This is a genomic window from Corynebacterium sp. LK2590, from assembly GCF_040946105.1.
Taxonomy (GTDB): Bacteria; Actinomycetota; Actinomycetes; order Mycobacteriales; family Mycobacteriaceae; genus Corynebacterium.
The window spans coordinates 113,220-170,890 of sequence record NZ_JAYWMH010000003.1; the positions used below are offsets into that span (position 1 = coordinate 113,220).

The 57,671-nt window shown below is 66.8% G+C and carries 49 protein-coding genes (2 of these 49 cut by a window edge); 23 read left to right on the forward strand and 26 right to left on the reverse strand.

Features of this window, described 5'->3' with window-relative positions:
• Positions 1-1,619, reverse strand: partial view of an OPT family oligopeptide transporter gene (locus VVR85_RS05270; protein WP_368519898.1) — the 5' portion only. 340 nt of this gene lie to the left of the window's left edge; only the first 1,619 of its 1,959 coding nucleotides appear in the window; it begins with the start codon at positions 1,617-1,619; its stop codon lies off the left edge, out of view.
• A gap of 185 nt (positions 1,620-1,804) precedes the next feature.
• Between VVR85_RS05270 and VVR85_RS05275 the strand changes: the two genes are divergently transcribed.
• The 8 genes from VVR85_RS05275 to VVR85_RS05310 all read left to right on the forward strand — a co-directional run bounded on the left by VVR85_RS05275 (position 1,805) and on the right by VVR85_RS05310 (position 11,220).
• A complete protein-coding gene (locus tag VVR85_RS05275; RefSeq protein ID WP_368519899.1) occupies positions 1,805-3,166 on the forward strand; it encodes a dipeptidase in 1,362 nt (453 codons plus the stop codon).
• A 316-nt stretch (positions 3,167-3,482) separates the two neighbouring features.
• Complete coding sequence (locus tag VVR85_RS05280) at positions 3,483-6,497, forward strand: Na+/H+ antiporter subunit A (protein ID WP_368519900.1); 3,015 nt, start codon at positions 3,483-3,485, stop codon at positions 6,495-6,497.
• Positions 6,498-6,998, forward strand: coding sequence for a Na(+)/H(+) antiporter subunit C (locus VVR85_RS05285; RefSeq protein WP_368519901.1), 501 nt, complete (start codon positions 6,498-6,500; stop codon positions 6,996-6,998).
• Positions 6,991-8,751, forward strand: a complete 1,761-nt coding sequence (locus VVR85_RS05290) for a Na+/H+ antiporter subunit D (RefSeq protein ID WP_368519902.1) — start codon at positions 6,991-6,993, stop codon at positions 8,749-8,751. Before VVR85_RS05285 ends, VVR85_RS05290 begins: the two co-directional genes overlap by 8 nt.
• Positions 8,752-9,291, forward strand: coding sequence for a Na+/H+ antiporter subunit E (locus VVR85_RS05295; protein ID WP_368519903.1), 540 nt, complete (start codon positions 8,752-8,754; stop codon positions 9,289-9,291).
• Entirely contained in the window at positions 9,292-9,567 is a 276-nt protein-coding gene (locus tag VVR85_RS05300) for a monovalent cation/H+ antiporter complex subunit F (protein ID WP_070768689.1), read from the forward strand.
• The gene (locus VVR85_RS05305) at positions 9,564-9,944 is read left to right on the forward strand and encodes a monovalent cation/H(+) antiporter subunit G (protein ID WP_290223367.1); all 381 of its coding nucleotides are present in this window, start codon (positions 9,564-9,566) and stop codon (positions 9,942-9,944) included. Before VVR85_RS05300 ends, VVR85_RS05305 begins: the two co-directional genes overlap by 4 nt.
• Positions 9,945-9,957: 13 nt before the next feature.
• Positions 9,958-11,220, forward strand: coding sequence for a glycosyltransferase 87 family protein (locus VVR85_RS05310; protein ID WP_368519904.1), 1,263 nt, complete (start codon positions 9,958-9,960; stop codon positions 11,218-11,220).
• On the opposite strand, the gene VVR85_RS05315 is transcribed toward VVR85_RS05310, so the two are convergent.
• From VVR85_RS05315 to VVR85_RS05325, 3 genes are all read right to left on the reverse strand, one after another.
• Positions 11,217-12,356 (reverse strand): glutamate--cysteine ligase, encoded by a 1,140-nt coding sequence (locus tag VVR85_RS05315; protein ID WP_368519905.1) that lies wholly within the window; start codon positions 12,354-12,356, stop codon positions 11,217-11,219. The two genes, VVR85_RS05310 and VVR85_RS05315, sit on opposite strands and share 4 nt — an antisense overlap.
• Before the next feature lie 71 nt (positions 12,357-12,427).
• Positions 12,428-13,066, reverse strand: a complete 639-nt coding sequence (locus VVR85_RS05320; protein WP_368519906.1) for a LytR C-terminal domain-containing protein — start codon at positions 13,064-13,066, stop codon at positions 12,428-12,430.
• A 10-nt stretch (positions 13,067-13,076) separates the two neighbouring features.
• Entirely contained in the window at positions 13,077-13,382 is a 306-nt protein-coding gene (locus VVR85_RS05325) for a DUF3263 domain-containing protein (RefSeq protein WP_368519907.1), read from the reverse strand.
• Here VVR85_RS05325 and VVR85_RS05330 point away from each other — a divergent pair.
• The 5 genes from VVR85_RS05330 to VVR85_RS05350 all read left to right on the forward strand — a co-directional run bounded on the left by VVR85_RS05330 (position 13,381) and on the right by VVR85_RS05350 (position 17,555).
• Entirely contained in the window at positions 13,381-14,004 is a 624-nt protein-coding gene (locus VVR85_RS05330) for a peptide deformylase (RefSeq protein ID WP_368519908.1), read from the forward strand. The two genes, VVR85_RS05325 and VVR85_RS05330, sit on opposite strands and share 2 nt — an antisense overlap.
• A 3-nt stretch (positions 14,005-14,007) precedes the next feature.
• Positions 14,008-14,754, forward strand: a complete 747-nt coding sequence (locus VVR85_RS05335; RefSeq protein ID WP_368519909.1) for a GNAT family N-acetyltransferase — start codon at positions 14,008-14,010, stop codon at positions 14,752-14,754.
• 3 nt (positions 14,755-14,757) lie between these two features.
• Positions 14,758-15,567 carry an exodeoxyribonuclease III gene (locus VVR85_RS05340; protein ID WP_368519910.1) on the forward strand — a complete coding sequence of 270 codons (810 nt, stop codon included), beginning with the start codon at positions 14,758-14,760 and terminating at the stop codon, positions 15,565-15,567.
• On the forward strand, positions 15,567-17,039 hold the full coding sequence (locus VVR85_RS05345; RefSeq protein WP_368519911.1) for a phospholipase D-like domain-containing protein: 1,473 nt from the start codon (positions 15,567-15,569) through the stop codon (positions 17,037-17,039). The genes VVR85_RS05340 and VVR85_RS05345 overlap by 1 nt, the downstream gene beginning before the upstream one ends.
• Positions 17,040-17,117: 78 nt before the next feature.
• Positions 17,118-17,555, forward strand: coding sequence for a hypothetical protein (locus tag VVR85_RS05350; protein WP_368519912.1), 438 nt, complete (start codon positions 17,118-17,120; stop codon positions 17,553-17,555).
• Between the two features lie 2 nt (positions 17,556-17,557).
• Here the strand turns inward: VVR85_RS05350 and VVR85_RS05355 are convergent, their stop codons facing one another.
• Genes VVR85_RS05355 through VVR85_RS05370 form a run of 4 tightly spaced genes read right to left on the reverse strand, consistent with a single transcriptional unit; the run spans position 17,558 to position 20,984 of the window.
• Positions 17,558-18,727: a multidrug effflux MFS transporter gene (locus tag VVR85_RS05355; RefSeq protein WP_368519913.1), complete on the reverse strand. Its 1,170-nt coding sequence runs from the start codon at positions 18,725-18,727 to the stop codon at positions 17,558-17,560.
• A 27-nt stretch (positions 18,728-18,754) separates the two neighbouring features.
• Complete coding sequence (locus VVR85_RS05360) at positions 18,755-19,516, reverse strand: ABC transporter permease (protein ID WP_368519914.1); 762 nt, start codon at positions 19,514-19,516, stop codon at positions 18,755-18,757.
• Positions 19,506-20,444 (reverse strand): ABC transporter ATP-binding protein, encoded by a 939-nt coding sequence (locus tag VVR85_RS05365; RefSeq protein ID WP_368519915.1) that lies wholly within the window; start codon positions 20,442-20,444, stop codon positions 19,506-19,508. Before VVR85_RS05365 ends, VVR85_RS05360 begins: the two co-directional genes overlap by 11 nt.
• A gap of 30 nt (positions 20,445-20,474) precedes the next feature.
• The gene (locus VVR85_RS05370) at positions 20,475-20,984 is read right to left on the reverse strand and encodes an NUDIX domain-containing protein (protein WP_368519916.1); all 510 of its coding nucleotides are present in this window, start codon (positions 20,982-20,984) and stop codon (positions 20,475-20,477) included.
• A gap of 111 nt (positions 20,985-21,095) precedes the next feature.
• Between VVR85_RS05370 and VVR85_RS05375 the strand changes: the two genes are divergently transcribed.
• Genes VVR85_RS05375 through VVR85_RS05385 form a run of 3 tightly spaced genes read left to right on the forward strand, consistent with a single transcriptional unit; the run spans position 21,096 to position 26,024 of the window.
• On the forward strand, positions 21,096-22,574 hold the full coding sequence (locus tag VVR85_RS05375) for a hypothetical protein (protein WP_368526560.1): 1,479 nt from the start codon (positions 21,096-21,098) through the stop codon (positions 22,572-22,574).
• Positions 22,574-23,617 (forward strand): glutamate ABC transporter substrate-binding protein, encoded by a 1,044-nt coding sequence (locus VVR85_RS05380; protein WP_368519918.1) that lies wholly within the window; start codon positions 22,574-22,576, stop codon positions 23,615-23,617. Before VVR85_RS05375 ends, VVR85_RS05380 begins: the two co-directional genes overlap by 1 nt.
• On the forward strand, positions 23,610-26,024 hold the full coding sequence (locus VVR85_RS05385; protein ID WP_368519919.1) for a tetratricopeptide repeat protein: 2,415 nt from the start codon (positions 23,610-23,612) through the stop codon (positions 26,022-26,024). The genes VVR85_RS05380 and VVR85_RS05385 overlap by 8 nt, the downstream gene beginning before the upstream one ends.
• Positions 26,025-26,338: 314 nt before the next feature.
• On the opposite strand, the gene VVR85_RS05390 is transcribed toward VVR85_RS05385, so the two are convergent.
• The 5 genes from VVR85_RS05390 to VVR85_RS05410 form a co-directional block, all read right to left on the reverse strand.
• Positions 26,339-27,130, reverse strand: a complete 792-nt coding sequence (locus VVR85_RS05390) for a hypothetical protein (protein WP_368519920.1) — start codon at positions 27,128-27,130, stop codon at positions 26,339-26,341.
• Positions 27,131-27,357: 227 nt separating this feature from the next.
• Positions 27,358-28,578, reverse strand: a complete 1,221-nt coding sequence (locus VVR85_RS05395; RefSeq protein WP_368519921.1) for an acetate kinase — start codon at positions 28,576-28,578, stop codon at positions 27,358-27,360.
• Positions 28,579-29,955: a phosphate acetyltransferase gene (gene pta / locus VVR85_RS05400; protein WP_368519922.1), complete on the reverse strand. Its 1,377-nt coding sequence runs from the start codon at positions 29,953-29,955 to the stop codon at positions 28,579-28,581. It abuts the gene before it with no gap.
• Positions 29,956-30,104: 149 nt separating this feature from the next.
• Positions 30,105-31,091: a lactate/malate family dehydrogenase gene (locus tag VVR85_RS05405; RefSeq protein ID WP_368519923.1), complete on the reverse strand. Its 987-nt coding sequence runs from the start codon at positions 31,089-31,091 to the stop codon at positions 30,105-30,107.
• An 89-nt stretch (positions 31,092-31,180) separates the two neighbouring features.
• Positions 31,181-32,530, reverse strand: a complete 1,350-nt coding sequence (locus VVR85_RS05410) for an HAAAP family serine/threonine permease (protein ID WP_368519924.1) — start codon at positions 32,528-32,530, stop codon at positions 31,181-31,183.
• 438 nt (positions 32,531-32,968) lie between these two features.
• On the opposite strand from VVR85_RS05410, the gene ilvA reads away from it, so the two are divergent.
• The 3 genes from ilvA (at position 32,969) to VVR85_RS05425 (ending at position 36,347) form a co-directional block, all read left to right on the forward strand.
• Positions 32,969-34,246 carry a threonine ammonia-lyase IlvA gene (ilvA, locus tag VVR85_RS05415; RefSeq protein ID WP_368519925.1) on the forward strand — a complete coding sequence of 426 codons (1,278 nt, stop codon included), beginning with the start codon at positions 32,969-32,971 and terminating at the stop codon, positions 34,244-34,246.
• A 134-nt stretch (positions 34,247-34,380) separates the two neighbouring features.
• Positions 34,381-35,745, forward strand: coding sequence for an FAD-dependent oxidoreductase (locus tag VVR85_RS05420; RefSeq protein ID WP_368519926.1), 1,365 nt, complete (start codon positions 34,381-34,383; stop codon positions 35,743-35,745).
• Positions 35,746-35,768: 23 nt separating this feature from the next.
• Positions 35,769-36,347, forward strand: a complete 579-nt coding sequence (locus VVR85_RS05425) for a GNAT family N-acetyltransferase (RefSeq protein WP_368519927.1) — start codon at positions 35,769-35,771, stop codon at positions 36,345-36,347.
• 15 nt (positions 36,348-36,362) lie between these two features.
• On the opposite strand, the gene purT is transcribed toward VVR85_RS05425, so the two are convergent.
• Together purT and VVR85_RS05435 are read right to left on the reverse strand one after the other, a co-directional pair.
• A complete protein-coding gene (gene purT / locus VVR85_RS05430) occupies positions 36,363-37,739 on the reverse strand; it encodes a formate-dependent phosphoribosylglycinamide formyltransferase (protein WP_368519928.1) in 1,377 nt (458 codons plus the stop codon).
• A 190-nt stretch (positions 37,740-37,929) separates the two neighbouring features.
• Complete coding sequence (locus tag VVR85_RS05435; RefSeq protein ID WP_368519929.1) at positions 37,930-39,222, reverse strand: adenylosuccinate synthase; 1,293 nt, start codon at positions 39,220-39,222, stop codon at positions 37,930-37,932.
• A 107-nt stretch (positions 39,223-39,329) separates the two neighbouring features.
• Between VVR85_RS05435 and VVR85_RS05440 the strand changes: the two genes are divergently transcribed.
• Positions 39,330-40,202 carry a hypothetical protein gene (locus VVR85_RS05440; RefSeq protein WP_368519930.1) on the forward strand — a complete coding sequence of 291 codons (873 nt, stop codon included), beginning with the start codon at positions 39,330-39,332 and terminating at the stop codon, positions 40,200-40,202.
• 3 nt (positions 40,203-40,205) lie between these two features.
• Here the strand turns inward: VVR85_RS05440 and VVR85_RS05445 are convergent, their stop codons facing one another.
• The 10 genes from VVR85_RS05445 to VVR85_RS05490 all read right to left on the reverse strand — a co-directional run bounded on the left by VVR85_RS05445 (position 40,206) and on the right by VVR85_RS05490 (position 53,001).
• Positions 40,206-41,396, reverse strand: coding sequence for an aromatic acid exporter family protein (locus tag VVR85_RS05445; RefSeq protein ID WP_368519931.1), 1,191 nt, complete (start codon positions 41,394-41,396; stop codon positions 40,206-40,208).
• 50 nt (positions 41,397-41,446) lie between these two features.
• Entirely contained in the window at positions 41,447-42,481 is a 1,035-nt protein-coding gene (gene fbaA, locus VVR85_RS05450) for a class II fructose-bisphosphate aldolase (protein WP_368519932.1), read from the reverse strand.
• 142 nt (positions 42,482-42,623) lie between these two features.
• Positions 42,624-43,823 (reverse strand): glycoside hydrolase family 76 protein, encoded by a 1,200-nt coding sequence (locus VVR85_RS05455; protein WP_368519933.1) that lies wholly within the window; start codon positions 43,821-43,823, stop codon positions 42,624-42,626.
• A gap of 97 nt (positions 43,824-43,920) precedes the next feature.
• Positions 43,921-44,607 (reverse strand): TrmH family RNA methyltransferase, encoded by a 687-nt coding sequence (locus VVR85_RS05460; RefSeq protein ID WP_368519934.1) that lies wholly within the window; start codon positions 44,605-44,607, stop codon positions 43,921-43,923.
• Positions 44,600-45,145 carry an orotate phosphoribosyltransferase gene (pyrE, locus tag VVR85_RS05465; RefSeq protein ID WP_368519935.1) on the reverse strand — a complete coding sequence of 182 codons (546 nt, stop codon included), beginning with the start codon at positions 45,143-45,145 and terminating at the stop codon, positions 44,600-44,602. Before pyrE ends, VVR85_RS05460 begins: the two co-directional genes overlap by 8 nt.
• Positions 45,146-45,281: 136 nt before the next feature.
• Positions 45,282-46,706, reverse strand: coding sequence for a hypothetical protein (locus tag VVR85_RS05470; RefSeq protein ID WP_368519936.1), 1,425 nt, complete (start codon positions 46,704-46,706; stop codon positions 45,282-45,284).
• A 57-nt stretch (positions 46,707-46,763) separates the two neighbouring features.
• The gene (locus VVR85_RS05475) at positions 46,764-47,618 is read right to left on the reverse strand and encodes a sulfurtransferase (RefSeq protein WP_368519937.1); all 855 of its coding nucleotides are present in this window, start codon (positions 47,616-47,618) and stop codon (positions 46,764-46,766) included.
• Between the two features lie 127 nt (positions 47,619-47,745).
• Entirely contained in the window at positions 47,746-50,322 is a 2,577-nt protein-coding gene (gene clpB, locus VVR85_RS05480; RefSeq protein WP_368519938.1) for an ATP-dependent chaperone ClpB, read from the reverse strand.
• 117 nt (positions 50,323-50,439) lie between these two features.
• Positions 50,440-51,489 carry a hypothetical protein gene (locus tag VVR85_RS05485; RefSeq protein WP_368519939.1) on the reverse strand — a complete coding sequence of 350 codons (1,050 nt, stop codon included), beginning with the start codon at positions 51,487-51,489 and terminating at the stop codon, positions 50,440-50,442.
• Positions 51,490-51,630: 141 nt separating this feature from the next.
• The gene (locus VVR85_RS05490) at positions 51,631-53,001 is read right to left on the reverse strand and encodes a sodium/glutamate symporter (protein WP_368519940.1); all 1,371 of its coding nucleotides are present in this window, start codon (positions 52,999-53,001) and stop codon (positions 51,631-51,633) included.
• Positions 53,002-53,267: 266 nt separating this feature from the next.
• On the opposite strand from VVR85_RS05490, the gene VVR85_RS05495 reads away from it, so the two are divergent.
• The gene (locus tag VVR85_RS05495; RefSeq protein ID WP_368519941.1) at positions 53,268-54,392 is read left to right on the forward strand and encodes an NAD(P)-binding domain-containing protein; all 1,125 of its coding nucleotides are present in this window, start codon (positions 53,268-53,270) and stop codon (positions 54,390-54,392) included.
• A gap of 105 nt (positions 54,393-54,497) precedes the next feature.
• Here VVR85_RS05495 and VVR85_RS05500 read toward each other — a convergent pair whose 3' ends face one another.
• Entirely contained in the window at positions 54,498-55,349 is an 852-nt protein-coding gene (locus VVR85_RS05500; protein WP_368519942.1) for an endonuclease domain-containing protein, read from the reverse strand.
• 206 nt (positions 55,350-55,555) lie between these two features.
• Here VVR85_RS05500 and VVR85_RS05505 point away from each other — a divergent pair, with 206 nt between their 5' ends.
• Entirely contained in the window at positions 55,556-56,620 is a 1,065-nt protein-coding gene (locus tag VVR85_RS05505; RefSeq protein WP_368519943.1) for an LLM class flavin-dependent oxidoreductase, read from the forward strand.
• Positions 56,621-56,665: 45 nt separating this feature from the next.
• On the forward strand, positions 56,666-57,671 hold the 5' portion of the coding sequence (locus VVR85_RS05510) for a 2-polyprenylphenol hydroxylase (RefSeq protein WP_368519944.1). It continues 176 nt past the right edge of the window; 1,006 of the gene's 1,182 nt are visible here — the first part of the coding sequence; the start codon lies at positions 56,666-56,668; its stop codon lies off the right edge, out of view.

Consider the following 57,671-nt stretch of genomic DNA (forward strand, 5'->3'; position numbering starts at 1 on the left):
AGGGACTTGTTCGCGGTGGTGCGCTGCAGGGTCTCGTCGATAGCGATCAGGATGGCGCCGATGCCGGCCCCTAGGAAGATGAGGTTCCAGTCCAGGGAGCTGTCGAAAATTCCGGAGGCGACCGAGGACATCAGGGCGGCCTGCGGGGCGGCCAGCGCGTCTTCGCCGGCGCCTTCCATGCCCTGGAAGCCGAAGCCGGTCAGCATGACCTGCAGGATGGGCGGGATGACCAGCGAACCGAAGACGACACCGATGACCAGCGCGACCTGCTGCTTCCACGGGGTGGCGCCGACCAGCTGGCCGGTCTTCAGATCCTGCAGGTTATCGTTGGAAATCGTGGCGATGCCGAAGACGATCGCGGCGGTAAACAGGGTATACGCCACCAGGGAGAGCGGATCCGCGCTGGTGCCCCGGGTCACGGCGGCGATGATCAGGGAGGCCGCCAGCACCGCGATGATGCCGATGGACGAGATGGGCGAGTTCGACGCGCCGATGAGGCCGGCCATGTAACCGCAGACCGAGGCGATGATCAGGCCGGCCAGCAGCGTAAAGAGAACGGAGACGGTGATCAGCACGCCCATGTGCTCGTGGATGTCGGTGCCCTGCACGAAGTCCCACAGCAGCAGGCCGATGGGCAGCATCAGCACCACGATGGTGGTGGCCACGTATGGGAAGGGGATATCGCGCTCGGTGACGTCGACTGCCTGGCCCGCCTTGCGCAGGCGGGAGGAGGCGAGGCTTTCGCCGATGCCCTTGACGATGGGCCCGATGATCTTCAGCAGCGTCCAGATGGCGGCGATCGCCATCGCGCCGACGCCGATGAAGCGGATCTCGTCCGAGAAGACGGTGTCCACCACGTCCGGCAGGCTGGCCACGGCCGCAACGTCCCCGGTCTTCCAGGGCAGCAGGATGAAATAGGAGATGCCGACGCCGACCAGCATGGCGATACCCACGGGCAAGCCCACTAGGTGGCCGACGCCGATAAGCGCCGGCGAGAGGCTCATGCCCAGGGTGGTCGCGCCCGCTCCCAGCTTGAAATAGCTACCCAGCGAGGAGGCGGCGGCCTTCATTGCCGCCAGCAGGCTCATCCCCGCGGAGACGAGGCCGCCGACCAGGATGACGCGCAGGCCGCGGGCGTTTTCGGCATGGTTGCCGTTGTCGTCGCCGACCTTGAGCACCTCAGCCGCGGCGACACCCTCCGGGTACGGCAGGTCGGACCCGGTGACCAGGGCGCGGCGCAGCGGGATCGAGTACATGACGCCCAGGATGCCGCCGATGGCGCAGACCGCGGCGGTCTCCAGGAAGGAAAAACCAGTCCAGTAGCCGACCATGACCAGGCCGGGCAGCACGAAGATGATGGCCGACAGGGTGCCGGCCGCCGAGGCGATGGTCTGGACGATGTTGTTTTCTTTAATGTTGTGCCCGGCGAATTTGCGCAGGATAGCCATGGAAATCACGGCGGCCGGGATGGAGGTGGCAAACGTCAGCCCCACCTTCAGGCCGAGGTAAACGTTGGCGGCAGTAAAGACTAGGGTGATCAGCCCGCCGATGATGATGCCGCGGAGGGTAAGCTCGCGCAGGCTCGCCTGTGAACCGGCGGCGGTTTCCGTTGTCGCCATGCCAGGTCCTTTCTAGCTAGTATGGAGGTTTTTCGCCCGCGCCCGTGGGTTCTGCGGTTAGAAGCTGACAGGGTCAGTTCCTTAAGCAGGCAGTTTCCCGGTTGCGAGATAACGAAATTCTAGTACTTGACAGGTCGATTCCCTAAACGAGCCTCCCAGTAGGCGGGACGGGTAGTTTAGAGGGCATGACCGAAAACATTTCCGCACAGCAAGCATTCGAATTCGTCACCGGCGACCGCGAGCAGATCTTTAAGCAGCTTTCCGAGCTGGTCGGCTTCAACTCCGTCCACGGGGATCCGGAGCTTAAAGACCAGACCGAGAAGGCCGCCGCGTGGGCTGCCAACGCCCTGCGCGAGCTGGGCGCCGAGGTGGAAGAGATTTCCGCGGTGGACGGCTCCACCGCCGTGGTCGGCACCCGCGCCGGCAAGGAGGGCGCGCCGACGGTGCTGCTCTACTCCCACTCCGACGTCGTGCCGGCCGGCGACCCCGCCGGCTGGGATTCCGATCCCTTCACCCTGACCGAGCGCGACGGCCGCTGGTACGGCCGCGGCGCCGCCGACTGCAAGGGCAACGTCGCCATGCACCTGGCGGCCCTGCGCGCCGTCGAGGCCCTGGGCGGGACCGACCTGAACCTGAAGTTCCTCATCGAGGGCTCCGAGGAGCAGGGCGGCGAGGGCCTGTCCCACCTCATCGAGACCCGCCCGGAGCTTTTTGCCGCCGACGCGATCATGATCGCCGACGCCGGCAACGTGAAGGTCGGCCAGCCGACGCTGACGACTTCCCTGCGCGGCGGCGGCCAGATCGTGGTCCGCGTGGACACGCTGTCCTCCCCGGTGCACTCCGGCCAGTTCGGCGGCGCCGCCCCAGACGCGGTCAAGGCCCTGATGCGCGCCATCGACTCGCTCAGCGACGAGCAGGGCCGCCTGGTCATCGACGGCGTCGACACCCGCGCCAAGTGGGAGGGCCGGGAGTACTCCCGCGAGGACTACCGCGCGGACGCGCAGCTGCTGGACGGCGTGGACATCCTGGGTGACGAGACCGACGCCGTGGCCGACTTCCTCTGGGCCCGCCCGGCCGTGAGCGTGACCGGCTTTACCTCCACCCCGGTCGCCGAGGCCGTCAACGCCGTGCCGGCGACCGCGCAGGCCAACCTGAACGTGCGCGTGCCGGCCGATATGGACCCGCGCGAGGTCATCGACGGCATCGTCAGCCACCTTAAGGCCCACACCCCGTGGGGCGCGCATATCAGCTGCGAGGTCCCGGAGGTCAACCGCGGGTTTACCACCGATCCGACCAAGCCAGCCCTGGCCACCCTGGGCGAGTGCCTGGGGGCCGCCTACGGCGCGGAAGTCGCGCAGGTCGGCATGGGCGGTTCCATCCCGCTGACCGTGGAGCTGCAGGAGGCCCACCCGAACGCGGAGATCGCGCTGTACGGCGTCGAGGATCCGCAGGCGGCCATCCACTCCGCTAACGAGTCCGTGGACCCGACGGAGATTGAGCGCATCGCCACCGCCGAGGCGCTGTTCCTGCTGCGCTACGGCAAATAAACCCCCGCTGGCACCGCCAACTGACCCCATATAATACTGAGTGGAAAAATTTAGGTTTAAAATCCAGCACTTTAACGGTAAAGTGGGGAAACGTTGGCCGCGCCATTCATGACGCCGCCTCAACGCTGGACGCTCCCGCCTGGTGGTGTCGCTTGTGTTTCTCAGTGAAAATCAGATCGGTTCCGCCGCCATCCTCAAGCGCGGCGAATGAGTGCAGACTGCCGCTGGGGCAGCACCGTTGTGCGTCGACATGGACCCTTTACTCGCGGCACCCTGTCCTATCCGCGACTTACACGTAGGGAGCACTCGTCTCACCGTGCTGATTCTGCTTTGCGCACTGGTAATCGCCTCGATCAGTGCGCCTATCCTCATTCACTATCTGGGTAGACCCGCGTTCGGTTTGCTCGCCCTAGTCCCCGGCGCCGGCTTCGTGTGGGTACTCAGCCTCTTTGCTAACGGGACGTTTAGAAACGGCGGTTCCGTCGACGTCACCGTCGAATGGATGCCCGCCGCGCACCTAGCCTTCGACTTACGCTTGGACTCCCTAGCCGGGCTGTTCAGCCTGATCGTGCTGGGCGTGGGGGCGCTGGTCCTGGTCTACTGCTGGGGTTATTTCGACCAAACGCCGCGCCGCCTCTCGATGTTCGGCGCGCAGATGGTCGCCTTCGCCACCGCCATGTTCGGCCTGGTGGCCTCCGACTCCATGCTGCTGATGTACGTCTTCTGGGAGATCACCTCCCTGCTGTCGTTCCTGCTGGTCTCCTACTACGGCGAGCGCGCTTCCTCCCGCCGCGCCGCCCAGCAGGCACTCATGGTCACCGTGCTGGGCGGGCTGGCCATGCTGGTCGGCATCATCCTCTTCGGCCGGCAGACCGGCATCTGGCACTTCTCGGAGATCTCCGGGTTCGAGCAGATCGAGCTGACCCCGTACATCACCGCCGCCATCGTGCTGATGCTCTTCGGCGCGCTGACCAAGTCCGCCATCGCCCCGGCGCACTTCTGGCTGCCGGGGGCTATGGCCGCGCCGACGCCGGTGTCGGCCTACCTGCACTCCGCGGCCATGGTCAAGGCCGGCATCTACCTGGTCGCCCGCCTAGCCCCGGACCTGCAGGTGGTAGACACCTGGCACCTGGTCATCATCCCGCTGGGCGTTATCACCATGCTGCTGGGCGGCTGGATGGCGCTCAAGCAGAAAGACCTCAAGCTCATCCTGGCCTACGGCACGGTCTCCCAGCTGGGCTTTATCACCGCCGTGGTGGCCATCGGCTCCCGGGAGGCCATGCTGGCTGGCCTGGCGCTGACCTTCGCCCACTCGCTGTTTAAGGCCCCGCTGTTCATGGTGGTCGGCGCCATCGACCACACTGCCGGCACGCGCGACATCAACGAGCTGTCCGGCCTGGGCCGCCGCCACCCGGTGGTCTACGGCCTGGCGATTGTCTCCGCGCTGTCCATGGCCGGCATCCCGCCGCTTTTGGGGTTCGTGACCAAGGAGGCGGTCATCGAGTCCGTCATGCACGAGCAGCTGCTGGTCGGCATGCCGCGCAACATGCTGCTGGTCGGCGTGGTCTTAGGCTCCATCCTGACCATGGCCTACGCGCTGCGTTTTCTGTGGGGAGCCTTCGCCACCAAGCCGGCCAGCCACCCGACCGGCGGCGGCATCTCCGAGGCGGTGGAGAACATGCACGCCATCGGGCCGATGCTCTGGTTCCCGCCGGCCGCGCTGACCGCCTGCACGGTGGCCTTCGGTATCTTCCCGCGCCCGCTGTCGGATCTCATCAACCAGCACCTGGACAACGTCTACGGCGCGGACCCGGAGGCGACCTACCTGGCGCTGTGGCACGGCTTCAACGTGCCACTGGCCATCTCCGCGCTGATTATCGTCTGCGGTGTTGCCATGCACTGGCAGCGCGGCGTGGTCGCCAAGGCCCAGCTGGAGCACCCGGCCCTGGGCTCGGCCGACGTGGCTTACGATGCCACCATTGACGGCATCCGCAACCTGTCGCTGCGCACCACCGCCTTTACCCACCGCGGCTCGCTGCAGATGAACCTGACCATCATCTTCGCCTGCCTCATGCTGCTGCCGGCGGCCGCGATCGTCTCCGGCGGCCTCAACGACGTGCGCATGGTCGTGGCGGCAAGCCCCTGGCAGGCCATCGCCGCCATCATCATGATCGTCGCGGCCATCGCGGCGACCGTCACGCACAACCGCCTGTCGGCCGTGCTGATCGTGGGCGTGTCCGGCTACGGGCTCTCCGCCGTATTCGCCCTGCAGGGCGCGCCGGACCTGGGCCTGACCCAGCTGCTGGTCGAGACCCTCATCGTGGTGCTGTTCATGCTGGTGCTACGCAAGATGCCGGCCAACGTAGAGTGGCGCCAAGGCCCCCAGCTCAACCGGCTGCGGGCCTGGCTGTCGGTGGGCGTGGGTCTGACCGTGACCATCGTGGGCATGTTCGCCATCAACTCCCGCACCGCGGATCCCATCTCGGAGCCCATGCCGGAGCTGGCCAAGGAGATCGGCCACGGCGCGAACGCCGTCAACGTCCTCCTGGTCGACATGCGCGCCTGGGACACCATGGGCGAAATCACCGTGTTGGTCATCGCCGCCATCGGCGTGGCTTCCCTGATTTTCCGCACCCAGTCCTTCGAGCGCGACTCCCGCCGCCCGACGCTGCGGGTGACCGGCCGCCGCTGGCTGGCCGCGGAGGTCGAGACGGAGCAGGCACTGAACCGCTCGCTCATGATCGATGTCTCCACCCGCATCCTCTTCCCGCTGATGATGGCGCTGAGCTTCTACTTCTTCTTCGCCGGGCACAACGCCCCGGGCGGCGGCTTCGCCGGCGGCCTGGTGGCCGCGCTGGCGCTCACGCTGCGCTACCTGGCCGGCGGCCGCGAGGAACTGGAGGAGGCCCTCCCAGTCGATCCGGGCCGACTCATGGCCACGGGCCTGTTCGCCTCCCTAGCCGCGGCCATCGTGCCGATGTTCTTCGGCCGCCCGCCGCTGGCCTCGGCCTACGGCTCGCTGGACATCCCGCTCATCGGCAGCGTGTCCTTCCCCTCGGCACTGGTCTTCGACGTGGGCGTCTACCTGATCGTCATCGGGCTTATCCTGTTCATCCTCTTCTCCCTGGGCGGCAAGCTCGACGAGGAGGAAGAGGTCCGTAAGCAGCGCGCCCGCGACCGGGCCCGCTCGCTGGCCCGCCGCCAGCGCCAGCGCGAAAACGCGAAAAACAAGAAGGCCGCGGCGGCCCGCAGCCAACCGGCCAAGGCGGCGGCCCACCACCAGTCCACCGCCAACGACATCACCAACCGATCCACCGGAAAGGAGAAATAAATGGAAGCGAACCTGTTCTTGCTGCTCGCCACAGGCGTGCTGATCTCCGCCGGCGTCTACCTCTTGCTCGACCGCGCCATGACCAAGATGATGCTGGGCCTGCTGCTCATCGGCAACGGCGCCAACCTGCTCATCCTGCAGGCCGGTGGTTCGGCCGGCTCCCCGCCGGTGATGGGCCGGGAATCGGCCCAATACGGCGAGAAGATCGCCGACCCGCTGGCGCAGGCGATGATCCTGACCGCCATCGTGATTTCCATGGCCATGACGGCTTTCATCCTCACCCTGGCCTACCGCCAGTACCGCTACCGCACCGCCGACGTCATTGAGGACGACGCGGAAGATGCCGCAATCGCCAAGATCGCGGCCCGCCCGGGCAACGCGAAGGCCGCACCGGACCACGACGCCTCCGACGACCCGACCACCGGCCGGGCCACCAAGCACGGCGACCAGTTCGGTCCGAAGTTCTTCGAGGAGCCCGTGAAGGGGGCCAAGGATGAGTGAGACTTTCCAGTCCATCGTTGACTGGGCCCTGCCGAACATGGGCTACATCATTCCGCTGCCCATCCTGATCCCGGCCTTGGCCGCCGCGGCCGCGATGATGTTCGCCAAGAAGCCGGGCGTGCAGCGCCAGATCGCGTTCTTCTCGCTGCTGGTGACGGCCGCGGTGAACGCGGTGCTCATCATCGTCGCCGACGCGGAGGGCATCCAGACCGTCCAGATCGGCGGCTGGGACGCGCCCGTCGGCATCACGCTGGCCGCGGACCGACTGGCCTCGGTGATGCTGTTTACCTCCTCCATCGTGCTCTTTAGCGTGATGTGGTACGCCATCTCCCAGGGCGTGCGCGACGGCTCCAAGGACGAGCCGGTGGCGGTCTTCCTGCCGACCTATATGTTGCTGACCATGGGCGTGAACGTCTCCTTCCTGGCCGGCGACCTGTTCAACCTCTACGTCGGCTTCGAGATCTTCCTGGTGGCCTCCTACGTGCTGCTCACCCTGGGCGCCTCGCCCGGCCGCGTGCGCGCCGGCGTGGGCTACGTGATGGTCTCCATGGCCTCGTCGATGATCTTCCTCTTCGGCATCGGCATGGTTTATGCCTCCGTGGGCACGGTCAACCTGGCCCAGATCGGCATGCGCATGGAAGACATCCCGGCCGGCACGCAGACCGCCATCTACGGCGTGCTGCTCATCGCCTTCGCGATCAAGGCCGCCATCGTCCCGCTGGACGCCTGGCTGCCGGACTCCTACCCCACCGCCCCGTCGCTGGTGACCGCGGTCTTCGCGGGCCTTCTGACCAAGGTCGGCGTCTACGCGATTATCCGCATGCGCACCACGGTCTTTACCGACGGCCGCCTGGACACGCTGCTGATGTGGGTCGCCCTGGCCACCATGGTGCTGGGCATTTTGGGCGCTATCGCCCAAAGCGATATCAAGCGTTTGCTGTCCTTTACCCTGGTCAGCCACATCGGCTACATGATCTTCGGCGTGGCCCTCGGCACGGCCCAGGGCCTGTCCGGCGCGATCTTCTACGCGGTCCACCACATTCTGGTGCAGACCTCCCTGTTCCTGGTGGTCGGCCTCATCGAGCGCCAGGCGGGCACGTCGTCGCTGCGCCGCCTGGGCTCGCTGATCTACTCCGCCCCGCTGATTGCGATCTTGTATTTCATCCCGGCGGTCAACCTGGGCGGCATCCCGCCTTTCTCCGGCTTCATGGGCAAGATCCTGCTGCTGCAGGCCGGCGCGAACGAGGGCTCCTGGCTGTCCTGGGTGCTCATCGCCGGCGCCGTGATCACCTCCCTGCTGACCCTGTACGTGATGATGCTGGTCTGGTCCAAGGGCTTCCTGCGCGACCGCGCCGATGCCCCGGAGGGCAACGTGGCCATGGCCCGTCCGTCCCCGCTGGGCGATATCACGGATGAGGTCGCCTACTCCGACCGCGAGGACGTCGGCAAGCTGCCGCTGGGCATGGTCGGCTCCACCGCGCTGCTGGTGGCCGCCTCCACGGCGATCACCTTCCTGGCCGGCCCGATCTCCGGGATCACCTCGCGGGCGGCCGAGTCGGCGCAGGATACCTCGATTTACCAGTACACGGTGCTGGGCGACAACGCGGACAACCCGACCCGGCACCTAGACCAGCGCGAGCGCTACCACGGCGGCCAGGACTCCCTGGAGTCGCGCACGCACCCGCTGCCCGAGCCGGAGCCGGGCATTGCCACCAGCCCGAACGACATCGACGAGTCGGAGGAGGAAGAGTAAATGACTCATCCCATTAAACCCACCTTTTCCCGCCGGCTCAGCTACCGCTTCCGCCCGGGCTTCCTGCTGGCCATCACCATCATGTGGGTGTTGCTCATGGGCGAGGTCTCCTTTGCCAATATCGTGGCCGGCATTGGCGTCGGGCTCATCATCATGGTGATTTTCCCGCTGCCGGCGATGCCCATCAACGGCCTGTCGGTGTCCTGGGGCCGGCTCATCAAATACGCCTTCACCTGGACCGGGGAGCTATTCCAGGCCTCGCTGAAGGTCGGTTGGTTGGGCGTGCGCCCCCAGCCGAAGCCGCGCAGCGCCATCTTGAACGTCCCCATGCGCGTGGAGAGCGAATTCGTTCTATCCTTTGCGGTGATGCTCTACAACCTGCAGCCAGGTGGCACGATTACGGATATCGACATCGCCAACCGCATGCTGACCGCCCACGTGCTGGACGCGGACTCGGAGGACGACATCGCCCGCGAGATCGCCGACATCCGCAAGCTGGAGGCGCACATGATCGATATCTTTGAAAGGAAGGTGCGCTAGATGGACCCGACAATCTACAACATCGTCTTGGCGGGCGCCGCCGTGCTGTTCATGGCCGCATTCCTGATGACCACCTGGCGGATCATCGTCGGCCCGAACTCCATGGACCGGCTGATCGGCATGGACGGGTTTGTCGCCATGTTCCAGTGCGCCATGGCGGTTTATATCTGCTGGACGCTGAATACCACCGTGGTCAACTCCATGCTGGTCGTGGCCCTGCTGGGCTTCATTTCCACGGTCTCGGTCACGCGCTTTAGGAAGAGGGATAACCAGTGACTTATTCGCTCATCGCCGATATTGTCTCGCTCATCCTCATCGTCTGCGGCGCGCTGCTGGTCTTCTCCGCCGCCGTGGGCGTGGTCCGCTACAAGGACACCATGTCCCGCGTCCACTTCGTGACCAAGCCCCAGACCGTGGGGCTCATCCTGACCATGCTGGGTGCCCTCATTAGGGTGACCGGCTCCGAGACCTTCGGGGTCGCGGAGCGAGGAGACCTCGGCATGCTCTTCCTGCTGGTACTCTTTGCAATGATGACCAGTCCCGTTACCGCGCAGCGCATGTCCCGTATTGCCCGGCGTGAGGGTCTGTACGGAAAGGAAGACGATATGACGCGCAACGACCGACCGGCAGGCAAATCCATGCGCCGGAAGTAGCAGGCACGCCACCGTGAAGAAAATCTACGGTCTGCCCACCGTCGGGCTGGTCTTTTTGGCCCTGACCTGGTGGGCATGGCACCAGATCGCCCCAGTGCGAGAGCAGTCCGCCTTCGTGTGGCGGATGCCCCTGGATTTGGCGATCTACCTCAAAGGCGGCGCGGAGGTCGCCCAGGGCCAGCCGCTCTACGACGGCCCCCTGATTTTCGACCTCCCCTTCACCTATCCCCCGTTCGCCGGCGTCGTTTTCGCCGGCCTCGATCCCTTAAGCGACAACGCGACCATGGCGCTGTGGCACGGCGCGACCTTCCTGGCGCTTTTTGCCGTCGTCGCCCTGGCCCTGCGGGAGCGCGGCCTACGGCTGGGGGTGCTCGGGATCCTCGTCTTCTTGGTATTCACCCTGACCACGGTCAACCTGGAGCCCATTCACGGCACGGCCTACTACGGCCAGATCAACGTCTTTTTGATGTTTTTGGTCGCGCTCGATTTCCTGCCGCGGAAGTTCCGCCTGGCCGGCATCGGCACGGGCCTGGCCGCCGGGCTGAAGCTCACCCCGGCGTATATGGGCCTGATTTTTGTCATTCAGCGGCGCTGGTGGCACGCGGTGATCTGCGTGCTGACCTTCCTGACCACCGTGGTGGTGGGCCTGGCGGTCGTGGGCGACGGCATGCGCTTTTGGACGGAGTCGATGTTCGAGTCCTCGCGCGTGGGCGCGCATACCAACCCGGGCGCGCAGGCGCTGCGCTCGGTGCTCGAGCGCGCCTTCGGCGTGGCCGGCGGGCCGGTCTGGCTGGGCGTTATCGTGGCCGTTTTCGCGCTGACCTGCGCCGCGGTCTTCCTGGCCAGCCGCAGCGGGAACAACACGCTGGCGCTGGCCTTTACGGGCTTGAGCTCCTGCCTGGTCTCCCCGTTTAGCTGGTACCACCACTTCGTCTGGGTGGTGCCGCTGGGCATCGGCTTTTTCGCCTGGATCAACCAGACCCTGGGCCGCAAGTGGCGCGGCACCGTCCTGCGCGAGCAGGTAGTCGGGCTGGTCTCCGTCGCCGGCCTCTGCCTGATCCTCGCGCCATTCGTGGGGCAGCGCAGCTTCCCCTGGTTTGCCTACCGCACTCTGGACGGGCTCGAGGCCACCTGGCCGGCGCTGGTGTTTTCCTGCTCGCCCATCGTCTTCATGCTGGTCTATGTCATCTACCGGCTCATCCCGCGCACCCCGGTCGACGAGGGCCCGGACACCCAGGACCTGCCCGTGGTCACGGGCCGGCACCGCGCGGCCTAGCGCACCGGGCGCTTGTTCTCCATCTCCTGGCAGGCCAGGTCGACCGCGCCGACCCAGCTGCCGGTGGATTCGAAGATGGCGCGCTGGCGCTCGTAGCCGGCGCCGCCGTCGATGATCTCGCGGATAAGCAGCAGCTCCTCCTCACAGCCCAGCTCGCGGCTTAGGTCGGCCAGCTCCTCCATGAGATCGGCCAGCTCGTCCTTGACCCAGCGCTCGTCCGTCTCCCGCGAGGTGATGACCAGCGCGTCCATGCCGTAGCGCGCCCCGCGCCACTTGTTCTCGGCCACGTGCCACGGCTGCAGGGTGGGCAGCGCCTCCCCGGCCTCCAGCATGCGGTCGTAGTGGACCACCAGACAGTGGGTGAGCGCGACGATGGCGGAAAGTTCGCGCAGGTTGCTCGTGGCGTCGGAGACGCGCACCTCGACCGTGCCCCACTTGGAGGCCGGCCGGATGTCGAAGTGCATGGAGCCGGTGTGGTTGATGACCCCGGAGATCGCCTGATCCCGCATGTAGTCCTGCCACTGGGACCAGCTGGTGAACTGATACGGCATGCCGGCGGTGGGCAGCTGCTGGTAGAGCATGGTCCGGTTGGAGGCGTAGCCGGTGTCAATCCCCTCCCAGCCCGGGGAGGAAGCGGAGATGGCCAACAGGTGCGGGTACTTGGTCATCAGCGCGTTGATAATCGGCCAGACCTTGTCCTCGTGGCTGATCCCGACGTGGACGTGGGTGCCCCACAGCAGCATCTGCTGGCCCCAGTACTGGGCGCGGTTGATGATTTCGCTGTAGGCCTGCTTTTCCGAGACCGGGTTTTCGCGGAAGTCGGAAAACGGGTGCCCGCCCGAGGACCACAGCTTGACCCCCATCTCGTCCGCCACGGCGCGGACCTTGTCCAGGGTGCCGCCCAGATCCGCCATGGCCTCCGGCACGGTGTGGGTAATGCCCGTGACCAGCTCGACGGTGTTTTGCAGGAATTCCTTTTCCAGGCGGACGTCCGGGTGCGCGGCGCGGACCCGGTCAATGAGCTCGGCGCCGCGCGGGACGAAATCCCGCTTTTCTGGATCCACCAGCGCGATCTCCCACTCCACCCCCAGGGTGGGTTCGGCGGAGCGCGCGAATTTTTCTTCCGGGATCTTCACGCGTCAATCGTATCTATTCAGCGTTAGAATCCGTTAGCTGCCGCGCCTTTTAATTCTTTATTTATCCGTGGCTAGGCGTCGGTGAGCACCACGGTCAGGCCGCGGCCTTCCGTGGCCTTGTCCGGCAGGCTGTCAATGTTTTCGCGCGCGATGCCGCCCAGCTCCGAGGCGATCTTGCGGGCCTCGGCCTCCGCGGCCGCGTCGCCCTTGGGGAAGAAGACGGTGGTCTCCGGCAGGACTTCCTCCGGGAAGTTGCCGACCTCGCCCAGCTCGTAGCCCTTGCCCTCCAGGTCGCGGGAGACGCGATCGGCCAGGCCCTGGGTCATGGAGTTGTTCAGCACGCTGACCTTCTTCGGGGCCGGCTGCTCGGCCGGGGCGGGGGCGGCCTGCTCCGGCTGGCCCGCCGCCGGGGCGGCTTCCTCCCGGTTGCTGTCCTCGGCGGGCGCCGGGGCCTCGGTGCTGTGCTCGGCGTCGGCGTCCTTCTCCTGGCTGGGCGCGGCCGCGGAGGTGGTCGGGCCCTCCGCGCCGCCGGCGGGGGCGGAGGAGGTGGCGGCGGCCGGGGTGGATTCTTCGTCCCCGCCGCCCTGGGTCAGGGCGTAGAGGGCCCACAGGCCCAGCACGACGGCGACGGCGATGAGCACCATCGCGAAACCGCGCAGGGGCAGGCTGGTCGAGGTGGTGTCGTTCTTCTCCTGATTCACATTAGTCACAGAACTAACTTTAAACCCCAGGAGTTTCATTTTGTTGCGCGGCGCGCCGGATTTCTTCGCGTTGGCTGCGCACCCGCCGCAGCCGGCCCACCAGCACCGGCGCGTATTCCTGCGCCGCCGGCAGGTCCAACAGCGCGTTGAGGCGTTGGTGGTAGCGCACCGGCGTCAGGTCCAGCTGGGCGCGGATGGCCTCTTCCTTGCGCCCGACGGCGCGCGGGGCGTGCGCCTCGAAGTCCAGAATGGCCACGTCCTGCTCGGATAGGCCAGACAGGTCGGGTAGGTCAGATTCCGCGGACATGCTTAAACTGTAGAACATGAGTATTCGCCCCATCGTGATCCACGGCGACCCCGTGCTGCATCACCCCACCGAACAAGTCACGGAAGACATCTCCAGCCCGGAGTTCCAGCAGCTGATTAGCGATATGCACGAGACCATGGACGCCGCCCACGGCGTCGGGCTGGCCGCCAACCAGATCGGCATCAACAAGCGCCTGTTCGTCTACCACTGCCCGGACACCGACGGCCCGGACGGCACGGAGAAGGAAGACGGCGGGATGCGCCGCGGCTGCGTCATCAACCCGGTGCTGGAGACCTCCGAGATTCCCGTGACCATGCCGGCGGACGACGGCTCCGACGACGAGGGCTGCCTGTCCGTGCCGGGCGAGTCCTTCCCCACCGGGCGCGCCGACTGGGCGCGGGTGACCGGCCAGGACGAAAACGGCAAGGACATCACTGTCGAGGGCTACGGTTTCTTCGCCCGCTGCCTGCAGCACGAGGTCGGCCACCTGGACGGCTACGTCTACACCGACACCCTCATCGGCCGCTACAAGCGCGCCGCCAAGAAGGCCATCAAGCGCGAGGGCTGGAACGTCGCCGGGCTGACCTGGACCCCGGGCGTGGACGAGGATCCCTTCGGACACACGGACGGTGAGGACTAGGCCGTGGGCTTCGCGTTTCGCTCCGACGCGGTGGAGGTAGGCGACCGGGTCGTGGCCCGGCGCGAATACGCCGGCGGGGTCAAAAGCGACGTCATCGGGCACGTGCAAAGCCTCGACCCGCTGGTCATCCGCCCGCAGCAGGTGGGCGGCTACCCCTCCGACAAGGAGGCGGTGGAAATCGCGCCGGAGGAGCTGAAGATCATCAAGAAGCTCTCCCCGCGCACCATCCGCAACTCGGATATCCGCCACGTCGAGGAGGCTATCGCCGACGCCTACCCGGACCCGCACGAGCAGTGGTCGGCGGACGGGCAGTGGCTAATGCGCGCCTCCGGCTCGGTGCCGCTGGGTCCCTCGGCCGGGTTCACGCCCCTGCCGGCCACCGAGATCCTCGATAACGCCGGCCCGCGCCTGCTGCTGCCGGAGCGCATCGGCAAAAACGGCCTGCCACACTCCCGCCCCGTGGGCCCGGAGCAGGTCTGCTACGTCGGGGAACTGCCCGACGAGACCAGCGCCGAAAGCACCGACACCGCGCCCGCCGCCCTGGGCACGGCCGGCGACGACACGGTGTGGGTGGTCGTGCCCACCGCCCCGGCCAGCGCGGCCGAGCTGCGCGAGAAGCTGCGCTGGGGACGGGCCCAGGGCGCGACCCGTGCGGTGGTGGTCCTGGAGGTCTCGGACGCCGCCGCCCGCGCGATTGCGTCCGAGTGCGGCCTGGATGAGCACCATCGGCGGCGGTTCGCTACCCTGTAAATCATGCGCATAGCCACCTGGAACATCAACTCCGTCCGCACGCGGGCCGAGCGCGCGCTGGCCCTGCTGGACGCCCACGACATCGACGTGTTGTGCCTGCAAGAGACCAAGGTGGCCGATGACAAGTTCCCGACCCAGGTTTTCGAGGACGCCGGCTACCACGTGGCCCGGCACGGCCTGAACCAATGGAACGGCGTGGCCATTATCAGCAAGCAGGCCCCGGAGGAGACCTACGAGGGCTTCCCCGGCCAGCCCGGCTTCGCCAAAGACCCTGACAAGGAGCAGGCCCTGGAAGCCCGCGCGCTGGGAGTGGTCATCCGCGGCGTGGAGATCTGGAGCCTGTATTTCCCCAACGGCCGCGAGATCACCGATCGCCACTACGACTACAAGCTGCAGTTCTACTACGCGCTGGCGCGCCACGTGGAGCAGCGCTCCCACCGCAAGCTGCTGCTGACCGGGGACTTCAACGTCGCCCCGCGCGACGAGGACGTCTGGGACCTGTCCGTTTTCCGCGGCAAGACCCACGTGACCGAACCGGAGCGCGCCGCCTTCCAAATGCTGCTGGAGGCCGGCACGCAGGAGGTCACCCGCCAGTTCACCCGCGAGGAGCGCTGGACCTACTTCGACTACAAGGGCATGCGCTTCCAGAAGGGCGAGGGCATGCGCATCGACTTCCAGCTGGCCTCGCAGCCGCTGGCCGAGCGGGTCCAGTCCGCCGCGGTCGACATGGCCGAGCGCGCGGAGAAGGGCACCTCCGACCACGTGCTGCTGATGGCCGACTACGACCTTCCGGACTTCGACGCGGTGCGCTAATGAGCCTCAGTATTGATCTGACCTTCTGGCAGGCCTTCTTCATGGTGCTGGACTACGCCATCAAGGCCGTCGCCATCGGCATCGTCCCGGAGGGCCGCCGCCCGTCCAGCTCCAATGCCTGGCTGCTGGCCATCCTGTTGCTGCCCTTCGTGGGCCTGCCGCTGTTCCTGTTGATGGGCTCGCCGTATATCAACCGGCGCCGCCACCGCATCCAGCAGGAGGCGAACGAGATGATCGACGACATCACCGCCGCCACCCCGGATCACCCGGAGGACCGCCTGCCCTCGGAGGTCGAGTCCCTCATCCACCTCAACCGGGAGCTGACCGGTTTCCCCTGCGTGGTCGGCCACAACCAGGGCCTGCACGCGGACTACGACGAGTGCATCCGGGCGATTGCCCGCGCTATCGATGCCGCCGAGGAATACGTCTACGTCGAAATCTACATCCAGTCCTGGGACGAGGCCACCGACGTCTTCTACCAGTCCCTGGCCCGCGCCCGGAAGCGCGGGGTGGAGGTCAAGCTACTGCTCGACCAGATCGGCAGCATCAAGTACCCCGGTTACTTCAGCTTCGGTAAGAAGCTCAGCGCCATCGACGTCGACTGGCGCCTCATGCTGCCCATCCAGCTGCACAAATTCCGCTTCCGCCGCCCCGATCTGCGCAACCACCGCAAGATCGTGGTCATCGACGGCCACACCGGCTTCCTCGGCTCGCTGAACATGATCAAGCGCCAGTACAAGACCGACGACCGCGCCTGGATTGACTACATGGTCGAGCTCACCGGCCCGGTGGTCACCTCCCTGGCCGCCGTCTTCGCCGTGGACTGGTACCTGGAATCCAACGAGACCCTGGGGCTCAAAGAACTGCCCTACGACGACGCCTGGGACGCCGACGCCAACTTCTTGCAGCTCATCCCCTCCGGCCCGGGCTATACCACGGAGCCGAACCTGCGCATGTTCAACTCCGTGGTGCACCACGCCAAGGAACGCCTGGTGATGGTCTCGCCCTATTTCGTCCCGGACGAGTCCCTCATGGAGGCCGTCACCACCGCCTGCTACCGCGGTGTACGGGTGGAGCTCTACGTCTCCGCCAAGGCCGACCAGTTCATGGTCAACCACGCCCAGTCCTCCTACTACCAGACCCTGCTAGAAGCCGGCGTCCACATCTACCAGTTCCTCGAGCCCTACGTCCTGCACTCCAAGTTCACCCTCGCCGATCCGGACGAGCCGGCCAATACCTCCACCTACCCGCTGGCCATGTTCGGTTCCTCCAACATGGACATGCGGTCTTTCGGCCTGAACTACGAGTCCACCATGCTGGTAGCCCGCGGCGACCTCATCGACCAGCTCAACCAGCTAGCCGCCAACTACCGCGGCGTCTCCCACGAGCTGACCCTCGAGGAATGGAACACCCGCGGCTTCTTCCGCCGCTACGTGGACAACGTCATGCGGCTGACCTCGGCGCTGCAGTAGCCGCCCGTGCGTGACACATCAACATTGCTAGAGTGGGGAGCAGAAAGTTCAATCACCGATCGCTTTTTAAGGAGCATCATGTCCAAGTCTTCCAAGCCGACCCTCGGCCACCGTCTCGCCTCCGTCGCCCTGCGCGCTCTCCCGGGCGCTTTCATCCTCAACTCCGGCATTGGCAAGCTGGGCCTGCGCGGGGAAAACGCTGCAGGCCTGCGTGACTTCGCCGCCACCGGCGTCCCGGCTCTGGGCGATATGGATCCGGATACCTTCGGCAAGTTCATCTCCTACTCGGAGATTGGCGTCGGCGGCGCCCTGCTGGCCCCGTTCATCCCGAACCGCCTGGCGGGCCTGGCCCTGACCGGCTTCTCCGCCGGCCTGCTGACCCTGTACTTCAACAACGACAACATGACCCAGGACGACGGCATCAGCCCGTCCGAGGACGGCACCGCCATCGCCAAGGACAGCTGGATCCTGTCCATCGGCCTGGCCCTTATCGCCCTGGGCAAGGGCAAGAAGTAAAACTACTCACCCACATGCCAACGCGTGGCGGCAAAGGCGGCGGCCACCGCCACGCCCGCGCAGACGCACATGCCCAGTGACATCGTCAGCAGACGATCACTGCCCAGCCCCATCAGCGGGCTGACCAACCCGCCCAGCAGCGACTGGACCCCGCCCATCACGGCCGAGACCGAACCGGCCTTATCCCGGCGCAGGCCCGTGGCCAGGGCCGCGGAATTGCCCATGATGAACCCGGTGGGCGCGACGCAGAAAAACAACGCGACCAGCACCACCCCGCCGCCGGCCCCGAAGGCGATGGTGGCCAGGAGCACCGCGTTCGCGCACACGCTTAAAATCACCCCGGCGCGCAGCATCACCTTCGGTCCGTGGCTATCCACCAGCCGCATATTCACCAGGTTCGCGGCCAGCAGGCCCAGCGAATTCACCGCGAAAACCAACGAGTAGCCGGCCGGGCTAAAGCCCAGCACGTCCTGGATGACAAAGGGCGAGGCGGAGATATAGCAGAACATCGCGCTAAAGCCGAAGGACATCGAGCCCAGGTAGCCCAGGATCGCCGGGTGGGACAGCACCGTGGCGTAATTGCCCAGCACCTGGCCCAGCAGGCGGCCCTGCCGGTTCCGGCCGCCGGTTTCCGGCACGACCAGCCACGCCAGGAGCAGCTGCACCACGTGCAGGCCCACCAGCACCCAGTAGATGCCGCGCCAGCCGATGGGCTCGGCCAGCAGGCCGCCGATGATGGGGGCGAGCGCCGGCGCGATGGCCTGGATGGCCATGAGCAAAGAAAAAGCCCGGGCCGCGGCCTTGCCGACCAAAAGGTCCGGCACCACCGCGCGGGAGAGCACCACGCAGGCCCCGCCGCCCAGGCCGTGCAGGAAGCGGGCCGCGATCAGCACCCCTATGTTGGGGGCCAGCGCCGCTAGCACCGATGCGGCCACCGCCCCCACCGCGCCGAGCAGGAGCAGGGTCTTGCGCCCGAGGGCATCGGAAAGCGGGCCGATAAACAGCTGGCCCGCCGCCAGGCCGACGAAGAACGCGGTCAGCGTGAGCTGGACCCACGCATCCGCCACCCCGAACTCCGCCGCGATGGCGGGCATGACCGGCAGGTACACGTCCGTGGCGAAGGCGGCCGTGGCCGACAGCAGCGCCAGGGACAGAAGAAGTGAATAGGGCACGGTTTCCTAGACTAAACCGTGCGGGCTTTAGGCGTCGCGCTTTTGCAGCAGCAAAACGCCCAGCAGCCACAGGCCACCGGCCCACAGCAGGAAGATAACCAGGTTCATCCAGTTGGCGTCCCACATCGCCTTTTCCGGCACGGTCTCAAAGATCCAGTTCTGCAAGGCCGTAAACGGCATGAACGGGGCGATGTGCTCACCAATCTTCGGCAGTCGCCCGATGAGCTGGTCGATGCCCAGGTTCAGGATCAAGCAGATGGCCACGGTGCCGGCGGTCTGCCGCAGCAACAGGCCCATGCCCTGGGAAAACAGCACCATCGCCGCCATCACCAGCGGGTAGACCCAAAGGAAGCGCCGGGCGCTCTCACTGTTCCACGGGTCATAATCCGGGGCGACCTCGCCGGCAATGGCCTGGGTGAGCAGGTAGACGCCCACCAGCGCGATGAATACCAAAAGAGCGGAAATTACCGCGTACATGACCAGCTTGACCACCGCCACCATCGGGCGGTTCGGGTTGGCCATGTAGACGTTCGTCTGGATGTTGTAGCGGTATTCGGTGGTGATGATCATGATGGACTGGATCATCAGCACCGGCAGGCCCAGCATCCAGACGGCGGTGGCCGAGGACTCCGGAGTCAGGAACATGGCGGTCTCCGGCGTCTGCCGGGCAACAGATGCGTTCAGGGCGCTCCAGCCCCAGGTCAGCAGGAAGAACACGGCGCTGGTGAGCCAGAACGACCGCGTGGTAATCAGCTTGGTCCACTCTGCGCGCAAAGTATTAACGAGCATCGTCAGCCCCCTCAATCTGGCCGTGGTATTGGACCGCGTGGCCGGTCATTTCCATGAAAGCGTCCTCCAGCGAGGCGCGGTGCAGCGTGAGCTCGTTCAGCGGCACGCCCACCGAGTACGCCAGCTGCCCGATAAGGTCCGTGGCCTGCTCTGGGATAACCAGCGTGGGCCGGCCCTCCTGGTCCTGGCTGTACTGGTAGGTGATGTTCTCCTCCTCCAGCGCGTTGGTGAACGCGTCCAGGTACTCGGAGCGGACGATGACCTGCGAGGCGGCGTGCTCCTTGATGAAGTCGTAGGTGGACTGGTTAGCCACCAGCTGGCCGCGGCCGATGACCACCAGGCGGTCGGCGGTCATGGACATCTCCGACAACAGGTGCGAGGAGACCAGGATGGTGCGGCCTTCCCGGGCCAGGGCCTGGAGCAGGTCGCGCACCCAGCGGATGCCCTCCGGGTCCAGGCCGTTGACCGGCTCGTCCAGGATCAGCACGCCCGGGTTGCCCAGCAGGGCGCTGGCCAGGCCCAGGCGCTGCCCCATGCCCAGCGAGAAGCCGCCGGCCTTCTTGCCAGCCACGTCGGACAGGCCCACCAGGCCCAGCACCTCGTCCACACGACGGGTGGGGATGCCGTTGGACTGCGCCATCCACTTCAGGTGGTTGGCCGCCGAGCGGTTCGGGTGCACGGCCTTCGCGTCCAGCAGCGCGCCAACCTCCCGCAGCGGGTTCTTCATCTCCCGGTAGCTTTTGCCGCCGATGCGAGCCGTGCCCGCCGTCGGCTTATCCAAGCCCAGGATCATGCGCATGGTGGTGGATTTGCCCGCACCGTTGGGTCCCAAGAAGCCGGTCACCATTCCGGGGTTGACCGTAAAACTTAAGTTATCGACGGCGCGGACCGACTTATACTGCTTAGTCAGCCCGTTCACTTCAATCATGCCCACTAGCGTGCCACAATTCGGGCGGTTTTACCTGCCCAAGGCACGCGCCGCCCGGCACAAATCCGCGTAAGCGGAGCGGAAGGCGGACAGCAGCGGCAGCTGCTCGACCTCGCCGAGCGGCACCCAGCGCAGCTCCAGCGACTCCTCGTTGGGCACGGTGTCCAGCGGGTTTCCGGTCTTGGTCCGGGCCAGCACCGAGGTATAGGTCCAGCCGCCGGGCAGGTCCGGGCGCGCGGGGTTGGCCGGGTAGGGGCCGGCGGTAACAATCTCATCAATAATTTCTATGTCCGCCGGGTCGATGATGCATTCCTCGACCGCCTCGCGCACCGCCGCCTGGCTGGCGGTTTCGTGCAAGTCCCGCGCGCCGCCGGGAATCCCCCAGGTGCCGCCCTGGTGGGTCCACTGCGCGCGGTGCTGGAGCAGGACCCGCGGGCCCTCGGCCAGCAGGAAGAGGCCGGCCGCGCCGTAGAGTCCCCAGGCGGGTTTGCCGCCCGGGCCCGCTGCCCAGCCGTCGCCGCTTTCGGGTTTGCCTGCCACATTCATCACCCTCCATGCTATAACTTTTGGCAAAACCCCGCGGTCAGGTGGCGTAGCACACAGCGGAAAAGCTATTCTAGATGAATGACCGGTTCCGGGGCACCCAGCTTGATGCGGCCACGCCGCAGGAAACCTAAGTCGACCCAGCCCACCGAGCACGACTCCCAGTTCGCCGGGGGCGACCACTGGCTCGACGACCTCACGGCCCCAGCAGACCCTGCCTTCAACCCGGCCACCCACCTGGCGATGTCCACCTTCGCCGGACCCGCGCGCCTGGCCCGCCGCGTCTGGTCCTTCCTGGAGACCACGCCCGGCAAGCTTTTCACCGTCACGGTGATTCTGACCCTGGCCATCGCCGCGGCCGGCATCTCCATGTCCAATTCTTCGGCCGCCCGGCAGGACAACCTGGACACCCTGCTGTCCACCACGGAGCCGATGTCGAACTCGGCCCACAACCTCTACACCTCCCTCTCCCTGGCGGATACCGTCGCCACCACCGGTTTCGTCCAGGCCGGCGTCGAGTCCGGCGAGAACCGGCAGAAATACAACGACGCGATCGACCGGGCATCGGTATCCGCCACCGAGTCCATCCTGGGCACCTCCGACGACGACCAGCGCATCCGCGACCTGGTCGGCTTCATCCAGCGCGAGCTGCCGGTCTATACCTCCATGGTGGAAACCGCCCGGGCCAACCACCGCGCCGGCAACGCCGTGGCCAGCGCCTATATGTCCAATGCCTCGTCGCTGATGCGCGAGGAGATCCTGCCCGCCGCCGACGAGCTTTTCCAGCTGACCAGCCAGAAGGTCTCCGACGAGCGCCGCGAGCTCACCCGCCCCCAGTGGGTTCCGCTGTCCGGCCTGGTGGCCGCCGTCATCTTCCTGGTACTAGCCCAGTGGTGGCTGTGGCGGCTGACCCGGCGCCGCTTCAACCGCGGCTTCGTCACCGCCACCAGCCTGCTCACCCTGGCGGTGCTGTGGGTGGGCCTGTCCAACCTGGCGACCTGGTCCGCCGGCATGCAGGGCTTCGAGGACGCCTCCCGCCCGTGGGACGCGCTGACCAATTCGCGCATCGCCGCGCAGCAGGCCCGCACCTCGGAGACCCTGGCCTTGGTCAACCGCCAGTCGGAGCAGGAAACCGCCGTGACCTTCGACGAGACCACCGAATCCATCTCCCACGCGCTGGAGGACTACGCGGCCTCCGAGTCGATCACCACCGAGTCCGAACTCGACCGCGACGACCTCATCCGCGGCGCCCAGCACTCGCTGGAGCGCTGGACCCAGTCCCACGAGGCGCTGCTCAACGCGCTGAGCGAGGGCCGCTACGACGACGCCATCTTCCTGGCCACCGATCCCAACCCGGGCGACACGCTGCCCGGGGAGACCTCACCCACCAGCGCCGCCAGCTCCTTCAACGAGCTCGACCGCACCCTGGACCAGCTCATCGCCGACGCCCGGCGCGCCATGCGCCTGCACATCCAGGAGGGACTGACCGCCATGACGCTGGTCTCCAGCGCGGTCATGCTGCTGACCGTGGCCGCGGTGATTTCGGTCTGGCTGGGCATCCGCCCCCGAGTGCAGGAGTACCTCTAATGCGCAAGAAAGTCCTGCCCGCGCTCGCCATTCTCCCGCTGCTGCTTACTGGCTGCGTGACGCACTCTTCCGAGCTCGCCCCGACCAACGAGATCGACCGCATCCTCCCCGAGCGCACGCAGGAAGAACAAGCCGGCCCCCCGCTGCCCGCCGGCGCCTACTACGAGCCCGCCGATGCCGAAGCCGCCGACGCGGACTCCCGCGGCAACCCCGCCGGTTCCTGGCGCCCCGACGACAAGGACGCCAAGGAGCGGGTGCCCGAGATCGTCAAGCGCGGCTGGGTGATTGTCGGCGTGGACCAGTCGCACAACCTGCTCAGCTACCGCGACACCACCACCGGGCAGATGAGCGGCTTCGAGGTCGACCTGGCCCACGAGATCGCCCGCGATATCTTCGACGATCCGTCCAAGGTGGATTTCCGCTTCCTGTCCTCGGCCGAGCGCGTGGACGCGCTGGAGTCCGGCGAGGTCGACATGGTGGTCCGCACCATGACCATCAACGAAGACCGCCAAAAACAGGTGGAGTTTTCCACGCCCTACCTCGACGCCTCCACGCGCCTGCTGGCGCTGAAGTCCAGCGGCATCGACTCGCTCGAGTCCACCGCCGGCAAGCGGGTCTGCGCCACCGCGGGCTCGACCTCGCTCAACCAGGCCCGCCTCCACCTGCCCGACGCCCAGCTTTTGATCACGCACTCCTGGGGCGACTGCCTCATGGCCCTGCAGCTGAGCCAGGCCGACGCCGTCATCACCGACGACACGCTCCTGTCCGGCATGGTGGATCAGGACTCCTACACCGAGATCGTCGGCGAGCCCATGTCCACCGAGTCCTACGGCGTAGGCATCAAGAAATCCCGCCCGGGGGCAGACACCCGCCCGCTGGTCCGACAGGTCAACTCCACGCTGGAGCGGCTGCGCCGCGACGGCACGTGGGCGCGCCTCTACAACGAGTGGTTCGGCCCCTACCTCGCCCCCGCCAGCCCGCCGGCCCTGGACTACCGCAGCGAAGACCCCGACGACGACTCCGAGGAGGCACGCAATGACTGATCGCTCCGATCACCTGGAACCGGGCCCGGATTCCGACCTGGACGCCGCCACCGCGGCCGTGCCCTTCGATCCCTTCGCCGACGACGAGGAAGGCGAGACCGGCACCGCCGCCGTGGCCTTCGATCCCTTCGCGGACGACGACGAGGACGACGAATTCGCCGCCGACTCCGACAACATCGCCGCGCTGATCAAGGACCTGGGCAACCTGCGCGACAAGAAGGCGCGCGACGCGCAGCAGGTGGCGGATACCTCGCAGCGCTCCCGCCAGAAGGCGCTCGACACCTTCCGCTCTAGGCGCGCGACCCGCCGCCGCGACCGCGAGGTCGCCGACGGCATGGTCCACCTGCCGTTCGTCTCCCCCAGCAACCCGCGCCAGGCGCTGCTCGACGTGGACGAGGTCGTCGAGCGCAAGAAGATCCCCCGCCCGCAGCTTAACCCCGGCGACATGGTGGCCAGCCAGTACGAGATCCTGGGCGTTATCGCCCACGGCGGCATGGGCTGGATCTACCTGGCCAACGACCACTTCGTCTCCGGGCGCGTGGTCGTGCTCAAGGGCATGCAGGCCCACAAGTCCGAGGACGAGACCGCCGCCGCGGCCGCCGAGCGCGAGTTCCTGGCGGATATTACGCACCCGGGCATCGTGAAGATTTTCAACTTCATCGACGACGCCCGCGTGCCCGGCGGCTTCATCGTGATGGAATACGTGGGCGGGCCCTCCCTGCGCAGCCGCCGCAACGCGCAGCCGGGCAAGGTGCTGCCCATCGACATCGCCATCGCCTATATCCTGGAGCTTTTGCCGGCCCTGGACTACCTGCACTCGCGGGGGGTGGTCTACAACGACTTGAAGCCCGACAACATCATCGTCACCGAGGACCAGGTCAAGCTCATCGACCTAGGCGCGGTCTCCGGGATCGGCGCCTACGGCTTCATCTACGGCACGCAGGGCTTCCAGGCCCCCGAGGTGGCCACCCAGGGCCCCTCGGTAGCCAGCGATATCTACACCATCGGCCGCACCCTGGCCGCGCTGACCATCGACCTTCCCAGCGAGGACGGCATCTACCTGCCCGGGCTGCCGAGCCCGGCAAAGGAACCGCAGTTCCGCCGCCACCTGTCCTTCTACCGGCTGCTGCTGCGCGCCACCGACCGCGACCCGGACAAGCGCTTTAACAACCTGGGCGAGCTGCGCACGCAGCTCTACGGCGTGCTGCGCGAGGTCATCGCCGTCCGCGACGGTGTCCAGCACCCCTCCCAGCACTCGCTGTTTTCGCCGCAACGTACCACCTTCGGCACCAAGCACCTGGTCTTCCGCACGGACCAGCTCATCGACGGCATCGACCGCACCGTGCGGACCACCGCCCCCGAGGTGGTCTCCGCCCTCCCGACCCCGCTGCTGGACCGCAGCGACGTCGGCGCCGCGCTGCTGCAGGGCGCGTCCTATACGGAGCCGCAGGAGGCCCTGGAAACCCTCCGCCAGGCGATGCAGACCGACGAATACGAGCAGTCCGCCGAAATCCCCCTGGGCGTGGTGCGCTCCATGATCGACCTCGGTTACACGGGTCAGGCCCGCAGCTGGCTGTCCTCGCTGGAGCAGCGCCTGGGCGGCGACTGGCGCTTCGAGTGGTACTCCGGCGTGACCGCGCTGCTGCTGGACGACTACGCCGAGGCGCAGAAGCACTTTTCCACCGTGCTCAGCCTCCTGCCCGGCGAGGCCGCGCCGAAGCTGGCGCTGGCCGCCATCAACGAACTGCTCCTGCAGCAGCTGGGCTACGACGGCTCCTCCCTGCTCATGCCGAAGGTCACCCGCGCCTGCGCGGTCCAAGAGCTCAGCTTGGGCGACCTGCCCGACGAGGACTTCGCCGGCCAGCCCGAGCTCTGGGAACACATCACGCAGGACCCCGGCGTCCTGCGGTTTAACTCGATGCGCCTCTACGGGCTGGTCTGGGCCACCAACCCGACCACGGTCTCCTCCGCCTTCGGGCTGGCCCGCCAGCTGCGCACCGAGCACCAGGTGGAGATGGCCGTCAACACCCTCGACCGCGTGCCGAACGCCTCCCGCCACCAGCGCATGGCGCGGCTGACCACGGTGTTGCAGCTCATCTCCCACTCCCTGACCGAACCCCGCGTGCGCCGCGCCGCCCGCCGTCTGGAAGAGATCCCCACCAACGAGCCGCGCTTTTTGCAGATCAAGGTCGCCGTGCTCTCCGCCGGGCTGACGTTCCTGCGCGATCACCAGCTCACGCAAGCCGCCAGCCCGAACGACCTGTTCGAGTACGCCTTCACCCAGCGCGGCCTGCGCTACGGGCTCGCCGACACGCTCCGCGCGCTCGCCCGCCAAGCCCCCTTCTCCCGGCACCGCTACGCGCTGGTCGACCTGGCGAACCAGGTCCGGCCGGTGACGACGTTTTAGGTTCGGTGGGTACTGGGGCCGGGTCCGGGGGAAATATCGACCCCTGCCAGCGGGTTGGTCCGCGGATTTCACCTTTAACGCGTTGACCAGCGGTTTTACGGGTCGGAAATATCTGCCTTTGGGCAGAGGGCGATATTTTCCGCGGATTCTCCTCTGCCCCGGCCGAAAATATCTACTTCTACCGCCCAACCTCCCCGCAGCCGACACGCACAAAGCCGTGAACAGCGGTTTTAGACACCGGAAATATCGGCTTCTGTGCAAAGGACGATATTTTCCGCCCAGCGCCCGGCACCCAGCGCCCGGCGCTCGTCGCCCTACCTCCCCGCCCGCCGCAACGTGGTGGTCAGCATCTCCATGAACTCGGCGTATTCGTAGAAGAGTTGCCGCGGTGTCACGCGACGGACCACGAAACCCTGGTTTTGCAGGTAGGCCTCGCGGTCGCGCTCGGAGCGGATGACGTCCTCGACCGCGCGGCCGTAGGTCTGCCCGTCGTATTTGGCGGCGCCGTCCACCTCGAGGACCAGCCATCCGTCGATGAGCAGGTCCACGCGGAAAGCGCCGATCTGGGCCTGGGCCTCGACGCGGTGGCGCTTAGCCAACCCGCTATGGATTAGCAGTCCGCGGGCAAGCGACTCGTACGGCGACTCCGAGTTGCCGATCGCGGCACCGATGACCTGACGGGCCTGACCAATCCCCCGGGTGCCTTTGAGCCTGCCGGCCACGGCCATCAACTCGGCGCGCTCAAAACCGCGGGCCAGGTAGCTGTCGGCGGCGACTAGCCCGCGCACGAAGCCGTGCAGGCGGGCCAGATCTACCACGGTGCGGGCCGGGCTGGTGGCTCTGACGCTGGCATCACTTTCCGCAACCGCCACCGAGACGATATCGCCCGGCGGCAGCTTCATCTTGTGGTAGCGCCACCCGGGCGGGACCTGCGCGTTAGGCGGGGCGGTGCCGCCGGCCAGGGCGAGTTCTATGTCCTCGCCCCCGCGCGCGCTGAGCACCCACAGCCGGTGGATGCGGGCGGCCGAGCGGGAGGTCAGCACCGCGCGGTGGGCGCTCAGCGCGGCGGCCAGGCAGCGCAGCCGGGCCTGTTCGTGGGCGGGCAACGACGTGAAATCCTGCGCGTCGGCGGTTACCTGCGGCGCGAGGCGGGTGCAGTGGTTATCAGTGGTACGGGGTCTTAGTCAGTTTCATACCGCCATCCTGACCGCCCACGCAAACACCGGTCTAGGCCGCCCGGGCCCAGATACAGCAAAACTGTGGATAACTGGGCGCGGGCCCTAGTTATCCACAGTCGCAGGCGCGCTCAAGTGGCGCGCGGCAGCACGAGGTGCTAGTACAGGCCGGCCTCGCGGGCCATGGCGGCGATATCGGCAGACTTCTGCGCGATGGCCAGTTCCTCGTTGGTCGGGACGACGAAGACCTTGACCGGGGAGTCTGCGGTGGAAATCATGCGCGGCTCCTTGGAACGGACCAGGTTGGCTTCCTTGTCAAAGTGGATACCGTACATGTCCAGGTTGTACAGGGAGTCCTGGCGGACCTCGGTGTCGTTCTCACCGACGCCGGCGGTGAACGTGATGGCGTCGACGCGGCCGAGCGCAATCATGTAGGAACCGATGAAGCGGCGCAGCTGGTGGATGTAGATGTTGTACGCCAGCCAGGCGTCGGAGTCCTCGTTCTCGATGCGCTCGCGCAGCACGCGGAAGTCATTGACGCCGGAAATGCCCTTCACACCGGACTGCTTGTTAAGCAGCTTGTCGATCTCATCGATGGTCATGCCCGCCTGGCGGGACAGGTGGAAGATGATGCCCGGGTCGATATCACCGGAACGGGTACCCATGGCCAGGCCGGCCAGCGGGGTCAGGCCCATCGAGGTGTCGATGGCGCGCCCGTTGGAGATCGCGGCGGCGGAGGCGCCGTTGCCCAGGTGCAGCGTGATCTGGTGGGTGTGGCCCGGGTCGCGGCCCAGCAGCTTCGGGACCTGCTGCGAGACGAACTCGTGGGAGGTGCCGTGGAAGCCGTAGCGGCGGATGTCGTACTTCGTCGCGACTTCCTTGTTGATGGCATACAGCGCGGCGGCCGGGGCCATGCGGTTGAAGAAGGCGGTGTCGAAGACGGCCACGTGCGGCAGGTCCGGCAGGATGGCGCGCGCGACGCGGATGCCGTCCAGGTTGGCCGGGTTGTGCAGCGGGGCCAGCGGGATGAGGTCCTCGATCATGGACTCGATCTGCTCGTCCAGCAGCTGCGGCTCGCTGAAGAGGCGACCGCCGTGGACGACACGGTGGCCGACGGCGATGAGCTCCAGCTGGGTGGGGCCGACCTGGTTGTCCTCCATGATCTCGAAGGCGCGCTTCAGGCCCGCGGTGTGGTCCGGGATTTCCAGCTCTTCGCGGATCTTCTCGCCGTTGACGGTGACGTTGATGGCACCGTTCGGCTCGCCGATCTGCTCGACCAGGCCGGTGACCAGCGGAGCGTCGGTGGCTTCGTTCTCCGGGTTCACCACCTGGAACTTGATGGAGGAAGAGCCGGAGTTAAGTACTAGAACGTAGGCCATTTAGGCGTTGCCTCCTGCCTGGATCGCGGTAATAGCGACGGTGTTGACAATATCGGGAACGGTAGCGCCACGGGACAGATCGTTGACCGGCTTGTTCAGCCCCTGCAGGATCGGGCCCACGGCCAGGGCGCCGCCGGTGCGCTGCGCGGTCTTGTAGCCGATATTGCCGGCTTCCAGGTCCGGGAAGATGAAGACGTTGGCCTGGCCAGCGACCTCGGAGTCGGGCATCTTCTTCTTGGCCACACCCGGGTCGCAGGCGGCATCGAACTGCAGCGGGCCGTCGACCTTGAGGTCGCCGTTGATCTGAAGGGCGGCCTCCACGGCGGCCACGGCGCGGTCCACGTCCGGGCCGGAGCCGGAGGTGCCGGTGGAGTAGGACAGCACGGCCACGCGCGGGTCGATGCCGAACTGGGCCGCGGTCTTCGCGGAGACGGCGGCGATCTCGCCGAGCTGCTCGGCGGTCGGGTTCGGGTTGACCGCGCAGTCGCCGAAGGCCCACAGGCGCCCGCGCATGACCATCAGGAAGATGGAGGAGACCACGGAGGCCTCCGGGGTGGTCTTGATGATCTGGAAGGAAGGCTTGATGGTGTGGGCGGTGGTGTGCGCCGCGCCGGAGACCATGCCGTCGGCCAGGCCCTTGTGGACCATCATGGTGGCGAAGTAGGAGATGTCCTGCATGGTCTCGCGGGCCTGCTCGAGGGTCACGCCCTTCTTCTTGCGCAGCTCGGCGAAGTCGGCAGCGAATTCCTCGGCCAGCGGGGAGGTCAGGTGGTCGATGATGGTGGCGTCAGTCAGATCCACGCCCAGCTCGCCGGCGCGGGTGGCAATGGAGTCTGGGTTGCCCAGGATGGTGAGCTTGACGATGCCCTTTTCCAGCAGCTGGCCAGCCGCCAGCAGGATGCGGTCGTCGTCGCCCTCCGGCAGCACGACGTGGGCGCCGGCGGCCTTGGCCTGGCCCAGCAGCTGCTGCTCGAAGACGGGAGCGGACATGACCGGCTCGACGTTGAGGTTAATCTGGCGGGCCAGGGCCTCGCCGTCCTTGAGCTGGTCCGGCGTGACAACGCCGGCGACGGTCGCCTGCACGTCCTTGGCGTGGCGGACCGCGAGTTCGGCCGCGCCCTTTTCCTGCTCGGCTACGAACAGCAGCGGCACGCCGACGGCGGCGGCAGCTACGGAGTCGAAGTGGGTGTCGCCGGTGCCCTGAATAACTACGGGGCCGTCGGCGGTAAGTTCCGCAGCGACGACGTCGGCGAGCTTCGGGTTGAGCTCATCCAGAGTGCGCAGCTGCGCGTCTAGCTGGTGGGCAGTTTCCGCAAGGTTGAGGTCGGCAAAATCACGACCTACGACACTGACAAGGACAGAACGAGCATTAGACATGCGACGAACCTTTCATTCGCTGTCACGGGGCAATATCCACAGCAAAAGTGCTGTATATCACTCAGTAATTTGTTTAGTGACCTCCTCTACCCTACTTCAGAATGCCCATTTTTTCCGATTCGCGTAGATGTAAAACAGGTCACTCATGACTATAAGTTTTGGGCAGAATCCGCGATTGCGCGTTTAACCGCAGCTACGGACTTTTCTAAGGCCTTCGTTTCCCAGTCATCCAGCTCCACTGTCAGGCGCCGGAGGACCCCCGAACGCCCGATCAAACATGGCAGGGAGACCGCGACGTCGCCGTCGTAGCCGTATTCGCCGTGCAGGGTGGTCGAGACCGGGAAGATGGCGCGCTCATCGAGCAAGACCGCCCGCGCCAGGCGCATGGCCGAGGCGGCGACGCCGGCGTTGGTCCAGCCCTTGGAGTGGAAGACCTGGTAGGCGGCCTCGACGACGCGCTCGGCCAGGTCCGCCGCGTCGAGCCGGACGCCGGGGAAGTATTCGCCGAGCCGGGCGGCGGGAATGCCGGCCACGGACAGGTGGGACAGGACCGGGAAGGCGGCCATGCCGTGCTCGCCCATCATGTAGCCGTCGACGGAGTCGGGGCTAATCCCCAGATCGTCGGCGACTAGGCGGCGCAGGCGGGACGAGTCCAGCATGGTGCCGGTGGCGAAGATCTTGTGCTCCGGGTAGTCGAATTCGTTCTGGGCAATCCAGACGATGGTATCGGCCGGGTTGGTGATGAAGATGAGCACGGGGCCGGCCTCTTTGTCGGCCACGTTCGCGCACACCTCGCGCATGATCCCGCGGGTGATATCGCCGTTGACGGGCGCGAGCGCCGCCCGGTCCGGGTTGGCGTCGGGGTTGTCGGGGTCCACGATCATCGACGGGCCGGCGGCCGAAATGACGACGTCGGCGTCCGCGCACTCGGAGTAGTCGCCGCGGCGCACGCGCGGGACGAAGCTACCGGGCACGCCGGTCAGGTGGTGTTGGTCGAGGGCCTCGCCGTAGGCAATGTCGGGGTCGCTATCGATGACCACAATGTCGGCAAACAAGCCGGAGTGTACCGCCTCTGCCAGCACGTAGGAACCTACGTGGCCCGCTCCGGTGATAACGAGCTTGGCTGGTCGGTTCATGATTTTCCTTTCGACGAGTAGTGAAACAAGAAGGGTTCTCGGCAAGCGAAAAACCGCCGACCTCGAGTGTAGGCCGGCGGTAGCAGCGCTTACAGGGAGTGGAAGATGGAGAAGAAGATGGTTGCCACGGCCACCAGGCCGATGAAGGTGGTGAACCAGTTGGACGGCTTGCCGCGGAAGCGCTTGAGCGCGTCCACCTTGTGGATGGCCCACATCGGAATCAGGAAGAGCAGGACGGCAATGGCCGGGCCACACAGGGTCTCAATCATGCCCAGGATGGACGGGTCGGCCCAGGCGACCAGGATGCAGGTCACCAGGATGAAGATAAGCGAGCCGGTCTCCAGCGCGCGGCTGTGGGTGAACTTGGTGTTGCCAGCGACGTGGTTGCCGGTCACCACCAAGCCCTCGACGGACTCCGCCGCGCCCAGGTAGTGGCCCAGGAAGGACTTGCAGATGGCCACCAACGCCACGATGGGGGCTACCCATTGCAGGAAGGGGGCATCGAAGTGGTTGGCCAGGTAGGACAGGATGGTGATGTTTTGCTCCTTGGCCTCGGCCAGGTTTTCCGGCGACAGGGACAGGGCGCAGGAGAAGACGAAGAACATCACGACGATGACCATGAGGCCTTCGGCCGCCGCCAGGACCTGGCCGGTCTTCTTATCCGCCCACTTGTCGCCGTACTCCTGGCGCTTCTCGGAGGCGAAGGAGGAGATGATCGGCGAGTGGTTGAAGGAGAAGACCATCACCGGCACCAGCAGCATCAGCGTGGTGGCCAGGCCGTTGCCGGAGGCCTCCCGCGCGACGTCTAGGTCGAAGGTAGAGAAGAAGGCGGTGTTCCAGCGCGGGATGAGGTAGAGCGCCAGGAAGATCAGCACGGCGATGAAGGGGAAGGCCAGCGCGGACATCACCTTGACCACGATTTCCTGGCCCATCTTCACCACGAAGATGAGGCCGCCGACCAGCAGGGTGGCTAGCGCCCAGCGCGGCCAGGGTTCAACGTGCAGCTGGTGGATGAGGAAGGACTCCAGGGTGTTGGTCAGCGTGACGGCGTAGACCAGCACCAGCGGGTAGACCGCCACGAAGTAGAGGACGGTCATCACGACGCCGGCGTTGGCGCCGAAGTGCTCCTCCATGACGTCGGTCAGGTGGGACTTCGGATCGGAGCCGGACAGGACCAGGCGGGTCATCGCGCGGTGGGCCCAGAAGGTCATGGGGAAGGCGATGATGGTCATGATGATCAGCGGGATAATGCCGCCGATGCCCGCGTTGATGGGCAGGAACATGACGCCGGCGCCGATGGCGGTGCCGAACAGGCTCAGCGTCCAGATGGTATCGGTTTTGCCCCAGCCGGGGGCTTTGTCAGCGCTGTCGGGGCTACCCGGCGCCGTGGTGGTTGGTGCCCGCCGGGCGTCGGCGGCCTCGGGAGGGATGACGGACATGGTGTGTTCGACCCTTTCGACGTGTTCCCCGCAGCCCTACGCGAAAGAACGGGCCGATGGAGAACTATTTATCACTTCACGCTCCATCCTCCGGAAAACCCCCGCAGGATGCTATGAGCAAATTCACATTTGATGATTAATTATTATCACATCACCAAAATGAGAACTTTTCCGCAGGGATCCGTTATAGTAATTAGCCACACTCGGTTCTGACATAGTTTTTACCTAGTAGCCAACAGGAACCACCGGAAAACCCGCCCAGGCTGCACCGACCCCAAACGCCCCCTGAAAATCCCCTAGGGAAACGGTGTTTCACCCTAAGGCCGCACCTCCCCCGCCGGATGCCCCCGACTATTGGGCATGTCACGGAAAAACCGGGCACTATGACCAAAATCAAAGCCCTTTTGCCCAGGTCAGAGAACTTATAACATCGGAGGCATGAGCACTACAGTCCAGACCCCGCTCGTCACCGCCGCCGAAATCGAGGCCGCCCACGAGCGCATCCAAGATGAAATCAACCGCACCCCACTGCGCTACAGCGAACGACTGTCCCAACTGACCAACTGCAACGTCTACCTCAAGTGCGAGGAACTGCAGGACGTGCGCTCCTACAAGATCCGCGGCGCGCTCAACAGCATCAAGAACCTGAGCGACGAGGAGCTGGCCGCCGGCATCGTCACCGCCTCGGCCGGCAACCACGCCCAGGGCGTGGCCTACGCCTGCAAGACCATGGGCGTCCAGGGCAAGATCTTCGTGCCGGTGTCCACCCCGGCCCAGAAGCGCGACCGCATCCTGGCCCACGGCGGCCGCTTCGTGGACCTGGTCGTGACCGGCGAGTCCTTCGACGAGGCCTCCGCCGCCGCCCATGAGGACGCCGCCGAGCGCGGGGCCACCTTCATCGAGCCCTTCGATGCCCACGACACCGTCGTCGGCCAGGGCACCATGGCCAAGGAAATCCTCGAGCAGCTGGCCGAGGAGGGCAAGGAGCTGCACGCGCTGATCGCCCCCGTCGGCGGCGGCGGCCTGCTCTCCGGCCTGACCAGCTACGTCGCGGAGAAGGCCCCGGAGGCCCAGATTTACGGCGTGGAGCCGGCCGGCGCGGCATCGCTAGCCGCAGCCTTCCGTAATAATGGCCCGATGACGCTGCCGACCGTGGACCCGTTCGTGGATGGCGCGGCCGTCAAGCGCATCGGCGCGCTGCCCTACGAGATCCTCTCGGCCAACAAGGACCGGCTGGAGCACTTCGCAGTCAGCGAGGACGACGTCTGCATCGAGATGCTCAACCTCTACCAGAACGAGGGCATCGTCTCCGAGCCGGCCGGCGCGCTGTCCGTGACCGGCCTGACCAAGCTGGACCTGGCGCCGGGCTCGACCGTCGTCTGCGTCATCTCCGGCGGCAACAACGACGTCATCCGCTACACAGAGATCATGGAGCGCTCCCTGGTCCACCGCGGCCTGAAGCACTACTTCCTCATCAGCTTCCCGCAGGTCCCCGGCCAGCTGCGCATCTTCCTCGACGAAATCCTCAACCCCGGCGACGACATCACCCGGTTCAAGTACCAGAAGCGCAACAACTGCGTGCTGGGCACCGCGCTGGTGGGCCTGGTGCTGGAAAAGCCCGAGGAAATCGACCAGCTCATCGAACGTTTGGACAACTCCAAGTTCGAGTACGAGTACCTCAAGCCAGGTACGCCTGAATATAAGATAGTCGGATAAGCCCTTCTGAGGCTGATTTGGGGAGCAGGCTTGTTACCCTATCTAGTACGTTGCTCGCATCCGAACGTATGATGAGCTCAGATTAGACAAGTAACAGCCACTCCCCCAAGAATCAGTGAGGACACCGACATATTATGACTTCCCCTCTGCGCGTTGCAGTCGTTGGTTCCGGCCCGGCCGGCATTTACGCATCCGATCTTCTGGTTAAGTCCGAGGTCGACGTCCAAGTCGATCTGTTTGAGAAGATGCCCGCCCCCTTCGGCCTGATCCGCTACGGCGTGGCCCCGGACCACCCGCGCATCAAGGGGATTGTTCAGTCTCTGCACAACGTCATGGAAAAGGAAGACATCCGCTTCCTGGGCAATATTGAGGTCGGCCGTGACGTCACCGTCGAGGAGCTGCAGGACTACTACGACGCCGTCATCTTCGCCACCGGCGCCACCGCAGACCGCCTGGTCAACATCCCGGGCGAGGACCTCGAGGGCGTCCACGGCGCCGGCGAGTTCGTGGGCTTCTACGACGGCAACCCGAACTTCAAGCGCGACTGGGACCTGTCCGCCGAGTCCGTGGCCGTCATCGGCGTGGGCAACGTCTCCCTAGACGTCTCCCGCATCCTGGCCAAGACCGCCGATGAGCTGCTGGTTACGGAGATCCCGGACAACGTTTACCAGACCCTGAAGACCAACCGCGCCAAGGAGATTCACGTCTTCGGCCGCCGCGGCCCGGCCCAGGCGAAGTACACCCCGAAGGAGCTCAAGGAGCTGGACGAGTCCCCGACCATCGAGGTCATCGTCGATCCGGAAGACATCGACTACGACGCTGCCTCCGAGGAAGCTCGCCGCGCCACCAAGTCCACCGACCTGGTCTGCCAGACCCTGGAGGGCTACGCCATGCGCGAGACCAAGGGCGCCCCGCACAAGCTCTACATCCACTTCTTCGAGGCCCCGGTGGAGATCCTCGGCGAGGACGGCAAGGTCACCGGCCTGAAGACCGAGCGCACTGAGCTCGACGGCACCGGGCGGGTCAACGGCACCGGGAAGTTCACCGAGTGGCCGGTCCAGGCGGTCTACTCCGCCGTGGGCTACCACCCGCAGGACGTCAAGGGCGTGCCCTACGACGAGGAGAAGGCCGTCATCCCGAACGACGGCGGCCACGTGCTGCGCGATAACGGCGGGGAGAAGATCCCGGGCCTGTACACCACGGGCTGGATCAAGCGCGGCCCGGTCGGGCTTATCGGCAACACCAAGTCCGACGCGAAGGACACCACCTCCATGCTGCTGGCCGATCACCTGGCCGGCGAGCTCACCGAGGCCACTAAGCGCGACCCGCAGGACATCCTGGACCTGCTGGCCAGCCGCGAGATCGCCGTGACCACCTGGGAAGGCTGGCACCGCCTGGACGCGGCCGAGCGCGCCGCCGGCGAACCGCAGGAGCGCGAGCGCGTCAAGATCGTCGAATGGGACGACATGGTCCGCTACGCCGGCCCGCAGGAGGACTAAGCCCGGCCGCTAAGCTGGTGGGCGTGACTAAAGAATCTTTTAACCCCACCATCACCGCCGCGCCGCTCGCGGCGCTGGCCCCGCTAGACGTCCACGCGCTCTACAAGCTGCGCGTGGACGTCTTCGTGCGTGAGCAGGCCACCCCTTACGCCGAAATCGATGACACGGACGCCCAGCCGTCCACCATCCACCTTTTGGCCTGGGACAGTCCTGCAGCCGAACAAGAACGAGCGCAAGCACAAGAACAGACCCAGGATCCCACCTCCCGGCTCCTGGGCACGGCCCGCCTGTTCCCGGCGACCATCCCGGACCCGGACGCCGCAAAGCAAGGCGAGCCCGCCGACGCCCCGACCATCGAGGTCGTCCAGTTCGGCCGCTTCGCCCTGGATCCCGCCGCCCGGGGCACGGGGCTGGGCCGGCAGCTTATCGATGCCGCCTTGCAGTTCGCCGCCACCGCCCGTCCGGGCACGCCGGTCTACCTGGAGGCGCAATCGCCGCTGACCGGCTACTACGGCCGCTTCGGCTTTAGCGTGTGCGGCGAGCCCTTCGACGAGGACGGCACCCCGCACACGCCGATGATTAAGCGCGCCACGGCGAAGTAGCTAGGAGGCAGGCTCCTACTTCCGGCCCCACAGGGTGGTGTTTTCGACCGCGGCTTCCTCCTCGTCATCGTCGATGCCGCCGGTCAGCTCGGGGTTGACTCGCACGAGCGGCTCGTCGAGCAGCACCACCTTGTGCAGCTGCGGGATATCCGGGGTCTGGGAGTCCTCGACGACCTCGGCCGCGGTCGGGGTGCCGCGCACCTCGATGCGCGCGGCCGCCACGTTGGCCCTATCGCGGGCCTCCTCGATGTCCTCGCCCGTGGAGACCACCAGGCCCATGCGCCGGCCCTTGTAGGCGCCCGGCTTGCCAAACAGCGTCACGTCGGTCTCCGCGACCGCCATCGCCTGGCCCACGCCCTGGTAGGCCACGTCCTCGATGTCGTCGTCCGCGTGCAGCATATAGGACGCACCGGGGGTTACCAGGGTGACGTCGATCGGGTAGCCCAGAATGGCCCGGGCTTGCAGCTCGAACTCGGAGAAGCGCTGGGTGTAGCCGGTCAGCATGGCGGTATCCGACGGCCGCGGGGAGACGGAGGAGAAATACACGTCGTCGCCGGCGACGAAGAGCTCCACCCCGTAGACGCCGCGCCCGCCCAGCTCGTTGGAGATTCGCGCGGCCACCGAGCGGGCGTTTTCCAGCGCGCGCTGGCTCATGGGCATCGGCTGCCACGACTCCACCAAGTCGCCGTGCTCGTGGCGGTGCCCGATGGGCTCGCTAAACCACGTGGCCATCTCCTTGGTGGACGGGTCGATGGAGCGCACCGCCAGCAGCGTGACCTCGTAGTCGAAGTCCACGAAGCGCTCGGCCACCACGCAGTCCGAGTCTGAGGACACACGGCGGACCTTCTGCCAGGCGCTGGCGATTTCCTCCGGCTCGCGGACCAGCATGTGCCCCTTGCCGGAGGTCGACACGTCCGGCTTGATGATGCAGGGAAAGCCCAGCTCCTCGACCGCGGCGACGAGCTGCTCCTCCGAATTCGCAAAGCGGTAGGCCGTCGTGGGCAGGCCCAGCGACTCCGCCGCGCTGCGGATCGATTCCCGGTCCCGGGTGAGCTCACAAGCGCGTGCGGTGGGCACTACCACGGCATCCGTTTCCGCCTCCAGGCGCGACAGGGCATCCACGGCCACCATCTCCACCTCAGGCACGACGAAGTCCGGCTGGACCTGGGAGGCAATCTCCCAGACCGCCTGCGGGTCGGAAATCTGCGCCACGTGCGCCACGTGGGCGATGTGCAGCGCCGGCGCCCCCGGGTAGGAGTCCACCGCGTGCACCTCCAGCCCCAGGCGCTGGAACGCAGCCGTCAGCTCCTTGCCGAGCTCACCACCGCCGAGCAGCAGCACCTTGGTGGCGTTGGATGTCAGCGGCGTTCCGATATGTTGTGCAAAGTCCATAGATTGTTCCTCCAGAAGCTGTGAGACACCACAGCAAACTCTGCGACCATTATCGCATAGCGCCAGCTATCTGCCGCATTGGAACAGGCCATAACATTGCGCAGGTACCGGTCCCGCAACGCACAAACTCCCGCCCAGCTGCCATCACAGCATTCGACGGGAGTGTGTGTTCTATTGGTTTTCTGCCTGCTTAGGCGTCCTCGAGGACGTCGTGGCGCACGATGGTCTGGTCGCGGCCGGGGCCGACGCCAATGTAGGAGATGCGGGTGCCGGACAGCTCCTCGAGGCGCAGGACGTAGTCCTGGGCCTTCTGCGGCAGTTCCTCGAAGGTCTGGCAGCGGGTGATGTCCTCGTCCCAGGCCGGCATGGTCTCAAAGATGGGCTCGGCGTGGTGGAAGTCGGACTGGGTCATGGGCATCTCGTCGAAGCGCTTGCCGTCCACGTCGTAGGCCACGCAGATGGGGATCTCCCCGATTCCGGTGAGAACGTCCAGCTTGGTCAGGAAGTAGTCGGTGAAGCCGTTGACGCGGGTGGCGTACCGGGCGATGACGGAGTCGTACCAACCGCAGCGGCGCTTGCGGCCGGTGTTGACGCCGATCTCCCCGCCGGTGGTCTGCAGGTACTCGCCCCACTTGTCGAAGAGCTCCGTGGGGAACGGGCCCGCGCCCACGCGGGTGGTGTACGCCTTGATGATGCCCAGGGAGGTGGTGATCTGCGTCGGGCCCACGCCCGAGCCCACCGAGGCGCCGCCGGCGGACGGGTTGGAGGAGGTCACGAACGGGTAGGTGCCGTGGTCCACGTCCAACATGGTGGCCTGACCGCCCTCCATGAGGACGTGCTTGCCGTTGGACAGGGCATCGTTGAGCTCGAGCTCGGCCTCGATGACCATCGGGCGCAGGCGCTCCCGGTAGCTCAGGAAGTACTCCACGACCTGCTCCGGGTCGATGGCCTTGCGGTTGTACATCTTGACCAGCATCTGGTTCTTGATGTCCAGCGCGGAGGTAACCTTCTGGCGCAAGATGGACTCGTCGAAGATGTCTTGGACGCGGATGCCGATGCGCGCGACCTTGTCCGCGTAGGCCGGGCCGATGCCGCGGCCGGTGGTGCCGATGGCGCGCTTGCCCAGGAAGCGCTCCTGCACGCGGTCGAGCGTCTGGTGGTACGGCGCCACCAGGTGCGCATTGGCGGAAATCTTCAGGCGGGAGGCCTTCGCGCCGCGGGCTTCCAGCCCGTCGATCTCGTCGAAGAGGGCCTCCAGGTTAATCACGACGCCGTTGCCCAGGATCGGGGTGGCGTTTTCCGACAGGATGCCGGCGGGCAGGAGCTTGAGCTCGTACTTCTCGCCGCCGACCACGACGGTGTGGCCGGCGTTGTTGCCGCCGTTCGGCTTGACAACGTAGTCGACCTTGCCGCCGAGGATATCCGTCGCCTTGCCCTTGCCTTCGTCGCCCCACTGGGCGCCAACAATGACGATTGCTGCCATGGTTGCTAGTTCACTTCCCCATTTAAATTGGAGTCAAATACGCACTAACTCTACCTGGTTAGCCATCCGCGTGGGCTCTCCTACCCCGGCGAAGTAGCATAGAAAACATGCGTGTGATGATCTTACGCTGCGGTGCGCCGCAGTTTGCCCTGTCCTCCGCTCCGGACTCCAACTGGGAAATCCTGGACTGCGAGGCCGTACCCACGCGCAAAGAGCTCAAGGCGCTAGACGCCGCCGCCCGCGAGATCCTGCCCGAAGACCCCACGCCGTCGCTCGATGAAATCGCCGCCCAACCCGACGTGGCGCACCTAGGCGCGCCAGCGCCCGCGCCCCAGCCGGTACCCGAAGCGCTGCGCGTGATCGTCATCGGCACGGACGCCGCCCTGTCCGCGGTGATTACCCGGCTCATGCGCGCCGACACAATGTGGGTCGAGGTCGCCTACGTGCCGGTGGAAGACACTTCCGCCGCCGCCCAGAACTGGGGCCTGCCCCAGAATACGAACGATGCCTTCCGCCTGGCGCTGGAAGGTGTAGTCGCGCCGGTACCCACCATCCGCAACGACGCCGGCCAGGCCGTGGCGGGCTCGGCCACCATCAGCCAGTGGAACCCCGGGGCCATGACCGGGGAGATCATCGTCGACGACCACGTGCTCGTCCGCCAAGACGGCGAGGCCCTACGCGGGCCCCAGGCGGGCGTCTACGGCGCCAAACTGGTGCCCATGGTGGACGCCCCCGGCATCGTCGCCGCGGCGGCGCCAGTGGCCCGCCAGGGGGTGCTAGGGCGCCTGCGCCGGAAGCCGGCCGCGCCGCAGCCCGGCCCGGTCGATCCGTCCACCGTGGCCACCGGGCGCGCGGTCCAGGCCGGCGGGCCGGAGCTGCGCGTGACCGTGGACGGGGTCTCCCGGCCCCGCCCGGTCGACCGCGTGACCTTCTACCGGCACCTGCGCGACCTGCAGGTGGTGCGGGTGGCGCGCCCCTAGCGTTTAAAGGTCGTGCTCGTCCTCGTCGTAGATCTCCGGCGGGTAGGCCGGGGTCTGCGAGGTCGGGATGAGCACCGCCACGGCGGACTCGCGGGACATACCGCAGATCATTAGCAGATCCACCACGATGGAGCGCGTCTGCGCCAGGATGGCGTAGGCCGACAGCTGGCTGCGGCCCTCCACGATGTCCATGCTGGCCCTAGCGCCCGCCCGGCGCAGCCGCTGGACCAGGTGGGGCAGCTCCTGGGCCTCGTTGAGGCCGCGCCGGCTGCCGTAGATTTCGGCCAGCTCCTCCATCACCGAGCACAGCTCCTCGATGAGCTCAATCTGGACCGGGGAGACCTTGTCCCCGTCCTCGGTGATCACCAGCGCGCGGCGGGAGAGCACGCGCACCCCGCGCACACCGTTGTCCACGGGCACGAGGATGCGTTCCAGCGAGCGGATATTGCGCCTAGAACCCCACATGATGGGCGAGACCTCGGAGGCCTCCCGGCCCTGCTTGGCGGCATCGGCCAGCTTCTCGATATTGGTCTGCGTGCCGAAGACGGCCTGGCGGGCCTCCTCGATGATCTCGACGTCCTGCTTCTCCAACCCGCGGGAGACGTCGTAGAGCACGCTGGCGGCGATGCTGAGCACCTTGGAGACCTCCCGGCGCGCCTGGGCCAGCGGCGAGTTCGGGATCAGCGCGATGGTGACCACGCCGATGACGGACCCGATGAGGGCATCGATAGCGCGGTTGAGGCCCCCGGCTCCCTCGGTGGGCGGGAAGATAGTGGCGATCAGGATGGAGCCAAAGACGATCTGGTTGGTCAGCAGCGGCGACTTGGTCATAAACGAGCCGAGCAGCAGCGTCGCGCCCACGATGACGGTGATCTGGAACGGGCCCTGGCCGACGAATTGGAAGAGGATATCGCCGACCGCCACGCCGGTGATGCCGCCGATGGCCATCTCCACCGCGCGCTTCATCCGGTCGCCGCCGGACAGGCCCAAGATGATCACCGTGGAGATCGGCGCGAAGAAGGGCTGCGCGTGGCCCGCGATGTCGTTGGCCACCCAGTAGGACAGCCCCGCGCCGACGGTGGCCTGCAGGATAAACACGAAGCGCGAGCGCACGCGGTTCAACCGGGCCATCAATGACCGGTCGATACTGCGCAGGCGCTCGCGCGTGGTGAGTCGTTTACGTTCTTCGGCCATGGGCGCCATTCTAGGACACTTTTATAGCGCCGCGGACCGAAAAGACTGCTTTAGCGGGAAACCGTCTTCCCCACCGAGTGCAGGTCCTGGCAGGCCTCGATGACGCGCTCGGACATGCCCTGCTCGGCCTTCTTCAGGTAGGAGCGCGGGTCGTAGACCTTCTTGTTGCCCACCTCGCCGTCGATCTTGAACACGCCGTCGTAGTTGGCAAACATGTGGCGCGCGACCGGGTTGGTAAACGCGTACTGGGTGTCGGTGTCCACGTTCATCTTGATGACGCCGTAGCGCAGGGCCTCCTCGATCTTTTCCTTCTCAGAGCCGGAGCCGCCGTGGAAGACGAAGTCGAAGGGCTGGGCGCCCTCGTCTAGGCCGAGCTTCTTCTGCGCGGTCTGCTGGCCCTCCAGCAGGACCTCCGGGCGCAGCTTCACGTTGCCCGGCTTGTAGACGCCGTGGACGTTGCCGAAGGTGGCGGCCAGCAGGTAGCGGCCGTTCTCGCCGGTGCCCAGGGCGTCGATGGTCTTCTCGAAGTCCTCGACGGTGGTGTAGAGGTTGTCGCCAGCCTTGGCTTCCACGCCGTCTTCCTCGCCGCCGACGACGCCGATCTCAGCCTCCAGGATGATGTGGGCCTTACGGGCCTTTTCCAGCAGCTCCTGGGCGATCTCCAGGTTCTCATCGATCGGGATGGCGGAGCCGTCCCACATGTGGGACTGGAACAGCGGCAGCTCGCCGCGGTCGACGCGTTCCTGGGAGATGGCGATCAGCGGGCGGACGTAGTCGTCCAGCACTTCCTTCTGGCAGTGGTCGGTGTGCAGCGCGACGTTGATGCCGTAGTGCTTGGCGGCCTCGTGCGCGAAGGCGGCCAGCGCCTGGGCGCCCGCTACCTTGTTCTTGACTGCCAGGCCGGAACCGAACTCCGCACCGCCGGTGGAGAACTGGATAATGCCGTCGGACTCGGCCTCCGCGAAGCCCTTGAGCGCAGCGTTGATGGTCTCCGAGGAGGTGCAGTTGATGGCCGGGAAGGCAAAGCCAGACTGCTTCGCCTCGTCCAGCATGGCGTTGTAGACCTCTGGGGTAGCAATAGGCATAGAAGTGAATCTTCCTTACTTGGTTCGCGTTTGACTTACTGCACTACCAAGTATGCCTGTGATTTGGCTTGCGCGCCGCAGGTCTTGGTTAAGGAAAGGTGTGAGTTTGTACCTAGCCGGTGTCTGGTCCCGGCTAGTGGGGCTAGCCCCGGCCTTCTGCGCGGTCGCGGGCGACGCGGGCGGCGGCCTCCATCAGCATCCAGCCGGACAGCTGCACCGACAGGTCGCGCTCCGCGATGCGGATGACGCCGACCTTCTCGCCCAGCGTGGTCGGGCCCAGGCCGAAGTTGTGGGGCAGGCGCGCGTCCGCGGTCCAGTCCGTGCCGAAGATGGGCAGACCGTCGACCTCCAGGCGGTGCTCCCAGACCGAGGCGGCCGAGGACATCACCAGGCGGGCGGCCAGCTTCTTCGCCGCGCGGTTGGCGGGCGAATCCCCCGGCAGGCGCACGGCCGCGTCCGCCAGGTAGCGCACCAGGATGCCCTTGAACAGGCCGCCGTCGCCGTCGCCGGTGTCCCAGTCGATGACCCCGGCGGGGGTGGCCATATACGAGGCGATGGCCTGGATGAGCCCGCGGATGCGGGTCAGGTACTTCACGGTGTCCTCGGCGCGCTCGGCCTCCTGGACCGAGTCCAGGTGCTCCAGTGAGGAAAAGCCGGCGCGCTTGCGCAGGGCCAGCGCGATTTCCACGCAGGCGCCCAAGACCACGCCCTGGCAGTAGGGGTGCAGGTTGCGCACCCACTCCGGGCCGTCCATGCGCATGCGGATGCCGTCCATGATAAGCCCCTGGTCATCGACCAGGTTTTCGTAGAGCCACTCGACGATCTTCTCGGCCTCCGCCAGGTGCCCCGTGCGCGCCAGCAGGATCGCCGCCGGCCCGTTGGAGGGCACGTTGAAGAAGTTCTCGCCCTCCCGCCACGGCAGCACGCCCAGGTGCTCGTCGCGGCCGGCGCGGATGTTGTCCTGCAGCTCCGCGAGCTTCGAGTAGGGCTTGACCTTGCTCAGCTGCCCGGCGCGCTGCAGGGCGAGCGCCAGCCAGGCCTTGTCGTCGAAGTAGCGGTTGTTCTTCAGCGGGCTGAGGTTGCGCACTCGGATGCCGCGCACGGTTTCGGTGATCCGCTTGCGCCGCATCTTGGTGTTGTGGCGCTGGGCGGCATCCACCAGGCAGTCCAGGTAATGCGCCTGCCACCAGTAGTGCCAATGGAGGAAGATCTTTTCCTTGCCGGTGAGCGGCCAGCGCACGATTGCCAAGTTGGTCTTTGGCAGTCCCCACACGCGTGCTGCGTGGCGGTCATTGATGGCGGTTTCTGCCAGATCCGCGCGGTGTGCCCACTTTTCGTCCACTCAGGTGCCCTAATTTCAGTCGATCTATTACTCACAGGAAGTCTAGCGCGCTCCCAGCTCACACGTGCAATTTTGCGCAACTGGCTGGCGCCCCCGCCTACCAGCTGTGGGACAGATCCGCGTGCTGGCGGATCCAGGCATGCATGGCGATGCCGGCCGCCACGCCCGCGTTGATAGACCGGGTGGAACCGAACTGGGCGATGGAACAGGTCATCACCGCCCCGTCCTGGGCGGACTGGCTCACGCCGGGGCCTTCCTGCCCGAACAGGAGCAGGCATTTCTCCGGCAGCTCGGCGGTCTCCAGCGGCACGCAGCCCGGGGTGTTGTCGATGGCCACGACCGTCAGCCCCTCCTGCCCCGCCCACTCCAGCAGCTCTTCTACCGTGTCGTGGTGGGCCAGGTGCTGGTAGCGGTCCGTGACCATGGCGCCGCGGCGGTTCCAGCGGCGGCGGCCGACGATGTGGACCGTGTCCACCGCAAAGGCGTTGGCCGTGCGCACCACGGTGCCGATATTCGAGTCGTTCTCGAAGTTCTCAATGGCAATGTGCAGGCTGTGGCGCCGGCTATCGATGTCGGCGACGATCGCCTCGCGCCGCCAGTAGCGGTAGGCGTCCACCACGTTGCGGCGGTCGCCCTCGGCCAGCAGCTCCGGGTCGTAGCGCTCGGCCTCCAGGCCGGTGGGCCACGGCCCCTCCCACGGGCCGACCCCGTGCCGGCCCTCGTTCCATTCGGTGGGGCCGGGCTGTTGGTCGGCTTCGCTGCCGCGGGCGTCCGGCTTAAGCAAGGTCGAGGTCCTCCAGGCCCAGCAGGAAGCGGTATTCCAGTCCCTCGGCCGCGATGGCTTTGTCCGCGCCGGTGGCGCGATCCACGACGGTGGCGATGCCGACGACCTCGGCGCCGGCCTCGCGCAGGGCGGCCACCGCGGTCAGCGGGGAGTTGCCCGTGGTGGTGGTGTCCTCGACCACCAGGACCTTCTTGCCCTGAACGTCAGCGCCCTCGATGCGGCGCTGCATGCCGTGCTTCTTGGCCTCCTTGCGCACCACGAAGGCGTCGATCGGGCGGCCGTCCGCGTGCATGATGGAGGTGGCCACCGGGTCCGCGCCCAGGGTCAGGCCGCCGACCGCGGCGAAGTCCCAGTCCGCGGTCAACTCGCGCAGCAGCGCGCCGATCAGCCGGGAGGCCTCGTGCTGCAGGGTCGCCCGGCGCAGGTCGACGTAGTAGTCCGCTTCCTTACCCGAGGACAGAGTCACCTTGCCGTGCACCACGGCCAGCTTTTTGACCAGCTCGGCTAGTTGGCTCTTTTTCTGCTCGTCCAGCTTCATGAGGTTTAAAAACTCCTTTGCTTAGCCCGCGCGGGACGAAGTCTGCGTCCGCTACTCGCGCAACTGCGTTTTTGTTGTTTTCTCGCTGTTTTCTAGCTTAAGACACCCCGTGGGTGAAAACCACGCCCAGGGCGCCTTAGGCGTCGCGGTTGTCGTCGCCTTCTTGGTGGTCGTTGTGGTCGCTGGGCTCGGCGGGGTCGCGGACGGGGTGCTCCGGGATATCCCCGATGGGGCCCAGCTCGGCTTCGATCTCGTCGAAGATCGAGGAACCTCGGCCCAGGTCGCGCGGCAGGCGGGCGACGGATTCGTCCGCGTGCGGGCGCTCCTGCCCGTCGGCGATGGCGTCCACCTCGTCCGCGCCCAGCGCGCGGTGCTCCATGGAGCCGTGGGCGGCGCCGGCCCGGCGGCTGGGCAGCACCATCGGTTCCTCCGGGCGCTGGACCGGCGGGCGCGCCATGTCCTCGGCGGGGTTGGGCACCGCGGTCGGGCCCGTCGGCGCGACCGGCTGCGGCGGCGGCACCACGCGCGTGGGATCCCCCTGTTCCGGGTGGTAGACCAGCCCGGCGGCCGGGCGCGGCGGCAGCACGCGGGCGACGTCCGCCAGCACCGCCATCGGGGCGAGCATCTCATCCCACTCGGCGCTGCGGGCGGTCTTGTCGGTCTGCGCGAGTACCCATTCGTTTTCCATCCACACCGCGGTCACTGCCTCCGGCAGGTATTCCAGCCCGGTGGCCAAGCGGTCGTCGCTCATGCGCTCGACCACGCCCGGCTCCGTGGCGTAGACGCTAAAGCCGGCGATCTCGTTCGCGGCGACCAGGTCCTCCGAGGCCTCTTCCACCAGCGGCAGGCCCGTGCGGCGGAAATCCACCACCACGTCGGAGCTCGCGCCGGTGCGCAGCGCCATCACGTTGACCCCGCCCAGGTCGAGCAGGAAAAGCTCGTGGCCGAAGACCGTGCCGTGGGCGATGTCCCGCGGGCGCGCGCCCCCGGCCGCCGCGCCCCGCGTCCACTCGTCCGCCAGGTAGGAATCCTCCTTGGCGAAGTCGAAGCCGTGCTGGTTTGCCCAGGCCTTGCGCTCCCGGCGCAGCGCGCCCGGCAGCATCGGGCGCCCGATCTTCTTCTTCGGCACCGCCTTCGGGGCCGGCTCCGGCTCCTCCGCGCTGGCGGCTTCCGGGGCCTCCGGGGCCTCGGCTGCTTCTTCCGGTTCCGCGGCTTCCTCGTCCCAGCCGTCGTCGGCAGCGTCGACGCCTTCCGGCTCGGGGCTATCGACCTCGGCGGTCTCGGGGTCGTCGTCCTCTTCGTAGACGATGTCCGGCGCCGGCGAGGGATCCGGCTCCGGCACCTCGGACGGGGCCTCGGCCTTGCCCCAGGTCTCGGGCTCGGTCTCGGGTTCGGTATCGGCCGAGGGGGCATCGGCAGCGTCAAGGCTGTCGGCACGGCTGTCATCGCGCTCGGCCAGCGAGCGCTGCTGCGCGGCTTCCTGGGTCTGGGCGGCGCGCCACAGGAAGACTGCGCCCGCAACAGCCAGCAGGGCCAGGATCAAAAGCAAAATAGGTGTCATTAGCGCCTTAGTTTACTGCCTCCCGCGGCGGCGCGCGGGCGGTGGGGCCGAAGGGTTTTAGGCGCCGAGGGACTCGCGGTCGCCGCGCTCGACCGGGTTGGTCGCATCCGCCGACCACTGCGACCAACCGCCGACGTAGTGGCGCGCGCCGGTCAGGCCCACCCAGTCCATGGTGGCCAGGGCCAGGCCGGAGTGGTTTCCGGAACCGGAGTAGACGATGGCGTCCTTGACGTTGTCCTCGTTGATGCCGGCGTTGTGGAAGACCTCGCGGATCTCCTCCTGGGTCTTCCAGGTGCGGTCCGCGTGGTGCAGGTAGCGCTCCGGCACGTTGACCGCGCCCGGGATGTGCCCGGCTTTGAGGTCGAGGTTCTCGCGACGGCCGGCAAAGCGGTTGGGCTCGCGGGTATCAATCAGGATGCCGTCGTGCTCCTTGACCTCGTCGATGGTGGCGACCATGTCCGGGTTGGGGTCCACGGTGGCGTTGGTCTCCACGGAGATATTGCCCGGGCCGGTCAGGGTGGGCAGCTGCTCCCGGCGCCAGTGGGCCAGGCCGCCGTCGAGGACGCGCACGTCCTCGATGCCCGCCCAGCGCAAGATCCACCACGCGCGGCCGGAGAAGAGCCCGCGGCCCTCGTCGTAGACGACGACCGGGCGGTCCTTGCGCAGGCCCCAGGTCACGAACCATTCCTGCAGCTTGTCCGGATCCGGCAGCGGGTTGCGGCCGTTGCGGGAGCCCGGCAGGCCCGCCATGGCGGCGGAGACGTCGCAGAGCTGGGCGGTCGGGATGTGGAGTGCGTGGAACTGGTTCCGGGCGCTGTTTTCACCCGAGCCCCACAGGCAGGCCAGAACGGTGAGGCGATCGCCGGCGTAGATGGCATCGAAAAGCTCGCGGGGGGAGACCAAAATACTCATGTTTCCCACTCTAGAGCCAAAGCGGCCGCGCCGCCCGCCGTGGCGGCATGACCTGGACGCGCGCAGGCAAAAGGCCCCGGCCACCCCGTCACGATTGGCGGGAAAGCCGGGGCCTAGCCGCGGGCCTTTAGTCCTCCGACTGCTCGGTGGACTGCATGTCCAGGGACTCGCCGTCCGCGGCCACGGTGACCCGCACGATGTCACCGTCGCGGATCTCGCCGGCCAACAGCTTGCGGGCCAGCTTGTCGCCGATGGCCTGCTGGGTGAGCCGGCGCAGCGGGCGGGCGCCGTAGTCCGGGTCGTAGCCGCGCTCGCCCAGCCAGGTCTTGGCCTCGTCCGCCACGTCCAGCGTCAGGCGCTTGGCGGCCAGGCGCTCGGCCAGGTTAGCCAGCTGGATGTCCACGATGCCGCGCAGCAACTCCGTCGACAAGCTCTCGAACATCACCACGTCGTCCAGGCGGTTGATGAATTCCGGCTTGAAGGCCTTCTTCACCGCCGCCATGGTCTCCTCCTTCGTGCCGCCGGCACCCAGGTTGGAGGTCAGGATGATGACCGTGTTGCGGAAGTCCACCGTGCGGCCCTGGCCGTCGGTCAGGCGACCTTCGTCCAGCACCTGCAGCAGGACGTCGAAGACGTCCGGGTGGGCCTTTTCCACCTCGTCGAAGAGCACCAGCGTGTACGGGCGGCGGCGGACCGCCTCCGTGAGCTGGCCGCCGGCCTCGTGGCCGACGTATCCCGGAGGGGCACCAACCAGGCGGGAGACGGAGTGCTTCTCCCCGTACTCCGACATGTCGATGCGCACCATCGCCGAGGCATCATCGAACAGGAAGTCCGCCAGGGCCTTGGCCAGCTCGGTCTTACCGACGCCGGTCGGGCCCAGGAAGAGGAAGGAGCCGGTCGGACGGTTCGGGTCCGCGACCCCGGCGCGCGAGCGGCGCACCGCGTCCGAGACGGCCTTGACGGCCTCGGACTGGCCAACCACGCGGCGGCCCAGGATCTCTTCCATGTTCAGCAGCTTCTCGGTCTCGCCCTCGAGCATCTTCCCGGCCGGGATACCCGTCCACGCGGAGACGACCTCCGCGATGACGTCCGGGCTGACCTCCTCGGTCAGCATGGAGTTGGTCTCCGACTGGGCGTGGGCGCGGGATTCGGCGTCGGCCAGCTGCTTCTCCAGCTCCGGGATGCGCCCGTAGCGCAGCTCCGAGACCAGCTCGTAGTCGCCGTCGCGCTCGGCGATTTCCGCCTTGCGCTTGAGCTCCTCGAGCTCCTCCTTGGCCTCCTGGACCTCGTCGATAGCCTTCTTCTCGTTAGCCCAGCGGGCCTTGAGCTCGCCCAGCTTCTCCCGCTCGTCGGCCAGCTCCTGCTGGAGCTTGGCCAGGCGGTCCCGGCTGGCGGCGTCGGATTCCTTCTTCAGCGCCAGCTCTTCGATCTCCAGCCGGCGGACGACGCGCTCGAGCTCATCAATTTCCTGCGGGGAGGAGTCGATTTCCATCCGCAGGCGGGAGCCGGCCTCATCGACCAGGTCGATGGCCTTGTCCGGCAGGAAGCGGTTGGTGATATAGCGGTTGGATAGCTCCGCCGCCGAGACCAGCGCCGAGTCCTGGATGCGCACGCCGTGGTGCACCTCGTAGCGCTCCTTGAGGCCACGCAGGATGCCGATGGTGTCCTCCACCGAGGGCTCGCCCACGTAGACCTGCTGGAAGCGGCGCTCCAGGGCCGCGTCCTTCTCGATGTACTTGCGGTACTCGTCCAGGGTGGTCGCGCCGACCAGGCGCAGCTCGCCGCGGGCCAGCATGGGCTTAATCATGTTGCCCGCGTCCATCGAGCCCTCGCCCGTCGCGCCGGCGCCGACCAGGGTGTGCAGCTCATCGATGAAGGTGATGATCTGGCCCTCGGAGGCCTTAATCTCATCGAGCACCGCCTTCAGGCGCTCCTCGAACTCGCCGCGGTACTTCGCGCCGGCGACCATCGAGCCAAGGTCCAAGCTAATGAGGGTCTTGCCCTTCAACGACTCCGGCACGTCGCCGGCCACGATGCGGCGGGCCAGGCCCTCCACAATCGAGGTCTTACCGACGCCGGGCTCACCGATGAGCACCGGGTTGTTCTTGGTACGGCGAGACAGGACCTGAACCACGCGGCGGATTTCCTGATCGCGGCCGATAACCGGGTCAATCTTGCCTTCCCGGGCCCGGGCGGTCAGATCCGTGGAGTACTTCTCCAGGGCCTGGAACTGGTCCTCCGGGTTTTCGGTGTTGACCTTGGCGGCCCCGCGCACCGACGGGAACGCGCCCTTAATGGCGTCGTAGGTAGCGCCGCGGCCGGTCAACAGCTCCGCCGCGTCCGTCTTCGAGCCGGCGATGGCTGCCAGCAGCACCTCGGTCGAGACGTAGTCATCCCCTAATTCGCCCGCCAACTCCTGGGCCCGGGTCAGCACGTTGAGCGCGTCCCGGTTGAAGTTCGGGTTGGCCATGTTGGCCCCTTCGGCCTTCGGGTAACCGTCGACCAGCGCGCGGGCCTCCTGCAGTACGGTCTGCGGGTCCACGCCGGTGGCCTTCAGCACCGGGGCAGCGATGCCGTCCTGCTGGTCCAGGATGGCCGCCAGCAGGTGGGCCGGGCGAATATCCGGGTTCCCACCCGCGGAGGCGGTCTGCAGCGCCTGCTGCAGGGCCTCCTGAGTCTTCGTAGTTGGGTTGAATGAGTTCATAATCTGCTTTCTCCTTTAAGTAAATCTCCCTACCTCGGGGAGGTGATCCCACTGTAGAGGCTTCACTAGATGTAACGCAGACAAACTTGAGTATATTCCACTCAACTTTCGAAAATCTTATTTTTCTTGGCCGGGGGCCGCGCTCTGGGCTTCGTGGCTGCCTTCGTGCTCGTCCTCGCGCCAGCCACTGGGCTGCTCCTCGTCGCTGTCGCGGCGCTCGTTCTCACGGTCCGAGAACGTCGCGCGGCGCACCTTGGCCGAGCCGTCGAAGTTGGAACCCAAGGCCCCACCCATGATGCCCAGCGAGGTGGTAAACCACGCGATGTCGACGTAGTCGCGCCAGCCGACGGCCTCGCCGAGCTGCTCGGTCAGGTAGTCCGGCGGGATGACCACCACGGTCAGCGCCGCCATGCCGCAGAAAGTCAGCCCGAACATCATCAGCACGGTCACCAGGACGGTCAGGCCCGTCGAGGCGTTATCCAGCCGCGCGCGCTGCCGGAAGGTCTGGTGGGAGACCCGGTGCCACATGCCGTTGTAGATGACCAGCCAGGTGGACAGCACCAGGATGGCAACCACGCTGACCAGGGCCAGGCGCTGGGGGCTAAGCGCGTGCGCCATCTGCCAGACCGAGCCGTAGAAGATACCGAACCCGCCGGTGGCGACCGTGACCGCCAGGCAGCTGGCCAGGGCCGTCAGCATCCGGCCGGGACGGTTGGTGCGCACCATGCCGGCGACGAAGCGGGCGCGCTGGCCGGTGACGAAGGTAGCATCGGCATGCTCGTCCGCGCCGTCAACGTGCGACGGGGAGCACTCCTCACCTGGGCCCGACCACTGGCCGCTATTGCCGAAGGCCCGGACCCGCTCGGCCAGGTTCTGGCGGCCGAGCCGGAAGCCGAAGGCCGGCAGGCTCACGATGGCGGCATCGCCGGCCTGACCGACCACCTGCGCGGCCACGGGATCGCCGTCGGCGGTCATCGGCATGTCCGTGATGTAGACGAACCGGTCCCAGCCGTAGCGGGTCCGTATCGCCTCAGCCGAGGCCGACAGCGCGATGTTGCCGGAGCCATCCGTGGGCACCGACTCCACCACCACGTCGGCATCGCTTAGTTCTTGATTGACCACTCGGGCGGGCAGGCCGTTATCGACCAGCACTCCCCATTTCGACACACGCGTCACGCACCTTTTCTCTTCATATATTCGGGGTGCTTATTCTACGCGCGGGGTCTGGCTCGGATCGAACCCCTGGATCGACAAAGCCGCCGCGACCCCTTATCGGACTTGGGGTGCGGCGGCTGGCGGCGCGAGGTATTAGGACTTCTGCCCCACGTGGCCGATGCCTTCCTTGAGGATGGTGCCGCGCGGCGGCATCCAGCCAGCGAACTTGAAGGTGAGGTAGATGCCGACGGCAATCGCCAGCGAGATCCAGCCCAGCCCGGCGGTGAAGCCGTAAATCACGGCGATCGGGGCCACGACGGTCATGCCGATCTCGAAGGGGCCGAAGCCGACGTAGGCCATGCCGTATTCCGACAGGGTGCCGGACTCCAGCTTCGGGTCGACGATCTTGAGGATGGCGATACCGGTGGCGACGGTGGCCGTGGCCCAGCCCCAGCCGAAGATGCCGCGCTCAATCCAGCGCTCGCCGAAGAACTCGGCCGGGAACCACAGCAGGAAGAAGGTGCAGTAGATGGTACCCAGCACGAACAGGACCAGCAGCGGGACCCAGTAGCTAGCGATGGCGGCCGGCACGATGGCGGCGATACCGAAAGCGATCAGGTAGTCGGTGGCAGCACCGGAGACCATGGAGATGGCCTCGCGGTCCAGGTAATCGTTAGCACCCACGGCGTTCATGATGGCGCGGATGATAAGGCCCACCACCATGGACATGGCGAACAGCGGGATGGAGACGTTCTCCCAGACCGAGGAGATAGCCGAGTTGATGAGGTAGGCAATCATGACGGTCAGAACGATGAAGCCCAGGTGCAGGGTCAGCGGCTCAATCGCGGACGGGTTGGTGGTCGCCCGCCCCAGGGACGGGCGGTCCTCGACGTTGCGGATGTAGCCGCGGCGCAGCTCCTCCGGCAGCTCCTTCGGGACGTGGGAGACCTTGCCGCGGCGGATGCCCCAGTTGCCGGCGACGACGCCGCCGATGATGGCGGCCAGCGTACCGACGGTCGCCGAGGTAAAGCCCAGCGAGGACGCGGCCTCAGCGCCAACGCCCTCCAGCGCGCCGCCGACTGCCGCGGCGGTACCGAAGCCGCCGGTGAAGCCGACCGGCAGCATCATGCCGAACCAGTTCGGGGTGTCAAAGACCGGCATGAACAGGAAGACACCCAGCAGGATGAACAGGCCCCACTGGCCCGTGAACATCATGGTGGAAAAGCCCCACATGTTGCGCGCGCCCTTGCGCATGGAACCGCCGACCTCCATGGAGTAGGCCATGGAGGCGAACACGACGGCGATCAGCAGGGAGGTGTAATCGCCCAGCGCGTCGGAGAAATTGATCCAGCCCAGCAGCTCGGGGCCCAGAATCAGGCCCAGCAGGCCGGCCGTAATCGGGGCGGGCAGCAGCAGGTCCTGGAAAATGAACTTGACCTTGTGACGCAGGACGTTGCCGATCACCATGAGCAACGAAATCCAGCCCACGTCCAACATCAGGGAATAAGCAGAAAACTCTTCCACCGGCTATCCTTTCACCTTCATCGTGAATTGCCGCTGCCCACCGTGGGCCGCGGCCGCTCCCCACGGGGCGCCGGCCTGTGAATTTGCCGTGGAACCGCTGTCACCGCGGCACGCCAAATTCCAAATAGCTGACTTTTGGGGGAGTTCTGACCGTGAACACATTACTTGCTTACGGGTGATATACAACATACCGGGGTGTTTTATTAGGGCGCCATTACCCCCGAATAAAAAGGGCCAATCCTCGGCAAACGGTTAGACTAGCTGGTATGTATTCAGCTGAAGTTGTGGTCATCGGCGCCGGTCAGGCCGGCCTCGCGTCCGCTCAGCAGCTCAAGCGGCGCGGCGTGTCCGCCATCGTCCTCGACGCCAACCGCGGCCCCGGCGGCGCCTGGCGCCACCGCTGGGATTCGCTCACCCTAGGTAAGGCGCACGGGATTGCCGATCTCCCCGGCCTGGCCGCCCCGGCCGGCGACGACGCCACGCCGGCTTCCCGCGTCGTCTCCGACTATTACGGCACCTACGAAGAGCACTTCGGCCTCGACGTGCGCCGCCCGGTCCGGGTGGAAAACGTGCACTACGATTCCGCCGCCCACACCTTCCACCTGGCGACCACCGCGGGCAGCTTCCAGGCGCCGGCGCTCATCAACGCCACCGGCACCTGGGACAGCCCGTTTATCCCGCACGTCCCCGGCGCGGCGGAGTTCCGGGGCTGCCAGCTGCACACCAAGGACTACACGCGCGCGGCCGATTTCGCCGGCCAGCGCACCCTCGTCGTCGGCGGCGGGCTGTCCGCCGTGCAGTTCCTGCTGGAGCTCGAAGGCGTCACGGAGACCATCTGGGCCACCCGGCGCCCGCCGGACTTCGTATCCACCGCCTTCGATGCCCGCTGGGGCCGCGCCGTCGAAGACAGCGTGCGGGCCCGCACCCACGCGGGCAAGCGCCCCGCCTCGGTCGTGTCCACCACGGGGATCCCGCCGTGGCAGGACTACCTGGACGCCGTCGACCGCGGCCTGCTGGTCTCCCGCGGCATGTTCAGCGCCATCGATGCCACCGGCGTCACCTTCTCCACTCCCCGCTCGTACGCTGCCCCGGACGTCCACGACGCGGACGCCGAGACCCGCGCCAAGGCCTGGCGCCCCTTCCCCGCCGGCACCCACGTCGAGGTCGACACAATCTTCTGGAACACCGGCTTCCGCCCGCACCTGGGCCACCTGGCGGGGCTGCGGTTGCGCAGCCCACGCGGGGGAATCGAGATGCTCGACGAGGTCACCCCGGCCGCGAACCCGCGCGCCCTGCTGGCCGGGTACGGTTCCACCGCCTCGACCGTGGGCGCCACCCGCGCCGGCCGGCTGGCCGCCAAGCGTGCGGCGGAGGTTTTGGGTAGGTTTTAGGGCCGGTTCTGCGGGGGTTCTGCGAGTTCCGATCAACTTTTGGCCCGTGGGCCCACCCCGGGAACGCAAACTTGATCGAAACTCTCGCGAGCGCGTACCTGCCGCCTAGCGATAACGCGCCCAGGACACCTCCCGGATAATGCCCGAGTGCCAGTTCCACACCCCGTTGGAGGCCATGGGCGCCGGCCGCGGCTGCGTCACCTGCTTGACTACCCGCTTGAGGTGATAGTGCACGCAGCTGCCGCTATAGCGCAGGACCGTGTACCCCGCCAGCGTGGCCTCGTTCGCCTTCCACCGGTCCCGGATGAAGGTGTCGGGCGACTCCGCGGTATGGAACTGATAGCCGTCCACCTCGATGAGCATCTTCAACTCCGGCAGGTGGAGGTCGAAGAAGTACTGTCCTACCTGCACGTTGGTATCCACCCGGTACCCGGCGTCCCGCAAGGCCCGCACGAGCTTGCGCTCAAGCGGAGAATCGCTGCCGATGGAAGCCCGCCCAATAAGGCCGCGCGCCCGCTTGCTGAGCCGCCGGCCGGCGATGTGCTGCTCCAGCACGCTCTTCGCCTTCCTCCCCCGGTACGCCTGCTCCAGCAGCTCGACGGCCTCTTCGTCAGTGCAGTAGTCGATCGTTAGGGCAGGTATATGCACCCGCGCCCCTTCCACCTGGAGTGCCGCCAGCCGCTGGGTCCGGTAGCCGGACACGTAGGCAGATCGCGGGAGCTTGCGCGGGGCGGCCAAGTGCAGCGGGAAGCTAAGCGGCTGACCCAGATAAATCTCGCGCGCGGTCGGCCCGGTGGCCACCGCCTGGGGCCAGCGTCGCATGGCTATCGCCAGCAGCTCCCCCGGCGTCGGCTCCCGCGTCAGGTACAGCCCCTTGGCAATCTTGACGTAGACCCCGGCCGCCGCGCGCCGCCACAGCGTCTTGGCATCCACGCCGGACACGACGATGTCGTCCATAAAGTATTCCCCCCTGCGCTACAGGCTAGCAGCGGAGAGCGCTTCGCCGGGGCGGGCGAGATTCTCGCCGGGGTACACGAGAGTTCCGATCAATTTTTCGCCGCCCGAGCGCGCCGGCAAGCAGAAACTTGCCCGGAACTCCCGCCAAGGCCGACGCCAAACCCAAACCCTTCCCTTTTGTTGACGCGTCCACTATAATGGCGGGCATGAAAGCCTTCGGATTCTTAAGCTTCGGACACTACGCATTCGGCAACCAGCGCGGACCCTCGGCCAGCAAGGTCGCCCGCATCCACCTCAACCTCGCCCAGGCTGCGGACGAGCTGGGCGTGAACAACGCCTCCTTCCGCGTGCACCACTTCGTGCCCCAGGCCTCCGCCCCGATGCCCCTGCTGGGCGCGGTGGCCGGCAGCACCAAGCACATCGAGGTGGGCACCGGCGTTATCGACATGCGCTACGAAAACCCGCTCTACTTGGCCGAGGAGGCCGCCGCCCTGGACCAGATCGCCGACGGACGCGTCGCGCTGGGCATCTCCCGCGGCGCGCCGGAGGTCGCCGAGCGCGGCTGGGAGGCCTTCGGCTACCGCTCGCAGGCCCCCAACGGCGCCGACCTGGCGCGGGCCAACTTCGAGCGCTTCCTGGCGGGCATCGATGGCGCGGGCATGGCCACCGCCGCGCCGCTGGACCGCCAGTACCCGAACATGTTCCAGCCGGGCTCGCAGCTGCCCGTCTTCCCGCACTCGCCGGGGCTGCGCCGCAATATCTTCTGGGGCTCGGGAACCTACCAGTCGGCGGAGCAGGCCGCCCGCGACGGAGTGAACCTGATGTCGTCCACCCTGGTCTCGGAGACCTCCGAGCACACCTTGGGAGAGATCCAGGCCGAGCAGATCCGCCGCTACCGCGCGGCCTGGGCCGCGGCCGGACACGATTGGGCCCCGCGCGTGAGCATCTCCCGATCCATCTTCCCCATCGTCGACGGCGCCGATCACCAGCTGTTCGGCATGCAGGCCACCAGCCACGACCAGGTCGGCATCCTGCCGGACACGGGCGCGTCCACCTTCGGCCGTACCTACGCGGCGGAGCCGGACAAGCTCATCGCCCAGCTACGCGAGGACCCGGCCATCGAGGCCGCCGATACCCTGCTGCTGACCATCCCGACCGCCATGGGCCTGGAGACCAACGTGAAGATCCTGGAGAACTTCGCGAAGCACGTCGCACCGGAGCTGGGCTGGCAGCCCAACACGGAAGGCCCGGTCACCGGCTACGAAATCTAGCCCGCCCGCATCGACCGGCCGCGCCGAGCCAGTAGACTAAGGGACATGAATTCGCGTGTGGAGACCTACGGGTTAGCGGCTGCGTTTTCCCTGGAGGAAGCCGCGGAGCTCATCGAAGCCGGCCACCCGGACGCCGAGCGCCTCCACCGCGCGCTGCACGAGAACCTGTTTGTCGACGTGGTCGAGTCGCGCCAGGTCTTTGCCTGGGACCAGCACCGCGTCCACGCGGACTTCCTGCCCGCGCTGGCCTGGCTGGTGCGCGCCGTGCGCGTTGAACCGGGCGAGCTGGTCATCCCCGCCGAGGTCACGAAGCGGCTCGAGGACATGGCCCGCGCGCACCGCCGCCACGGCTTCCCCGCCGAGCTCTACTCCACGCTGGCTAGCGCCTTTGGGAAGGCGCTGCGGGATGTGGGGGCATCGACGACCATTTCGCGGCGGCTTTCCGGCGTCTTCACCCAGGTCTGCACCATTATGCGCGAGGCTCACCACGCCGCGGACGTCGCCGGCATCCCGCCGGCCTACGCGGGCCGCGTGGTGGCGGTGGACAAGCCCAACCGCGCGACTGCCATCGTGCACGTGGAAATCGGCACGGCCTTAGAATGCGCGCCCGGCCAGTCCGTGCCGGTGACTTCTTCCCTGCTGCCCGGCACCTGGCGGGAGATGACCCCGGCCACCCCGGCGGATTCGACAGGCCAGCTGGAATTCCACCTGGCCGCGGCTGGCGATGCCTCCACCTCCCTCATCCGTTCCCACCCCGGGGATTGGTGGACGCTTGGCGCCCCGGCCCAGGATTTCCCGCACGGGGCCGGCAACGCCGAAGTCCTGGTCAGCCGCAGCACCGGCTGGTCCGCGCACAAGGCCCACCTCCTGGCGTTGTGGGCCGACGTCGCTGCGGGCAAGGTGCCCGAACCCGCGCGCATCGATGTCATTCGGCTGGCCGAAAGCCCCGGCGCCTTCTACGACACCCATTTCCAGGAAAACTTCGCCGCGCTGGCGCCCTGGGTGCGCTTCCACCACCTGGCGGAAAGCCCGCGGGATCCGTGGCTGTTAA

Bases quoted from the DNA above. Each gene is read 5' to 3' on its own strand.
- VVR85_RS05275 (WP_368519899.1), top strand. From the start codon at position 1,805: ATGACCGAAAACATTTCCGCACAGCAAGCATTCGAATTCGTCACCGGC.
- VVR85_RS05285 (WP_368519901.1), top strand. From the start codon at position 6,498: ATGGAAGCGAACCTGTTCTTGCTGCTCGCCACAGGCGTGCTGATCTCC.
- VVR85_RS05290 (WP_368519902.1), top strand. From the start codon at position 6,991: ATGAGTGAGACTTTCCAGTCCATCGTTGACTGGGCCCTGCCGAACATG.
- VVR85_RS05295 (WP_368519903.1), top strand. From the start codon at position 8,752: ATGACTCATCCCATTAAACCCACCTTTTCCCGCCGGCTCAGCTACCGC.
- VVR85_RS05300 (WP_070768689.1), top strand. From the start codon at position 9,292: ATGGACCCGACAATCTACAACATCGTCTTGGCGGGCGCCGCCGTGCTG.
- VVR85_RS05330 (WP_368519908.1), top strand. From the start codon at position 13,381: ATGAGTATTCGCCCCATCGTGATCCACGGCGACCCCGTGCTGCATCAC.
- VVR85_RS05325 (WP_368519907.1), bottom strand. From the start codon at position 13,382: ATGTTCTACAGTTTAAGCATGTCCGCGGAATCTGACCTACCCGACCTG.
- VVR85_RS05340 (WP_368519910.1), top strand. From the start codon at position 14,758: ATGCGCATAGCCACCTGGAACATCAACTCCGTCCGCACGCGGGCCGAG.
- VVR85_RS05345 (WP_368519911.1), top strand. From the start codon at position 15,567: ATGAGCCTCAGTATTGATCTGACCTTCTGGCAGGCCTTCTTCATGGTG.
- VVR85_RS05350 (WP_368519912.1), top strand. From the start codon at position 17,118: ATGTCCAAGTCTTCCAAGCCGACCCTCGGCCACCGTCTCGCCTCCGTC.
- VVR85_RS05360 (WP_368519914.1), bottom strand. From the start codon at position 19,516: ATGCTCGTTAATACTTTGCGCGCAGAGTGGACCAAGCTGATTACCACG.
- VVR85_RS05365 (WP_368519915.1), bottom strand. From the start codon at position 20,444: ATGATTGAAGTGAACGGGCTGACTAAGCAGTATAAGTCGGTCCGCGCC.
- VVR85_RS05375 (WP_368526560.1), top strand. From the start codon at position 21,096: ATGCGGCCACGCCGCAGGAAACCTAAGTCGACCCAGCCCACCGAGCAC.
- VVR85_RS05380 (WP_368519918.1), top strand. From the start codon at position 22,574: ATGCGCAAGAAAGTCCTGCCCGCGCTCGCCATTCTCCCGCTGCTGCTT.
- VVR85_RS05385 (WP_368519919.1), top strand. From the start codon at position 23,610: ATGACTGATCGCTCCGATCACCTGGAACCGGGCCCGGATTCCGACCTG.
- VVR85_RS05395 (WP_368519921.1), bottom strand. From the start codon at position 28,578: ATGGCCTACGTTCTAGTACTTAACTCCGGCTCTTCCTCCATCAAGTTC.
- pta (WP_368519922.1), bottom strand. From the start codon at position 29,955: ATGTCTAATGCTCGTTCTGTCCTTGTCAGTGTCGTAGGTCGTGATTTT.
- VVR85_RS05405 (WP_368519923.1), bottom strand. From the start codon at position 31,091: ATGAACCGACCAGCCAAGCTCGTTATCACCGGAGCGGGCCACGTAGGT.
- VVR85_RS05410 (WP_368519924.1), bottom strand. From the start codon at position 32,530: ATGTCCGTCATCCCTCCCGAGGCCGCCGACGCCCGGCGGGCACCAACC.
- ilvA (WP_368519925.1), top strand. From the start codon at position 32,969: ATGAGCACTACAGTCCAGACCCCGCTCGTCACCGCCGCCGAAATCGAG.
- VVR85_RS05420 (WP_368519926.1), top strand. From the start codon at position 34,381: ATGACTTCCCCTCTGCGCGTTGCAGTCGTTGGTTCCGGCCCGGCCGGC.
- purT (WP_368519928.1), bottom strand. From the start codon at position 37,739: ATGGACTTTGCACAACATATCGGAACGCCGCTGACATCCAACGCCACC.
- VVR85_RS05435 (WP_368519929.1), bottom strand. From the start codon at position 39,222: ATGGCAGCAATCGTCATTGTTGGCGCCCAGTGGGGCGACGAAGGCAAG.
- VVR85_RS05440 (WP_368519930.1), top strand. From the start codon at position 39,330: ATGCGTGTGATGATCTTACGCTGCGGTGCGCCGCAGTTTGCCCTGTCC.
- VVR85_RS05445 (WP_368519931.1), bottom strand. From the start codon at position 41,396: ATGGCCGAAGAACGTAAACGACTCACCACGCGCGAGCGCCTGCGCAGT.
- fbaA (WP_368519932.1), bottom strand. From the start codon at position 42,481: ATGCCTATTGCTACCCCAGAGGTCTACAACGCCATGCTGGACGAGGCG.
- pyrE (WP_368519935.1), bottom strand. From the start codon at position 45,145: ATGAAGCTGGACGAGCAGAAAAAGAGCCAACTAGCCGAGCTGGTCAAA.
- VVR85_RS05470 (WP_368519936.1), bottom strand. From the start codon at position 46,706: ATGACACCTATTTTGCTTTTGATCCTGGCCCTGCTGGCTGTTGCGGGC.
- VVR85_RS05475 (WP_368519937.1), bottom strand. From the start codon at position 47,618: ATGAGTATTTTGGTCTCCCCCCGCGAGCTTTTCGATGCCATCTACGCC.
- clpB (WP_368519938.1), bottom strand. From the start codon at position 50,322: ATGAACTCATTCAACCCAACTACGAAGACTCAGGAGGCCCTGCAGCAG.
- VVR85_RS05495 (WP_368519941.1), top strand. From the start codon at position 53,268: ATGTATTCAGCTGAAGTTGTGGTCATCGGCGCCGGTCAGGCCGGCCTC.
- VVR85_RS05500 (WP_368519942.1), bottom strand. From the start codon at position 55,349: ATGGACGACATCGTCGTGTCCGGCGTGGATGCCAAGACGCTGTGGCGG.
- VVR85_RS05505 (WP_368519943.1), top strand. From the start codon at position 55,556: ATGAAAGCCTTCGGATTCTTAAGCTTCGGACACTACGCATTCGGCAAC.